Annotated in this window: 51 protein-coding genes and 2 pseudogenes (1 of these 53 cut by a window edge); 24 read left to right on the forward strand and 29 right to left on the reverse strand. The window is 59.6% G+C overall.

Annotated elements, in window-relative coordinates; all coding sequences use genetic code 11:
* Positions 1-117 precede the first annotated feature (117 nt).
* Entirely contained in the window at positions 118-729 is a 612-nt protein-coding gene (gene ureG / locus CFB10_RS12270; RefSeq protein WP_020011582.1) for an urease accessory protein UreG, read from the forward strand.
* Positions 730-732: 3 nt separating this feature from the next.
* On the forward strand, positions 733-1557 hold the full coding sequence (locus tag CFB10_RS12275; protein WP_020011581.1) for an MBL fold metallo-hydrolase: 825 nt from the start codon (positions 733-735) through the stop codon (positions 1555-1557).
* Between the two features lie 72 nt (positions 1558-1629).
* Here CFB10_RS12275 and CFB10_RS12280 read toward each other — a convergent pair whose 3' ends face one another.
* The 11 genes from CFB10_RS12280 to CFB10_RS12335 all read right to left on the reverse strand — a co-directional run bounded on the left by CFB10_RS12280 (position 1630) and on the right by CFB10_RS12335 (position 15225).
* Positions 1630-2319 carry a Crp/Fnr family transcriptional regulator gene (locus CFB10_RS12280; protein WP_020011580.1) on the reverse strand — a complete coding sequence of 230 codons (690 nt, stop codon included), beginning with the start codon at positions 2317-2319 and terminating at the stop codon, positions 1630-1632.
* Between the two features lie 479 nt (positions 2320-2798).
* Complete coding sequence (locus tag CFB10_RS12290) at positions 2799-6119, reverse strand: efflux RND transporter permease subunit (RefSeq protein WP_020011579.1); 3321 nt, start codon at positions 6117-6119, stop codon at positions 2799-2801.
* 13 nt (positions 6120-6132) lie between these two features.
* Positions 6133-7326, reverse strand: coding sequence for an efflux RND transporter periplasmic adaptor subunit (locus tag CFB10_RS12295; protein ID WP_020011578.1), 1194 nt, complete (start codon positions 7324-7326; stop codon positions 6133-6135).
* 362 nt (positions 7327-7688) lie between these two features.
* Positions 7689-8681, reverse strand: a complete 993-nt coding sequence (locus tag CFB10_RS12300) for an ABC transporter substrate-binding protein (RefSeq protein ID WP_026363912.1) — start codon at positions 8679-8681, stop codon at positions 7689-7691.
* 21 nt (positions 8682-8702) lie between these two features.
* Positions 8703-9575 (reverse strand): ABC transporter permease, encoded by an 873-nt coding sequence (locus CFB10_RS12305; protein WP_020011575.1) that lies wholly within the window; start codon positions 9573-9575, stop codon positions 8703-8705.
* Positions 9572-10447: an ABC transporter permease gene (locus CFB10_RS12310; RefSeq protein ID WP_020011574.1), complete on the reverse strand. Its 876-nt coding sequence runs from the start codon at positions 10445-10447 to the stop codon at positions 9572-9574. Before CFB10_RS12310 ends, CFB10_RS12305 begins: the two co-directional genes overlap by 4 nt.
* A gap of 222 nt (positions 10448-10669) precedes the next feature.
* Positions 10670-11464, reverse strand: a complete 795-nt coding sequence (locus tag CFB10_RS12315) for an ABC transporter ATP-binding protein (protein WP_020011573.1) — start codon at positions 11462-11464, stop codon at positions 10670-10672.
* On the reverse strand, positions 11461-11904 hold the full coding sequence (locus tag CFB10_RS12320) for an NUDIX domain-containing protein (protein ID WP_020011572.1): 444 nt from the start codon (positions 11902-11904) through the stop codon (positions 11461-11463). The genes CFB10_RS12315 and CFB10_RS12320 overlap by 4 nt, the downstream gene beginning before the upstream one ends.
* Complete coding sequence (gene hydA, locus CFB10_RS12325; protein WP_020011571.1) at positions 11901-13358, reverse strand: dihydropyrimidinase; 1458 nt, start codon at positions 13356-13358, stop codon at positions 11901-11903. The genes CFB10_RS12320 and hydA overlap by 4 nt, the downstream gene beginning before the upstream one ends.
* Positions 13355-13981 (reverse strand): endonuclease domain-containing protein, encoded by a 627-nt coding sequence (locus CFB10_RS12330; protein ID WP_244559863.1) that lies wholly within the window; start codon positions 13979-13981, stop codon positions 13355-13357. Before CFB10_RS12330 ends, hydA begins: the two co-directional genes overlap by 4 nt.
* Positions 13978-15225, reverse strand: coding sequence for a Zn-dependent hydrolase (locus CFB10_RS12335; RefSeq protein WP_020011569.1), 1248 nt, complete (start codon positions 15223-15225; stop codon positions 13978-13980). The genes CFB10_RS12330 and CFB10_RS12335 overlap by 4 nt, the downstream gene beginning before the upstream one ends.
* A 260-nt stretch (positions 15226-15485) precedes the next feature.
* On the opposite strand from CFB10_RS12335, the gene rutR reads away from it, so the two are divergent.
* From rutR to CFB10_RS12350, 3 genes and pseudogenes are all read left to right on the forward strand, one after another.
* Entirely contained in the window at positions 15486-16127 is a 642-nt protein-coding gene (gene rutR / locus CFB10_RS12340; RefSeq protein WP_003509395.1) for an HTH-type transcriptional regulator RutR, read from the forward strand.
* A gap of 254 nt (positions 16128-16381) precedes the next feature.
* A pseudogene (locus CFB10_RS12345) lies at positions 16382-16705 on the forward strand (DUF2325 domain-containing protein); the annotation flags it as partial.
* The gene (locus CFB10_RS12350; RefSeq protein ID WP_020011567.1) at positions 16686-16979 is read left to right on the forward strand and encodes a hypothetical protein; all 294 of its coding nucleotides are present in this window, start codon (positions 16686-16688) and stop codon (positions 16977-16979) included. The pseudogene CFB10_RS12345 and the gene CFB10_RS12350, both read left to right, overlap by 20 nt.
* Before the next feature lie 3 nt (positions 16980-16982).
* On the opposite strand, the gene CFB10_RS12355 is transcribed toward CFB10_RS12350, so the two are convergent.
* The 3 genes from CFB10_RS12355 to uppO form a co-directional block, all read right to left on the reverse strand.
* Positions 16983-17378 carry a DUF423 domain-containing protein gene (locus tag CFB10_RS12355; protein WP_003509401.1) on the reverse strand — a complete coding sequence of 132 codons (396 nt, stop codon included), beginning with the start codon at positions 17376-17378 and terminating at the stop codon, positions 16983-16985.
* Complete coding sequence (locus CFB10_RS12360) at positions 17375-17776, reverse strand: group II truncated hemoglobin (protein WP_003509402.1); 402 nt, start codon at positions 17774-17776, stop codon at positions 17375-17377. The genes CFB10_RS12355 and CFB10_RS12360 overlap by 4 nt, the downstream gene beginning before the upstream one ends.
* Before the next feature lie 133 nt (positions 17777-17909).
* Positions 17910-19325: a polysaccharide biosynthesis phosphomannomutase UppO gene (gene uppO / locus CFB10_RS12365; RefSeq protein WP_020011566.1), complete on the reverse strand. Its 1416-nt coding sequence runs from the start codon at positions 19323-19325 to the stop codon at positions 17910-17912.
* 259 nt (positions 19326-19584) lie between these two features.
* Here uppO and uppM point away from each other — a divergent pair, with 259 nt between their 5' ends.
* On the forward strand, positions 19585-21207 hold the full coding sequence (gene uppM / locus CFB10_RS12375; RefSeq protein WP_020011565.1) for a polysaccharide biosynthesis protein UppM: 1623 nt from the start codon (positions 19585-19587) through the stop codon (positions 21205-21207).
* 24 nt (positions 21208-21231) lie between these two features.
* On the opposite strand, the gene CFB10_RS24030 is transcribed toward uppM, so the two are convergent.
* The gene (locus CFB10_RS24030; RefSeq protein WP_003509414.1) at positions 21232-21441 is read right to left on the reverse strand and encodes a hypothetical protein; all 210 of its coding nucleotides are present in this window, start codon (positions 21439-21441) and stop codon (positions 21232-21234) included.
* 245 nt (positions 21442-21686) lie between these two features.
* On the opposite strand from CFB10_RS24030, the gene uppL reads away from it, so the two are divergent.
* Both uppL and CFB10_RS12390 read left to right on the forward strand, forming a co-directional pair.
* Positions 21687-22487 (forward strand): polysaccharide biosynthesis UDP-hexose transferase UppL, encoded by an 801-nt coding sequence (uppL, locus tag CFB10_RS12385; RefSeq protein WP_020011564.1) that lies wholly within the window; start codon positions 21687-21689, stop codon positions 22485-22487.
* A gap of 154 nt (positions 22488-22641) precedes the next feature.
* Positions 22642-22890 (forward strand): hypothetical protein, encoded by a 249-nt coding sequence (locus CFB10_RS12390; protein ID WP_003509419.1) that lies wholly within the window; start codon positions 22642-22644, stop codon positions 22888-22890.
* Between the two features lie 22 nt (positions 22891-22912).
* On the opposite strand, the gene uppJ is transcribed toward CFB10_RS12390, so the two are convergent.
* On the reverse strand, positions 22913-23857 hold the full coding sequence (gene uppJ, locus CFB10_RS12395) for a polysaccharide biosynthesis UDP-hexose transferase UppJ (RefSeq protein ID WP_020011563.1): 945 nt from the start codon (positions 23855-23857) through the stop codon (positions 22913-22915).
* 8 nt (positions 23858-23865) lie between these two features.
* Positions 23866-24777, reverse strand: coding sequence for a polysaccharide biosynthesis endo-1,4-beta-xylanase UppH (gene uppH, locus CFB10_RS12400; RefSeq protein ID WP_245259282.1), 912 nt, complete (start codon positions 24775-24777; stop codon positions 23866-23868).
* A gap of 212 nt (positions 24778-24989) precedes the next feature.
* Between uppH and uppI the strand changes: the two genes are divergently transcribed.
* Both uppI and uppG read left to right on the forward strand, forming a co-directional pair.
* Positions 24990-26060 (forward strand): polysaccharide biosynthesis UDP-hexose transferase UppI, encoded by a 1071-nt coding sequence (gene uppI, locus CFB10_RS12405; RefSeq protein ID WP_020011561.1) that lies wholly within the window; start codon positions 24990-24992, stop codon positions 26058-26060.
* A 2-nt stretch (positions 26061-26062) separates the two neighbouring features.
* Positions 26063-27136 carry a polysaccharide biosynthesis glycosyltransferase UppG gene (gene uppG / locus CFB10_RS12410; RefSeq protein ID WP_020011560.1) on the forward strand — a complete coding sequence of 358 codons (1074 nt, stop codon included), beginning with the start codon at positions 26063-26065 and terminating at the stop codon, positions 27134-27136.
* 48 nt (positions 27137-27184) lie between these two features.
* Here uppG and CFB10_RS12415 read toward each other — a convergent pair whose 3' ends face one another.
* Positions 27185-28255, reverse strand: a complete 1071-nt coding sequence (locus CFB10_RS12415) for a hypothetical protein (protein WP_020011559.1) — start codon at positions 28253-28255, stop codon at positions 27185-27187.
* A gap of 542 nt (positions 28256-28797) precedes the next feature.
* Between CFB10_RS12415 and uppW the strand changes: the two genes are divergently transcribed.
* The 9 genes from uppW (at position 28798) to CFB10_RS12465 (ending at position 38514) form a co-directional block, all read left to right on the forward strand.
* On the forward strand, positions 28798-30156 hold the full coding sequence (gene uppW / locus CFB10_RS12420) for a Wzy-type polysaccharide biosynthesis protein UppW (RefSeq protein ID WP_020011558.1): 1359 nt from the start codon (positions 28798-28800) through the stop codon (positions 30154-30156).
* Positions 30157-30331: 175 nt separating this feature from the next.
* Positions 30332-31111 (forward strand): ABC transporter ATP-binding protein, encoded by a 780-nt coding sequence (locus CFB10_RS12425; RefSeq protein ID WP_020011557.1) that lies wholly within the window; start codon positions 30332-30334, stop codon positions 31109-31111.
* A 41-nt stretch (positions 31112-31152) separates the two neighbouring features.
* Positions 31153-31923: a transporter substrate-binding domain-containing protein gene (locus CFB10_RS12430; protein ID WP_003509438.1), complete on the forward strand. Its 771-nt coding sequence runs from the start codon at positions 31153-31155 to the stop codon at positions 31921-31923.
* 22 nt (positions 31924-31945) lie between these two features.
* Entirely contained in the window at positions 31946-32668 is a 723-nt protein-coding gene (locus tag CFB10_RS12435; protein ID WP_020011556.1) for an ABC transporter permease, read from the forward strand.
* Between the two features lie 12 nt (positions 32669-32680).
* Positions 32681-33370: an ABC transporter permease gene (locus CFB10_RS12440; protein WP_020011555.1), complete on the forward strand. Its 690-nt coding sequence runs from the start codon at positions 32681-32683 to the stop codon at positions 33368-33370.
* 20 nt (positions 33371-33390) lie between these two features.
* Positions 33391-34302: a homocysteine S-methyltransferase family protein gene (locus CFB10_RS12445; protein WP_026363910.1), complete on the forward strand. Its 912-nt coding sequence runs from the start codon at positions 33391-33393 to the stop codon at positions 34300-34302.
* Positions 34303-34442: 140 nt separating this feature from the next.
* Positions 34443-35015, forward strand: a complete 573-nt coding sequence (locus CFB10_RS12450) for an NADPH-dependent FMN reductase (protein ID WP_020011553.1) — start codon at positions 34443-34445, stop codon at positions 35013-35015.
* 2 nt (positions 35016-35017) lie between these two features.
* Complete coding sequence (locus CFB10_RS12455) at positions 35018-36220, forward strand: MFS transporter (RefSeq protein WP_020011552.1); 1203 nt, start codon at positions 35018-35020, stop codon at positions 36218-36220.
* A 347-nt stretch (positions 36221-36567) separates the two neighbouring features.
* On the forward strand, positions 36568-38514 hold the full coding sequence (locus tag CFB10_RS12465) for a methyl-accepting chemotaxis protein (protein WP_026363909.1): 1947 nt from the start codon (positions 36568-36570) through the stop codon (positions 38512-38514).
* Positions 38515-38720: 206 nt separating this feature from the next.
* On the opposite strand, the gene CFB10_RS24035 is transcribed toward CFB10_RS12465, so the two are convergent.
* The gene (locus CFB10_RS24035) at positions 38721-39050 is read right to left on the reverse strand and encodes a hypothetical protein (protein ID WP_026363908.1); all 330 of its coding nucleotides are present in this window, start codon (positions 39048-39050) and stop codon (positions 38721-38723) included.
* A gap of 476 nt (positions 39051-39526) precedes the next feature.
* On the opposite strand from CFB10_RS24035, the gene CFB10_RS12475 reads away from it, so the two are divergent.
* Positions 39527-40327 (forward strand): HNH endonuclease, encoded by an 801-nt coding sequence (locus CFB10_RS12475; protein ID WP_026363907.1) that lies wholly within the window; start codon positions 39527-39529, stop codon positions 40325-40327.
* 27 nt (positions 40328-40354) lie between these two features.
* On the opposite strand, the gene CFB10_RS12480 is transcribed toward CFB10_RS12475, so the two are convergent.
* The 8 genes from CFB10_RS12480 to CFB10_RS12515 form a co-directional block, all read right to left on the reverse strand.
* Complete coding sequence (locus tag CFB10_RS12480; protein WP_020011547.1) at positions 40355-40900, reverse strand: AAA family ATPase; 546 nt, start codon at positions 40898-40900, stop codon at positions 40355-40357.
* Positions 40897-42432 (reverse strand): GNAT family N-acetyltransferase, encoded by a 1536-nt coding sequence (locus tag CFB10_RS12485; RefSeq protein WP_020011546.1) that lies wholly within the window; start codon positions 42430-42432, stop codon positions 40897-40899. The genes CFB10_RS12480 and CFB10_RS12485 overlap by 4 nt, the downstream gene beginning before the upstream one ends.
* The gene (locus tag CFB10_RS12490) at positions 42407-43201 is read right to left on the reverse strand and encodes a helix-turn-helix domain-containing protein (protein WP_026363906.1); all 795 of its coding nucleotides are present in this window, start codon (positions 43199-43201) and stop codon (positions 42407-42409) included. The genes CFB10_RS12485 and CFB10_RS12490 overlap by 26 nt, the downstream gene beginning before the upstream one ends.
* Positions 43202-43608: 407 nt before the next feature.
* The gene (locus CFB10_RS12495) at positions 43609-44706 is read right to left on the reverse strand and encodes a GTP pyrophosphokinase family protein (protein ID WP_020011544.1); all 1098 of its coding nucleotides are present in this window, start codon (positions 44704-44706) and stop codon (positions 43609-43611) included.
* 373 nt (positions 44707-45079) lie between these two features.
* The gene (locus CFB10_RS12500; RefSeq protein WP_020011543.1) at positions 45080-46411 is read right to left on the reverse strand and encodes a hypothetical protein; all 1332 of its coding nucleotides are present in this window, start codon (positions 46409-46411) and stop codon (positions 45080-45082) included.
* 477 nt (positions 46412-46888) lie between these two features.
* Positions 46889-47491 (reverse strand): hypothetical protein, encoded by a 603-nt coding sequence (locus tag CFB10_RS12505; protein ID WP_020011542.1) that lies wholly within the window; start codon positions 47489-47491, stop codon positions 46889-46891.
* A gap of 76 nt (positions 47492-47567) precedes the next feature.
* On the reverse strand, positions 47568-48740 hold the full coding sequence (locus CFB10_RS12510) for a HEPN domain-containing protein (RefSeq protein WP_020011541.1): 1173 nt from the start codon (positions 48738-48740) through the stop codon (positions 47568-47570).
* Positions 48737-49570, reverse strand: a complete 834-nt coding sequence (locus CFB10_RS12515; RefSeq protein WP_020011540.1) for a hypothetical protein — start codon at positions 49568-49570, stop codon at positions 48737-48739. The genes CFB10_RS12510 and CFB10_RS12515 overlap by 4 nt, the downstream gene beginning before the upstream one ends.
* Before the next feature lie 672 nt (positions 49571-50242).
* Between CFB10_RS12515 and CFB10_RS12520 the strand changes: the two genes are divergently transcribed.
* Genes CFB10_RS12520 through CFB10_RS23735 form a run of 3 tightly spaced genes read left to right on the forward strand, consistent with a single transcriptional unit; the run spans position 50243 to position 54183 of the window.
* Entirely contained in the window at positions 50243-51448 is a 1206-nt protein-coding gene (locus CFB10_RS12520) for an ATP-binding protein (RefSeq protein ID WP_020011539.1), read from the forward strand.
* Entirely contained in the window at positions 51441-53942 is a 2502-nt protein-coding gene (locus tag CFB10_RS12525; protein ID WP_020011538.1) for a S8 family peptidase, read from the forward strand. Before CFB10_RS12520 ends, CFB10_RS12525 begins: the two co-directional genes overlap by 8 nt.
* Positions 53943-53964: 22 nt before the next feature.
* Positions 53965-54183 carry a hypothetical protein gene (locus tag CFB10_RS23735; RefSeq protein WP_141097722.1) on the forward strand — a complete coding sequence of 73 codons (219 nt, stop codon included), beginning with the start codon at positions 53965-53967 and terminating at the stop codon, positions 54181-54183.
* 377 nt (positions 54184-54560) lie between these two features.
* Here CFB10_RS23735 and CFB10_RS12535 read toward each other — a convergent pair.
* Positions 54561-55507 (reverse strand): IS630 family transposase gene (locus CFB10_RS12535; protein ID WP_155844712.1). Its coding sequence is split into 2 segments (ribosomal slippage): positions 54561-55168 and positions 55168-55507, totalling 948 coding nucleotides; the frame shifts between segments, so codons are not numbered across the junction.
* 97 nt (positions 55508-55604) lie between these two features.
* On the opposite strand from CFB10_RS12535, the pseudogene CFB10_RS12540 reads away from it, so the two are divergent.
* Positions 55605-56024: pseudogene (locus CFB10_RS12540) on the forward strand (toll/interleukin-1 receptor domain-containing protein); the annotation flags it as partial.
* 95 nt (positions 56025-56119) lie between these two features.
* Here the strand turns inward: CFB10_RS12540 and CFB10_RS12545 are convergent.
* On the reverse strand, positions 56120-57169 hold the 3' portion of the coding sequence (locus tag CFB10_RS12545) for a UvrD-helicase domain-containing protein (RefSeq protein WP_020011534.1). It continues 774 nt past the right edge of the window; only the last 1050 of its 1824 coding nucleotides appear in the window; its start codon lies off the right edge, out of view; the stop codon is at positions 56120-56122.

The following is a 57169-nucleotide window of genomic DNA, read 5'->3' on the forward strand; positions in this document are numbered from 1 at the left end:
GCCACCTTCTCCCCGGCGGGGAGAAGAAACGCGCGGCACGATCCTTGCATATCTTGAAGCGTCCCGTTGAGGGACTATGGTGAAACAAGACCAAAGCATATCGAAGGGAACAGCGTGATGAAATCGGGTAATGGGCCGCTGCGCGTCGGCATTGGCGGGCCGGTCGGTTCGGGCAAGACGGCGCTGACGGAAAAGCTCTGCAAGGCGATGAGCGTCGATTATTCCGTCGCCGTCGTCACCAATGATATCTATACCAAGGAAGACGCCGAGGCGCTGGTGCGCATGCAGGCGCTGCCTTCCGAGCGTATCGTCGGCGTGGAAACGGGCGGTTGCCCGCATACCGCGATCCGCGAGGATGCGACGATCAATCTGCAGGCGATTGCCGGGCTGAACGCGCGCTTTCCCGATCTCGACGTGGTCTTCATCGAATCCGGCGGCGACAATCTCGCCGCGACCTTTTCGCCCGACCTTGCGGATATCACCATCTATGTCATCTCCGTCTGCCAGGGCGAGGAAATTCCGCGCAAGGGCGGGCCTGGAATCACCCGCTCGGACCTGCTGGTCATCAACAAGAAGGACCTTGCGCCCTATGTCGGGGCCGATCTGACCGTCATGGACAACGATGCGACCCGCATGCGCAACGCCATGCCCTTCGTCTTCACCGATATGAAGCGCGGCGATGGCGTGGAGCGCATCGTCGGTTTCCTGAAAGAGCAGGGCGGTCTCTGAAATATGGCAATATCCCGCCGGTTCGGCGCTTACGAGGTTTCCCGTTTCGTTGACGGTGTCTACAAGGCGCCGGTCGGCCATCTCATCCATCGTCAGGGTGCCGAAGCGCTGGCGGCGGCGCTTGCCGGCCATCAGGGCGAAACGGTGGATATGGACGTCAACTGCTTTGCATTGTCCGGGCCTGAGGGCATCTGGCTGATCGATGCCGGTTGCGGCACGGCCTGGGGTGCAGCCTATGGCCATGCCCGCGCGGCGATGATTGCGGGGGGTATTCAGCCGACTGATGTCAGGCGCGTCATCCTCACCCATATCCATGGCGATCATGCGCTTGGCCTCATCGATGGCGACCGGCCTTATTTTCCCAATGCCGATATCTGGGTGCCCGAGGCCGATCTCGGATTTTTCAGCAGCGCGGAGGCGCGCAAGGCCCTGCCGCCGGCCCGGCAGGGCGGCTTCGATCTCGCCGCGCGGCTGCTCGACATTTGTGGTCCGATGTTGCGGCCGATCCCGACGGGCAGGATTGCCGAGGACGTCGAAGCCATCGCCATGCCCGGCCATACGCCGGGACATACCGGTTACCTGATCGGCAATGGTGATGAGCGGCTGTTATTATGGGGCGACGTGCTGCATGTGAGCGACTTGCAGGTGAAGGACCCCGGTGTCGGTTTTGTCTATGATATCGATTCCGCGCTTGCTTACCAAACACGCCTCGAAGCGCTGGCCGAGGCCGCCGATCACGGCTGGCTGGTTTCCGGTGGTCATCTCGGCGGATTTTTCCGTGCCGAGCGGCAGGGTGACAGCTTCCGTTTTGTGCCGCAGCCGGACTGATTTTTCGATTTCGGACATACAGAAGGGCGGAATGCCCCAAGGCATCCCGCCCTTCATCCTCTCCCGGTATTTTCAGATCTGCTTCAGCGCCGCGACGTCATTGACCTGCACGATGCGGCCGCGCACGGTGACGCCAGCCTTTTTCAGCGCCGAGAAGGCGCGCGACAGCGCTTCCGGCGCAAGGCCGAGCTTGCCGGCAAGCAGGCTTTTCTGGAATGGCAGCCGCAGTGAAAAGGATGTCGCGTCGCGGGGGCCCTGATTGATGAGGTAATGGGCCACACGCTGCGGCGCTGTCTGCAGCCGGTCGTTGGCGATGCAGTCCATGGTGGTGAGCAGGCTGTTGGACAGGCAGCGCATGACGGCCTTGGCGATTGCCGGTTCCTGATCGATCAGGCCGCGGATTCTTGCGAGTTCGAACCGCGCCACGGTGCAGCTTTCCGCCGCCTGCGCGCTGTAACGATAGGTATCGCTGCCGAAAATCAGGCACTCGTTGAAGGTATCGCCGGGGCCGCTGACGCGCACATCCGCCTCGCGCCCGTGCCTGTCCAGCCGGTAAAGCCTGATGTAACCCGACAGCACGCAGTAGAAATGCTGCGCCGCTTCGCCTTCCTTGAAGAGCACATGGCGGGCGTTCACATTGGTGATGGTCGCCGCCTCCATCAGCTTCAATGCCGCTGCATCATCCGCTATCCCGATCAAGGGTGCACGCAGCAGAATGTTCCTGTCCCTGTTGCTCAGCTTCACGGTCTTGTTCACGTCCATTCGGCTCCCGCTTAAACCTTTTGCCGGGCTGTCCGAAGCGATACGAAACCGGGGAAGTTCCTTCTCCCTCACGCCTATCTGCACAGAACTCATCGCATAATCCCTCGACCGGCAATTCCCGATGCGAGGGAGATTAGCAGTTCACCTGGAAAGCGAATTGATTTCGATCAAACGGGATTTGAGTTGTCATTTGGGACAGCGGGAATGCGGCGAGACCATTCTTGCTCAAGAATGTGAGGAGGAATATGGAGCGGGCGAGTGCCACATATTTCTTCTCCCCGCCGGGGAGAAGTCCGCGGCAGCGGGATGAGGGGGCAAGGGTAGCGATGTCCGGAGAGCTTGCCCCCTCATCCGACCCTTCGGGCCACCTTCTCCCCCTCGGGGAGAAGAAACAAGCGGCGACGCTTTGCCCCTAAACGTCCGCCTAAAAAGAAACGCCGGGCAGATGGCCCGGCGTCTCAATCGTTACGCTGCAAACTTCACTCCGCAGCAAGCGGCGGCAGCCGCAATATATTGCTGCCCTTGTCACCGGCCTTGTCGCCGCTGCCCTTTTCCATGCCGGCCACCCTTGCCTCCAGCGAGGAGAGAGCCAGGCTGTTTTCGCGGGCGATCTCCGAGAGTTTCTCGTTGGAGAGCGCTTCTTCCTCTTCTTCCTTCTTGCCGACGAAGCGGCCGAAGAGGTGGGCGAGCAGGCGCGACAGGTCGTCCATGATCAGGAAGAAGGCCGGGACCACGATCAGGGACAGCACCGTCGAGACGATGATGCCGCCGATCACCGCAATCGCCATCGGCGCGCGGAAGGAGCCGCCTTCGCCGACGCCGAGCGCCGAGGGCAACATGCCCGCGGACATGGCGATTGAGGTCATGATGATCGGGCGGGCGCGCTTGCGGCCGGCCTCCACCATGGCATGCACCCGTTCCATGCCGTGCCGGCGCATTTCGATGGCGAAATCCACCAGCAGGATGGCGTTCTTGGTCACGATGCCCATCAGCATCAGGATGCCGATGAGAACGGGCATGGAGAGCGCGTTCTGCGTGATGATGAGCGCGACGGCCACGCCGCCAATGGCAAGCGGCAGCGAGAACAGGATGGTGAAGGGCTGGATGACATCCTTGAACAGCAGGATGAGCACGACCAGCACCAGCATCAGGCCAAGCAGCATGGCGTTGACGAAGCCCTGCTGCATTTCGCCCTGCACCTTGGCGTCACCGCTTTCGGCAAGGCGAACACTTGCCGGCAGGTCGGTTTCCGACACGATGCGCTTGAACTCGGCCGTCGAGGTATCCAGCGCCGTGCCGAACGGGACGTCGGAGCCGATGGAGACCACGCGGTTGCGGTCGTTGCGCTTGATCGAGCTTGGACCTTCCGAATAGTCGATATCGGCGACGCTGTAGAGCGGCACCAGCGACCCGGAGGCCGTCTTGATCTTCAGCGCGCGGATGGTGGCGAGGTCACGACGTGTATCGAGCGAGGTCTGCACGCGGATCGGAATCTGCCGGTCATCAAGCGAAATCTTCGTCAGCTGGGCGTCGATATCACCGATGGTGGCGACACGCACCGTCTGCGAAATCTGCTGCGGCGTGATGCCGAGGCGGGCGATTTCGTCCTTGCGCGGGCGGATCTGCAGTTCGGGGCGGGGCAGGGCGCCTTCCGAGCTGACATTGGCAAGGATGGGCGAGGCGCGCAGGCGGCTTTCGAGAATGCCGACGGCGTCGTTCAGGTCCTTCTCATTGGTGGAGAGGAAGTTGAAGGAGAGCTCGCGTTCCGCACGGTCGTTCAGCTTGATGATGCGGACATCCGGAATGCCGCGAACCTGCGCGAAAATATCCCGTTCCACATCCCATTGCGGACGTATGCGGCCCTTTTCCTCCACCTTCGGCAGATATTGGCCGATGAGCGGAATGGAACCCAGCCCCTTGTTGACCACCAGCTTGAGCAGCGAATGGTCGATATGCTGCAGGATGACGTTGACAGTGGCGCGGCGAAGCTCCAGGTCCCCCTTGGGCGAGGCGCCGCCAAGGATGAAGACGCTTTCCACGCCGTTGATGTCACGCAGCGCGTGATAGATCTGCGTCGTCGTCCGGTCTGTCTCGTCAAGCGTCGCATTGGGCGGCAGTTCCACCGAAAGCGTCACGCGCGAGGCGTCGTCCGGCGGCAGGAAGCTGCCCGGAACGCCAGCGAGGAGAATGACGGAAGCCACGAGGAAGCCGATCGCGCCGAGCAGCGTCAGATACCGCGCCCACCACTTGCGGGTGGTGGCGGTCACCATGCGCGTATAGGCCTTCATCAGCCGGCTGTCATTGTCGTGGTGATCGTCCATCGCGTCTTCGGCGCGCATCAGATAGGCCGCCATCAGCGGCGTGATGAGACGGGCGACGGCGAGCGAGAAGAACACCGAGAAGGCGACGGTGAGGCCGAACTGGATGAAGTACTGGCCCGGAATGCCCGGCATGAACGAGACAGGCACGAAGACCGCGATGATGGTGAAGCTGGTGGCGATGACGGCGAGGCCGATTTCGTCCGCCGCTTCCAGCGCCGCGCGATAGGGCGTCTTGCCCATCTTGATGTGGCGGGCAATGTTCTCGATTTCCACGATGGCGTCGTCCACGAGAATACCCGTGGCGAGCGTGAGCGCGAGGAAGCTGACGAGGTTCAGCGAGAAGCCCATGATATCCATGATCCAGAAGGTCGGGATCGCGGAGAGCGGCAGCGCCACGGCGGCAATCAGGGTTGCGCGCCAGTTGCGAAGGAAGAGCAGGACCACGATGACGGCGAGGATCGCGCCCTCGATCAGCGTGTCGAGCGCCGCCTTGTAGTTGCCATAGGTGAAATAGACGGCGTCATCGACCATTTCGATCGAGACATCAGGGTGGTTCTTGCGCACCTGATCGAGGCTCGCGGCCACGGTTTCGGCGACCGAGACCTCACTGGCGCCCTTGGAGCGGAACACCGCGAAGGTGACGGCGGGGTTGCCGTTGAACCGCGAGAAGGACTTCTGCTCCTCATAGGTGTCTGTGACCGTGCCGAGTTCGGAAAGCTTGACGAAACGGCCGTTGGAGAGCGCAATCGTGGTGTTGGCAAGCTGGCTCACATCGCGTGTGTCGCCGAGCGTGCGGATGGTCTGCTCGTTGCCGCCGACCTGGCCGCGGCCGGAGCCGAGGTCGATATTGGTGCCGCGCAGCTGGCTGTTCACCTCGGTGGCGGTGATGCCATAGGCGTCGAGCTTTTCGGGGCTCAGCGAAACGCGCACCTCGCGGTCGGCGCCGCCATAGCGGTCGACCTTGCCGATGCCGGACTGGCCCTGCAGCGAGCGCTTGATCGTGTCATCCACGAACCAGGACAGCTCTTCCAGCGTCATGTTCGGTGAGGAGACGGCAAATGTCTGGATCGCCTGTCCCTCGACGTCGATCTTGCTGACGACGGGCACTTCGATATCGGAAGGCAGATCGCTGCGAATCTTGTCGATGGCGTCCTTGGTGTCCTGAACGGCTTCTTCCGTCGGCTTTTCGATGCGGAAGACGACCGTCGTCGTCGACTGGCCGTCGACCACGGTGGACTGGATTTCGTCGACGCCGCTGATGGCGGCGACGGCGTCCTCAATCTCCTTCGTCACCTGCATTTCCAGTTCGGAGGGCGAAGCGCCGCTCTGGGTCACGGTGACGGCCACGACGGGAACGTCGATGTTCGGAAAACGGGTGATCGGCAGGGTGTTGAACGCCTGCATGCCGAGGATCATCAAAAGCGCGAAGCCGAGCAGCGGCGCAATCGGGTTACGGATTGACCATGCGGAGAAGTTCATCTCATTCCCTCAGTCAGTTGGACACAGCCGCAGGGGCTTCCACCGGTCTTATCCGGTCACCATCACGCACGAATGCTCCAGCTTTCTCGACAACCTTGTCTCCAGCGGCAAGACCGCTGACAATCTCGATAAAACCGCCGTCTTCAATGCCGGTCTCGATCTTCACCTGCTTGACGATATCGCCTTCCACCCTGCGGGTGGTCGAGCCTTCACGCCCGGAGGTGACGGCCGACAGCGGCAAAGCGAGCGCATTCGTCTCCTCGACGATGATCGCCGCGCTGGCATACATGCCCGAGCGCGCCGGGCTGTTTTCGGGCAGCACCACATGCACGGAACCGAGGCGCGTCGTCGGATCGACGGTGGGCGAAACGAGGCGCACCTTGCCCTCTATTTTCTCAGCTCCGCCGGCAACCGTCAAATAGGCTTTCTGGCCGACCTTCACCTTCTGGATATCGGTCTCGGACAGATCGGCGACGAGTTCGATCGCGCCGTCCTTGATGACGGTGAAAAGCGGGTTTCCGGCGCCGCTGGCAATCGCGCCGACCTTGGCGTTCTTGGCCGAGACGATACCGGTGACCGGCGTTTTCACGCCGGTGCGCGTCAGCTTCAGGTCGATGTCGGCGATCTGGGCGTCAACCACCTTGATGTCGGCCTCGCCGGCGGAAACGGCCTGGCGGGCGGCGTTGAGTTTGGCGGCGGCCACTTCGGCCTGTGCCTGGGTCTGTTCCACCTGCGAAATCGAGCCGGAGCCGCTCTGGCCGAGCTTTGCGGCGCGGTCGCGCTGGCGGTTCGCGTCGCTCGCGCTCGCTTCGGCTTCCAGCACCTGCGCCTTCGCCTGGGCGACGGCGGCTTCCGCCTTTGCCTTGTTGGCTTCCAGCTGGCTTTTCTGCAGGATGAGGCTGTCGGAAGAAAGCACGGCCAGAACCGCATTTGCTTCCACCCTGTCGCCGATATCAACGTTCAGCGTGTCGATCGACAGGCCGTCGACCAGCGGCTGGACGTAGATTTCGTCCACGGGGCGGATCGTGCCTGTCGCGATGATACGGTCCACGAGATCGCGTTTTGCGGCATGTGCGACGATGATGGAAGGCAGGTTCTGCTGTTTGACCGGTGCCTGCGCCTCTCCTTCGGCGGCTGCGGAAAGGGGGAGCGCCGTTGCGGAAAGAAGAAGGAGTACAAAGCGGTTAAACGTGACTTTATGCTGCATGTGTCTTGGCTCGCGCAATATTCGATCGCATGTCCTGCAGCCTTGCGGCGTATATTAGAAGGTCATGCGATAGCGAATGTGAAACAAGGGATCACAATACTTCCTTTTCGATCCTCCCGATTCAAACGCCCCTCAACGCGAATCTCAAGCACCTTTGCCGAGTGCTTTCTTTACAAGATCAAATTTGGCAGTCTTGTGGGCGGGACTGTAATTCTTGTTGTCGTACAAATCAATCCGCATAGCCGCGATGGTTGATATACATTTTTGTATAGGTCGGGATATTGTAATTCATCAAAAGGGTTACCATTGAAAAAAAACGCGCGGACGGTGCCGCGCGTTCCATGCATCCAGGGTAAATTCGACTACTTCAACGCCGCATCGGTGATTTCGGTGGTGTAGGCGCCCGATGGCTCCTTGGTGATGACAGGATCGGAACCGCCGCCCAGCAGCGTCTTGACGGTGCGCTCGTAATCCGCCTTGTCCAGCGCGCCCTTCGAGCCGGCCGTCAGCTTGGCGACTTCGCCCATCATGCGCTTCTGGTGCTTTTCGGTCTGAGCGCCGGAGGCGTCGTTTTCGAGAACGATACCGGCGGCGTCGTCAGGGTTTTCTTCCGCCCATTTCCAGCCCTTCATGGAAGCGCGGACGAATTTGACCATGTCTTCCTTGAACTTGGCGTCCTTCAGCTTGTCTTCGAGAACGTAAAGACCGTCCTCCAGCGTCGCCACGCCTTCCGCCTCGTATTTGAAGGTGACGAGTTCCTCCGGCTTGATGCCGGCATCGATGACCTGCCAATATTCATTATAGGTCATGGTGGAAATGCAGGCAGCCTGCTTTTGCAGCAGCGGATCGACGTTGAAGCCCTGCTTCAAAACCGTGACACCATCCGCGCCGCCGGTGGTCGGGATTTTCAGATGCGCCATCCACGACAGGAACGGATATTCATTGCCGAAGAACCAGACGCCGAGCGTCTTGCCCTTGAAGTCTTCCGGCTTGGTGATGCCGGTTTCCTTGAGGCAGGTCAGCATCATGCCTGACGATTTGAACGGCTGTGCGATGTTGACGAGCGGAACGCCCTTTTCGCGGGTGGCGAGTGCTGACGGCATCCAGTCGACGATGACATCGGCGCCGCCGCCGGCCAGAACCTGTGCAGGCGCGATATCCGGGCCGCCCGGCTTGATATCGACGTCGAGGCCCTCTGCCTCGTAGAACCCTTTATCCTTGGCGACGTAATAACCGGCGAATTGCGCCTGGGTCACCCATTTCAGCTGCAGGGTGATCTTGTCGGCGGCCTCGGCGCTCACCGCCGTCAGAAGTGACGCACCGGCAAGAAGCATGGATGCAAGTTTCATTTTCATCGCTGTTCCCTTTTTCGTTATTTACGTTCGTCCCCCACGGACGGACGGATGCCAGAAGGTGACGGCCCGCTCAGCGAGCGCCACCAGACCATAAAAGCCGGAGCCGGCAAGCGCCGCGACGGCGATTTCGGCCCAGACCATATCGACATTGCTGCGGCCCATTTCCGCCGAGATGCGGAAACCCATGCCGACGATGGGCGTGCCGAAGAATTCCGCGACGATGGCGCCGATCAGCGCCAGTGTGGAATTGATCTTCAGGGCGTTGAAGATGAAGGGCCAGGCGGCGGGCAGGCGCAGTTTTATCAGCGTTGGCCACCAGCCGGCGGCATAGGTGCGCATCAGGTCGCGCTCCATGTGGCTGGAGGCGGCGAGCCCCTGAACCGTGTTCACCAGCATCGGGAAGAACGTCATGATGACGACGACGGCCACTTTCGACTGCCAGTCGAAACCGAACCACATGACCATGATCGGGGCGATGCCGACAACAGGCAGAGCGGAGACGAAATTGCCGATGGGCAGCAGCCCGCGCTGGAGGAAAGGCGACCGGTCGATGAGGATGGCGACGATGAAGCCGAGGCCGCAGCCGAGCACATAACCCGTCAGCACCGATTTGAGGAAGGTCTGGCGGAAATCGGCCCAGAGGATCGGCAGGGAGGTGAGAAGGCGCGCAAGGATGGCGCTCGGGGCAGGCAACAGGATGGGCGGTACGGAAAAACCGCGCACCACGCCTTCCCAGAGCGCGAGAATGGCCAGCCCGAAGAGAAGCGGCACGGCCATGCGGCTCATGCGCTTTGCCGCCGGTGACGAGAAGCTGTGGCGCACCAGCCATTCGTTGAAGGCCCAGGCGGCAAGCCAGAACAGGATCGCGCTGATAAACCAGACGGGATTTGTCATGGCCGGGCTCCCATTCTCTTGAGGACGGCGGCGTGGGCGATGCCGATGATCGACACCAGCAGGGCCGCGACGCCGGCGGCCATGAACAGGGCGGCCCATATCTGCACTGTCTGGCCGTAATAGGAGCCGGAAAGCAGGCGCGCGCCGAGCCCGGCGACGGCCCCGGTCGGCAATTCGCCGACGATGGCGCCGACCAGCGCAATGGCGATGGCGATCTTCAGCGAGGTGAAGAGATAGGGCAGCGCCGACGGCCAGCGCAGCTTCCAGAAGATCTGCGCCGGTGAGGCATTATAGGTGTGCATCAGGTCCAGCTGGAGCGTTTCGGGACTTCTGAGGCCCTTCACCATGCCGACGACGATGGGGAAGAAGGAAAGGTAGGTGGAGATCAGCGCCTTGGGCAACAGCCCGGAAATGCCGATGGAATTCAGGACTACGATGATCATCGGCGCGATGGCGAGGATCGGGATCGTCTGGCTGGCGATGATCCACGGCATGACGGAGCCGTCCATGGCGCGGTTATGGATGATGGCGACGGCGAGCAGGATGCCGAGGACAGCTCCGATGGCGAAACCGAGGAGTGTGGCCGAGAGCGTGACGCCCGCGTGATAGACGAGGCTGCGCTTGGAGGTGATCGCCTTGTTGACGGTGGTGTCCCAGAGTTCCGCGATGATCTGGTGCGGGGCGGGAAGAACCGGGCGTTCCTGCGCGAAGGTTTGCGGCAGAAGCTCCATGAAGCTCGGCGTCTGGCCGGCACGGTTTGCCTGATCGCGGGCGAAGGGCATGTTGAGGTAGATGACGGCGAGGTGCCAGAGGATGAGGATGGCGAGGAGGACGGTGAGGATGGGGAGGATGTGGTGGCGGAGGAGGGTCATTGGGGAGCCCTCGGTGGGTGGGGGTTACGTTTGCTCCGAGGATGCGGCTTACCCCCCTCTGTCCTGCCGGACATCTCCCCCTCAAGGGGGGAGATCAGCAGGAGGCCCTTCCGCCATTTCATTCTCAAGTGTCGAGATGGGTGAGACCTCGCCTCCTGCCGATCTCCCCCCTTGAGGGGGAGATGCCCGGCAGGGCAGAGGGGGGTAAAGCTTGCGATGACCTCACCCCTCATAGCCATGCCCCGCCTTCAACCCCTCACGCACGCGATGCGCAATGGCTAGAAACTCCGGCGTCTCCCTGATCTCCAGCGGCCTTTCCCGCGGCAGGGTGGATTCGATCACGTCAGTCACTCTCCCCGGCCGAGGCGACATGACGACGATTTTCGTCGAGAGATACACCGCTTCGGGAATGGAATGGGTGACGAAGCAGATGGTCTTGCCGGTCCTGTCCCAGAGCTTCAGCAGCTGCTCGTTCAGATGATCCCGAACGATCTCGTCCAGCGCCCCGAAGGGTTCGTCCATCAGCAGCAGGTCGGCATCGAAAGCCAGCGCGCGGGCGATGGAGGCGCGCTGCTGCATGCCGCCCGAGAGCTGCCAGGGGTATTTCTTGCCGAAACCGTTGAGGTTGACGAGATCGAGCGTGCGGTCGATGCGCTCGCGCTGTTCCGCCTTGCCGTAACCCATGATTTCAAGCGGCAGGGCGATGTTTTTTTCGATGCTGCGCCATGGATAAAGCGCGGCGGCCTGAAAGACGTACCCGTAGGAGCGGTCCTTGCGGGCGTTTTCCGGTGTCGTGCCGTTGACGGTGATTTCTCCTGACGTGTGCTTTTCAAGATCGGCGATGACCCGCAGGAAAGTGGTCTTGCCGCAGCCGGAAGGGCCGATGAAGGAGACGAAATCGCCCTTTCCCACGTCCAGATCGACATCAGACAAGGCGTGGACCGGGCCATCCCCCGTTTCGAAGGTGAGGCCCAGTTTTCTGGCGGAAACGACGGAATAGGGAGAGGCCTGGTTCATCTTGGCTGATTGTCGCTTTCCGTGAGCGCCGCGCGCGCCAGCGGCAGCATTTGGGTTTCCGTAAGCCTGGCGATCGTCACGCCGGGGTGGCGGTCGAGATCGAGCCAGCGCACTTCCTCTATCTCCGCCTGTGGCGTGACATCGGTATAGAGCCTTGCAATGAAGGCATGGGCGACGACGTCGGCGCCTGTCTCATTGGCGGCTTCCTCGCGAAAGACGCCCTCATAACGCACGGCATTTTCGGGAAGCGTCAGGCCGATTTCCTCGGCAAGTTCGCGGTGAAGCGCCTGTTCCGGCGTTTCGCCAGGATCGATCTTGCCGCCCGGCTGCATGAACTGCGTGGTGCCGCGCTTGCGCACGACAAGCATCTGCCGCCGCTCGTTGAGGAGAACGGCTGCGGCGATGACGATTTCGCGTTTGGGCTCAGTGCTCACGGTCATACACCCGATGCCGGAATGCCTGTGCGTTCCACCTTGCGCGGCGAAACGAGTTCCTTCCAGGTGGAAAGCGCCCGGCTGACGGCTGGATAAGCGTCGCGGGCAATGAACTGGCCGTGGCCCGGCTGCGTTTCGATGGTGGCCTCCTCGATGCTGACGAGACCGCGCGACAGGGTGTAGCGCGGCAGGCCTTTGACCTTCCGCCCTTCGAACACGTTGTAATCAATGGCCGATTGCTGGCTTGCCGCACTGATGGTCTTTTCCAGCTGCGGATCCCAGACGACGATATCCGCATCGCTGCCGACGAGGATCGCGCCCTTTTTGGGATAGATGTTGAGGATCTTCGCAATATTGGTGGAGGTGACGGCGACGAATTCGTTCATCGTCAGTCGGCCGGTGGTTACGCCATGGGTCCAGAGCAGCGGCATGCGATCTTCCAGCCCGCCGGTGCCGTTCGGTATCTTGCGGAAATCGCCGAGGCCGAAGCGTTTCTGCTCGGTGGTGAAGGCGCAATGGTCGGTCGCCACGCATTGCAGCGAGCCGGAAGCCAGACCCGCCCAGAGGCTGTCCTGATGCTGCCGGTTGCGAAAGGGCGGCGACATCACGCGGCGGGCGGCGTGATCCCAGTCGGGGTTGGCATATTCGCTTTCATCGAGGATCAGGTGCTGGATCAGCGGTTCGCCATAGACCCGCATGCCGTTCTGGCGGGCGCGGCGGATCGCTTCATGCGCCTGCTCGCAGGAGGTGTGGACGACATAAAGCGGGGCGCCGGCCATATCGGCAATGATGATGGCGCGGTTGGTGGCCTCGCCCTCCACCGAGGGCGGGCGGGAATAGGCATGCGCTTCCGGCCCGACATTGCCTTCCGCCATCAGCTTTTCCTGCATCTGCGCGACGATATCGCCGTTTTCCGCATGCACGAAGGGAATGGCGCCAAGCTGGGCGCAGCGCGAGAAGGAGGCGAACATCTCGTCGTCATTCACCATCAGCGCGCCCTTATAGGCCATGAAGTGCTTGAAGGAGTTGATGCCCTTTTCCCGGACCACCGTCTTCATGTCGTCGAAGACCTGCTCGCCCCACCAGGTGACGGCCATGTGGAAGGAATAATCGCAATTGGCGCGGGTCGCCTTGTTATCCCATCGCGCCAGCGCGTCCAGAAGCGACTGGCCGGGCTCGGGCAGGCAGAAATCCACCACCATGGTTGTGCCGCCGGCAAGGGCCGCCCGCGTGCCGCTCTCGAAATCATCGGCGGAATAGGTGCCCATGAAGGGCATTTCCAGATGCACATGCGGATCGATGCCGCCGGGCATGACGTAACATCCCGTGGCATCGAGCACCGTGCCGCCGCTCAGATCAGGCCCGATCTCGGTGATCCTGCCGCCTTCGATCTTCACATCGGCCTTGTAGGTGAGGTCGGCGGTGACGATGATGCCGTTCTTGATGATGGTGGCGGTCATTGGTGGATGTTCCCGGTAACGAGGACTGGCGAATAACGGTCGGGATGATCGGGCAGGAAAGTCTCGGCGTTCAGGACGGCCAGGATGGTATTGAGCATAGAGGAACGCTCTTCAAAAACCTCATGGTCCCAGAACCGCAGCACCGAGTAGCCCTGTTTCTTCAGCCATAGCGTCCGCTGCCGATCATGTGTGGAAGAGGCGTGTTGCGATCCGTCCAGCTCGACGATCAGCATTTTCTCGCGGCAGACGAAATCCGCGATGTAAGGGCCAAGAGGAACTTGCCGGCTGAATTTGAAGCCGTTGAGTCCTCGATTTTTCAGTTCGTACCAGAGGCGGTATTCCGCATCGGTTTCCTCGCGGCGGAGTTTACGGGCTTGCGGGGTTTTGCCGGAATGGCGTTTCGATGCTTTTTTGCCGGTGTGATCGGCCATGATGCTTGCCCCCTCATCCGACCCTTCGGGCCACCTTCTCCCCGGCGGGGAGAAGAAATGGGAGACACCGTTGCAGGTTTTTATGACGTCGGTGGTGGTGGCGAAAACATTGCCGCGCGTTTCTTCTCCCCGCCGGGGAGAAGGTGGCCCGAAGGGCCGGATGAGGGGGCTTGCCATCGTGGGTAGGATCATTGCACGATCTCCGCAGTTTCCAGCACCGCATGCAGCAGCACGTCGCAGCCGGCTGCTGCCCATTCCGGTGAAATTTCCTCGGCCTCATTGTGGGAAAGTCCGTCCACGCAGGGGCAGAAGATCATGGTGGAGGGGGCGACCCTTGCCGTCCAGCAGGCATCGTGGCCGGCGCCGGAAATGATGTCCATGTGGCTGTAGCCGAGTTTTTCGGCGGCGGCGCGCACGCGGCCGACAAGCACGGGGTCGAAAGTGACGGGATCGAAATGGCCGATCGCTTCGATCTTGCAGCCGACGCCGAGTTCTTCGGCGATTGCGGGCACCTCGCGTTCGAAGATGGCGCGCATGCTGTCGAGTTTCGCCTGTGTGGGCGTTCTGAGGTCGATGGTGAAAACCACCTTGCCGGGCAGCACGTTGCGGGAATTGGGCGTGAAGATCATCTGGCCGACGCCGGCGACCGCGCCCGGCTGGTGGGCCATCGCCACTTCCTGCACTTTTTCGAGGATGCGGGCGGCAGCCAAGCCGGCATTGACGCGCATGGCCATCGGCGTCGAGCCGGTATGGGCTTCCTTGCCGGTCAGCGTCACTTCCAGCCACCACAGGCCCTGGCCATGGGTGACGACGCCGATCTGCTTGCCTTCGGCCTCAAGGATCGGCCCCTGTTCGATGTGATATTCGAAATAGGCGTGCATCCTGCGCGCGCCGACCTCTTCCTCGCCCAGCCAGCCAATGCGCTTCAGCTCTTCGCCATAGGTCTTGCCGTCAGTATCGGTGCGGCTATAGGCGTAATCGAGATCGTGAATGCCGGCGAAGACGCCCGAGGCCAGCATGGCGGGCGCGAAGCGTGCGCCTTCCTCATTGGACCAGTTGGTGACGGTGATCGGATGTCTGGTTTTGATATTGAGGTCGTTCAGGCTGCGCACCACTTCCAGCCCGGCCAACACGCCGAGCACGCCGTCGTATTTGCCGCCGGTCGGCTGGGTGTCGAGATGACTGCCGATATAGACGGGCAGCGCGTCCGGGTCCTCGCCGGGGCGGGTGGCGAACATGGTGCCCATGCGGTCGACGCCCATCGTCAGGCCCGCCGCCTCGCACCAGCGCTGGAACAGGCGGCGGCCTTCCGCATCCTCATCCGTCAGCGTGCGGCGATTATTGCCGCCGGCGATGCCGGGGCCGATTTTCGCCATGTCCATCAGACTGTCCCACAGACGGTCGCCATTGACCGTCAAGTTTTTACCCGCCGTCATGCAGTGTCGTCCTCACCTGTTTTGTTTTTATCGAAGCAAAGCTTGTGCCGTTCCCTTTTTTGCCGGTTAAGATAACAGCCATTGCCTTGTGATGGCGATGGGGGATAAATTGACCGGCTGGTAAACATTGCAAATTCGCCATGGCGTCAGCAAGGGATTTTCGTGACGAATCGCACTAATTTTGCCTAAACTGTACGCGGCGATTATTTTTTAAGCATACTGTAGCGGCAATTGCATTGAAAAGAAACAGAGAGCTGAGAATGGCCATACCGCGAGCAGCGAAAACACAGAAGCGGACCCGCATTCAGGAAGAAAAGCAGGAAGCGATTCTTGAAGCTGCGCTCAGTGTTTTTTCCACGAACGGGTTTCGCGGCTCCACCATCGACCAGATTGCCGAGGCGGCCGGCATGTCGAAACCGAATGTGCTTTATTATTTCCGTACCAAGGAGGCGATGCATCGCGCGCTGATCGAGCGGGTGCTGGATACCTGGCTCGATCCGCTCAGGGCTTTCGACGCCAAGGGCAATCCCGAAAGCGAGATCCGCTCCTATATTCGCCGCAAGCTGGAAATGTCGCGCGATTTTCCGCGTGAGAGCCGCCTGTTCGCCAATGAAATCCTGCAGGGCGCGCCGCATATCGAGGACGAGCTGAAGGGCCCGCTGAAGCAACTGGTGGATGAAAAAGCCGAGGTGATCCGCGCCTGGGTGAAGGCCGGGCGGATGGCCAAATGTGATCCCTATCACCTGATTTTCTCTATCTGGTCGACCACCCAGCACTATGCGGATTTCGACGTGCAGGTGCGGGCGGTGCTGGGTGACAAGAATGGCGGCGAAGGCCGTTTCGAAGACGCGGCCCGGCATCTGGAGCAGCTTTTCATGGGCGGATTGCGGATAAACGGCTGAACGGGACCGTTCTCGCGAATATGTGATCGATCCTTTATGTCAAAACATGAGGAAAATTATCACCTTTATACTTTACTCCAAAACTCATCTTTATTATGGTGCCGGCATCCCGAACGTCCGGGGCATTGAAAAATCAACCGGCAGGTGAGGGAATGGCACGCAAGGAAAAGAAAAAGCCGGGACGCGGCGAAAAGCAGGGCAAGGGCGCGCCGCAAACTGAGAAGGACGTGGCCGAACAGCAGCTTTCCGGTCCGAAGAGCTTTCTTTATGTCGGCGGCCGTGACTGTCAGGTTGCGCATCTTCGCCAGATCGCCAGCAATTTCGGCGCCGAGCTTATCCACCACGATGGCGGATTGCGTGAGGCGGTCTCCCGCATCGATACCGTGCTTCCCTCCGTCGACTGCGTTTTCTGCCCGATCGACTGTATCAGCCACGATGCGTGTCTGCGGGTGAAGTCGGGTTGCAAGAAATTCGGCAAGACGTTCATTCCGCTGCGCAATGGCAGCAAATCCAGTCTGGAGCGGGCGCTGCAGACGATGAATGAACGGACCTCCAGCGATGAGCGACGAGCGCAGTAATTTCCACGATGAAAATCCCGCGGCGGCGGAAGCCTGCCGCGTGGAACTACACAAGATGGCCGAGCAGGCCGGTGATCCCGTCCTGACGGATATCTATGAAATCGTCGGTGAACGGGAAAGGCGCAACCGCGTCGCCAGAAGCGGCGGCAATGTGGTGACCTTTCCCCATCTGCGCACCCGCCAGCCGGGTGAAACACCGGCTTTCGAAATAGGCGCGGCGGCTGAAGAGGGCCGCAATATCCTGTCGTTTCGCTGGAAGCGGCGTCAGGGCTGAAACCTAGCCCTTCGGCTTCAGAAACGCTCCCGCACACAGCACCAGCCATCCGGCGATCATGCCGAGGCCGCCCGTGGGTGCAGCGTAAGGAAACAGGCTGTGGCCGGAAAAATGCCTGACAACGAGATCGCCGACAAAGATCGCCGTGCCGAGACCGAGGATCAGGCCCGCCGGAATGGCGGTTCGGATGCGCTCCGCACCGATATGCAGCGCCACCAGCACCGGCGCATGCGCCAGCGCCATCGCCGAGGCATTGCCGAGCATATAGGTTTCGCCGGTATGGGTGGCGGCGGCGGCAAGCATGACGCCGCTCGCGCCCAGCAGGCCGCCCAGCAGCAAAATGAAGGCCCGCAATCTTTCACGGGGCACGCTTGCGATGGTCGCGCTCTGCGTGGTCATTGGCTGTCCGCCTCCTGGTTCTGCATGTGAAAGGCCAGCCGCTCGACCGGCGTCCAGATGATCTCGCGCAGCTTCTCGTTCTCGATGGTTTCGTCCATGGCGCGGCGGAAGCAGAGCAGCCATTCATCCCGCTCGGCGGGGCCGATGGGGGCGACGAAATGGCGTCGCCGCAACATCGGATGGCCGTGTTTCTCGACATAGACGGGCGGTCCGCCAAGATATCCCGTCAGATAATCGTAAAACTTCGCTTCGCTGCCCGAGAGGTCGGCAGGGTGGATGGCGCGGCAGCGCGCTGCTTCCGGCAGGGTATCCATCAATTCGTAGAAGCGCCGGGTGAGCGCCCTGACGGTCGCATCGCCACCGATCGCTTCATAAAGGGTAATGGTCTCGCCGCTCATAATCCGCCTCTCGTGGCCCTCCGGTTCTTATCGCTCCGCAGAGCCGGAAGAGCAACAGGGCACTGGCGGGGTGCGACATTTGCGACAGGTCAAAGAGGACAGATGCCGGGCAAGCCCGGCATCATGCAAAACATCACCCGAAATTACGGATGAGATCGAGCCCCTTGTTCAGAAGCGTTTCGGCCTCATCCTGATTGGCGGCCTCGACGTAGCAGCGCATTTCCGGAGCATTTCCGGAAGGGCGGAAGTGGATGGTGCTGCCGTCGGTCAACGCCACGCGCAGGCCGTCAATGTCGCTCAGCGCTTTGACGGAGCCGACCGGGGCGAGGAAGGCGTCGAGATTGGTCCGCGAGGCGCGCAGATGCGTCATCAGGGCGGCGCTCTTTTCCTGGGCGAAATTTTCCAGACGATCGGCGGCGGCGACCGGCAGCTTATAGGCGGCGGCGATCTGCGACAGCGGCTTTTTCTGTTCTGCCGAGAGAAGCAGCACGGCGAGGATCGGCAGGAAGCTGTCCCGCGTCGGCAGCGGCGAAAGCGGCCTGCCGTTGAGTGTGAAGGCCGAGGCCGTCAGCAGGCCGCCATTGGCTTCAAAACCCATGACGCCGTTCCTGCCGGCGGCGAGCGCCTCAGTCATGCCGGCGATGACGAAGGGCGAGCCGACTTTGGTGCGGATAACGTCGAAGGAGCCGCTTGCCTCGATGCCCGAATTGGAGGTCACGGGGGTGACGACCACGCCGGCATCGAGGAAGTTGGCCGTGATCAGGCCGATGAGGTCGCCGCGCAGCGGCACACCGTTTTCATCGGTCAGCAGCGGGCGGTCGCCGTCGCCGTCTGCGGAAACGATGGCATCGAGACCGTGCTCCGGCGACCATTTTTTGAGAAGCGCCAGCGTTTCCGGCGAAACCGCTTCGGTATCCACGGGAATGAAGGTTTCGGAGCGGCCGAGCGGAACGACATCGGCGCCATAATGGGCTAGGACATCGACGAAGAGATCGCGCGCCACGGTACTGTGTTGATAAACGCCGATCTTGAGGCCGGCGAGCGCTTTTTCAGGCAGCAGCGCGATGTTGCGCTCGTAGAATAGTTCGGCTGAGATGCCGGAATGGTCCTCCGCCGTCGCCGCCTCGGCGCTTACGCCCTCCGCCTCGATTTCGGCAGCGAGAGCGGCAATCGCCGTCTCGTCCTGCTTGTCGATTTCGCCGTCCGGGCGGTAGAACTTGATGCCGTTGCGGTCGGCCGGGATATGCGAGCCTGTTATCATCAGCGCTGCCGCCTTCAGCGACAGGCCATAAAGCGCCAGCGCCGGTGTCGGCACCGCACCGCAATCGAACGGGGTCAGGCCGGCTTTTTTGAGCGCAGCGATGCAGGTGGCGGAAACATCCGGGCTCGAATCGCGGAAATCGCGGCCGACGAGAATGGGATCGCCCGCCTTTGCCTGGCCCGATGTGAGAAGGTGCCTCGCAAATGCCGTGGCATAGACGGCCGAGGCTTTTCCTTTCAGATCGACAGAGAGGCCGCGAAGGCCGCTCGTTCCAAATTTCAGGCTCATTCCAAACTCCGTTTCGATAAAATCTTTTGAGGGTCAAATGGATAATGCAAAAATATAACGCCTGAAAGAACCGTATCGATCCATTCAAGTCAATCATCCCTTTCATGGCGGCCGCGAATAGGCGATGATGGCGGGAATGATGCGGGTAACCTAAAATTCACCCGTCATATTTAAACTTATCCATCGATAGCGGCTCTGGCGACGATGAGAACCATGTGTTGCCGGCCTTTTTTGTGGTTCGTTCGAGTTGGATTGGCTGATGTACAGGCTTCAAAAGGCGGGACATAAGCAGGCACGTCCGCTCGATGAAAAAACGGCGCCCGCCGCGAAATCCCATGGTTCCCTGCTGGACGATCTGGTGGATGAGGACGAGGTTTTCGAGCGCACGGTGCTGAAGGAGCATCTTGAGCCCAAACCGGCTGCTGCTGCTGCCGAGCCGGCTGCGGCCGAGACGCCGGTGAAGACGGCTTCGCCGAGCGGCGGTCTGGCGGCTGCGCTGCCCGGTCTGAAACATATCGACAGGATCGGTGTGGATGATGTCATCCTCTGGCTTCGCAAAGGCATCGTCTGGATCGTGCTGGCGATTGTTCTCTGCGTCGCCGGCGCACTCACCTACGCCTATATGACGCCGCCGCGCTACAAGACCTATACGGATATCGTCGTTAATCCCTCCAATCTGAATGTCGTCAATGACGGGGTGTTTTCGCCCAACCAGCAGCGCGACACGCAGATCCTCGAGGTGGAAAGCAAGCTGCGCACCATCACCTCACGCAACGTGCTGGCGCGGGTGGTGGACGAGCTGAAGCTCGATCAGGACCGTGAATTCATAACGCCCCCGCCGCTTGCCCGGTTGAAAGCGATGTTTTCTTCCGCACCCGACGATGGCGACAACCGGGTCGGTGCGCTTCGCTCGCTTGGCGACAGGGTGGCGGCGGAACGCGATCCGCGTTCCTTTGTCGTGACGCTTTCGGTCTGGACCAATGACGCGGAAAAATCCGTGACGGTTTCCAAGGCGATCGTGAAGGCCTTCGAAAGCGAGCTGTTCCAGACGACCTCCGACAGCAGCCAGCGTGTCGTCGACGATCTCAAGAAGCGGCTCGAGGAAATGCGCGAGAATGTAACCATCGCCGAAAAGCGCGTGGCCGATTTCCGTCGCGAGAACGGCCTGCAGGAAAATAATGGCCAGCTCGTCAGCAATCTCGCATCCGGCGAGCTGAATGCGCAGGTGCTTGCGACCCAGCAGCGCCTCATCCAGGAGGAATCGCGTCTCAAGCAGATGGAGGCGGCGATTGCCCAGAACCGCACCCAGAGCGACGCCATCTTCGACAGCCAGACCATGAACACCATCCGCGCCCAATACAGCACCCTGCAGCAGCAGATCGGCGCGATGACGCTGACCTATGGCGCCCGTCATCCGCGTCTTGCAACCGCAGGTGCGGAGCGGGCAATGCTGGAACGCGGCATGGCGGACGAGGCGCGGCGCATCCTGCAGGCGGCCAAGATTAATGTCGCCGAAGCGCGCTCCTCGCTGGATGCGCTGAGGCTGAAGGCCGTGGCGGAACGCGCCAATGTCTTTACCGACAATGACGCGCAGGTGCGGCTGCGTGATCTTGATCGCGACGCCCGCTCGGCGGCGGCGATCTACGAGACCTATCTGACCCGCTCGCGCCAGCTGGCCGAACAGCAGTCGATCGATTCCACCAATGTGCGGGTGATTTCGCAGCCGGTCGCACCCAATTCCAGAAGCTGGCCGCCCGGCAAGCTGACCTTCCTGATTGCCGGTGGCGTCGGGGGTCTGTTCCTCGGTCTCGGAATTGCCGTGGCGCTTGGTCTCTGGGGTTATCTGCGCCGGGACGATCATGCGGAAGCCGCGGCGCGTTAAGCCGTAGGGCGGCTTCGTCCCGCGTTATTCTTCCGAAATCAGGCCGTCATAAACTTCGAGCAGGGCGGCGGCGATCGCAGCACCCAGCGCATTGCCGGCGTCGCGAATGCCGGCCTCGTCACCGTCGCGAACCGAAATCGCAAGATCGGACGCCTCGTTGGCGACGATTTCTTTTGCCCGCTCTATCGCCCAGAGGCCGAAATCGCCGCGATTGTCGATCGAGATTGTTTCCATGGCCGGAGCCCTTCCGTGGTTTGATGTTCGCGTCCCTTAACCCATCGGCTGAAAAACCGGAATAGGCAGAAAATGTGGCGCACAACCTTCAGGCGTGTAAAATGCCTGCCGCATACGGGGATTTATAAAAATATTAATGATAGTTCTTCGTAGTGTTTGAAGCCTTATACCCTATGCCTAAGCGTGAATATAACAATGAAACGATGCCTATCTTGGACACCGGACAGATCATGACAGGGAGAGAGATGCCGGATGCGGAGGGGACTGGTCAGGTCTGGCCGGTTATTCCGCTTGCGGCGTTGCCCATCACTGACGCGACCATTGATGAAACGGCGCAGGACTTCATCCTGCGTGCGACGTCGGCGCGCGTCGCCGGTGCACGGCCATTTTATTCGACATCGGCGAACGGCCAGGTCATCGCGCTCTGCCATCACGACCGGGAATTTGACGCCATGCTGCGGCAGGCGGACCAGATACACGCCGATGGCATGTCGCTGGTGATCTTCTCCCGCAAATTCTGCCCGAGGGCATTGAGGGAACGGGTCGCGACGACTGATCTCGTCCATGCGGTGGCGAAGCGCGCCGAAGAGACGGGCAGCCGGTTTTATTTCCTCGGCGGTTCTGAAGACGTGAACCGTGCGGCAGTCGAGGAAATGCAGAGGCTCTATCCGCGCCTCGTCTTTTCCGGGCGGCGCAACGGTTATTTCAGCCGGGCCGAGGAAGAGGCGATCCTCGCTGATATCGCCGCATCCGGGACCGATATTCTCTGGGTTGGTTTCGGCATACCGCTGGAGCAGCGTTTCGTTTCGCGCAATCTTGACAGGCTTTCCGGCATCGCTGTCATCAAGACCTGCGGCGGCCTTTTCGATTTTCTCGCCGGCAAGAACAGCCGGGCGCCGCAATGGATGCAGGATATGGGGCTGGAATGGCTCTACCGGGCGATGCTCGAGCCGAAGCGTCTTGGAAAACGTTACCTGCTGACCAATCCGATCGCCATATATTCACTGCTGAAGTACCGCTTCGGGGCGTCGGGGCAAAATCGCTAGAGCATCGCGCCTCTCCCGCCCGATAATTTGAGATTTCTCTAACATATTGAATCGATGCGCTTCGCCGCCGAAACCCGTTGCAACTGCGAACGGGTGCGCTACACTGCACAAATATTATAAATTTATTCGAATCAGAGATATTTCGAGGCCGCCAATGGTGATTACGTCCATTTCTCTTTTCATATATGGAATTGGCACCGTTACCTCTCTCGCCATGACCTATATCGAAGGCGCCCGCCGCGATAAGAGCTGGGATTTTTATCGGGTAACCGGCATTGTCCTTTGTTTCTTCTGGCCGGTGCTCGTGCCGCTGCTCGTCCTTGCGACGGCCTTTTCGTCGTTCGGTTTGCAGAAACGGCTCATAAATACAATCTCGCTCGGCAGGGAAAAGACCCTGAACTAACCATGGCTGGAGTGATTGGACTTCAGGTCTTCTTCGCCGGCGCCTTGTAAGGCGTCAGCGTTATGCCAAGGCTCGCCATCACGCGGCCGATGGACATCAGCGGCGGATGGGTGGCGGGCAGCAATGCGCCGGTTTTCAAGCCTGCGGAAATGGCGCGGACCAGCGACAGGCACAGGCTGACGGCGTTTTTGGCGGCAAGCAGCAGTCCGCCCTTCAGGCCGGGGCGGTGGGCGCGGTCGATGCTGTAATTGATGATACCGGTGCGGAGCGAGCGCTCCATGATCCAGCGCGGCGCCATGCGGCTTTCCGGCACATATTCGATGATGACGGCCTGCGCATTCCAGGCGAATTTAAAGCCGGCCTTGCGGCAGCGGGTAAAGAAGTCCATGTCGCCGCCGCCGAGGAAGTTGAACTGCACGTCGAATTCCGGTTTCGGCAGGGTTTCGAACACCCGCCGGGAGATCAGGCAATTGCCCGATCCGTGGATTTGCTCGACCCGGCCGGTCGGCGCCTCGATGGAGCCGAACAGCGGATGGGATAAAACCGCCTTGGAAGCCGGGGCGTCGAATTCGCGGTTGACCGGTCCGCCGACGATATCGACGCCGAAGGACTTTGCCGCTGAAACCATTTCGGCAAGCCATTGGGGGGAGGCGGCCTCGTCGTCATCGATCATCAGCAACCACTCAGCCGAAGCATAACTTTGCCGGGCGGTGCGGAAGGCCGTGTTGATGGCGTAACAATTGCCCTGTGTCGGCTCCACCAGCGCCTGACCGGCCATGCCGCTCTCGGCGAAAAAGGCGCGTGCGACGGCGAGACCCTGCTGACCCGCGCCGTCATTATCGACAACGACGACGGCGAAGGGAAAATCGACCTTCTGGGCTGCGAGCGATGCGAGCGTCTTCTTCAAGCCTTCCGGCCGGCGGAAACTCGGTATGCACACCACCGCTTCCGGCATGATCTCGGACATGGAAACTCCTAAATTCCGGCAAGTGCGGCGGCGGAAAAAACGACGGCCCGAAGGCTCTGGCGCGGGCGGTTGAGGAAGGTATCGGCCAGCGCCGAAAAGGCCTCGCGGTAGCGGCGGGCGCGGAAGGCCTGCGCCACGGTATAGGCATTCATGTGGTTTTCCGACTTGCGGCGAAGCCGCCGCAGTTCCTGCGGGGAGACGGCTGCGATGATGGCGGGATCGGAAAACACGGCTTCGATTGCCGGTTCGCAATCCCGGAAGGTCAAAAGCCGGTTCATCATCACGCTTGTCCTGTGCACCCGGTAATCGAGCACATGGCGGCCGGGCAGATAGACAAAACGGCCGGCGGCGGCGAGCCTGCACCAGCCGTACCAGTCTTCCGCATAACGCAAGGTCTCGTCGAAACCGCCAAAGTCCTGAAAGATGCGGGTCCTGACCAGCATGATGCCGCCGTTGACGATGAAATTGCCGCCGAGCAGCGGCTGGAGAATGAAACCGTCAGGCTTTTCCCGGCGGCGGATGAGATTGCGCCGGCCGATCTTGACGCCGTTTTCATCGATGCGCTCGTAATCCCCATAGACGGCGACGACATCCTGCCCGGAAATGCCGGCGCAAAGCGCTGCGATGGCGCCCGGTTTCAGACGGTCGTCGGCATCGAGAAACATCGTCCATTCGCCGCGCGCCTGCGACAGGCCGAAATTGCGCACGGCGGAAACGCCCTGTCTTCCCTGCGGCCGGGCCAGAAGTTTTACGCGCGGATCGGAAAAACCTTCCACCTTTTGCGCGGTGGTGTCAGTGGAGCCGTCATCGACGACAAGCACTTCGCGGATGGTACCGCCCTGCAGCAACACGCTTTCGATCGCTTCCACGATGTAACGCTCGCCATTGCGAACGGGAATGACAATCGAAACGGAGACCAAGCTTTTCAACTCCATGAGGGGCGGCCCAAGCATTCTCACAGTGAAGTTACTACCGCATTAAGCCGGGCTCACCAATTATGACGTGGTATAACGTCGGTTAACCTTGCAAATCTTTAATATCCTTTTGGCATGATTGGAATGTTATGTTTTGAGAATGAAAGCGCGGTGCGTCCTTCCGGACGCCGATGCGCCGGGGTTGCGGAGGCGGGTTGATGCGGATCGGGCGGCGGAATTTTCTGGGTGGTGCGGCAAGCGCTGGCCTGCTGCATGCCGTGGCCGGCCCGGCCTTTGCCGCGCAGAAGAAAGCCACGATCAAAACCGCCCCCTATGGCGCGGCCGTCTACCTGCCTGACCTTGCCGCCGATAGTCGCATCGGCGAGGCGGTGGTGAAATATTGCTCGCGCATCACCCCCGTCACCGAAATGAAATGGGAGGTCCTGCGGCCTTCGGCGGATGCGTTCGATTTCGCCGCTGCGGATGCAATCGCCAACTTCGCGCGTCAGCACAAGCTTTCCATGCATGGCCATCCGCTGATCTGGTATGCCTCCAACGCGCCCTGGCTTGCGAGCATTGGCGGCGGCATGAAGGTCGAGAAGCTGATGGAGACCCATATCGTCACCGTCATGGAGCGATACAAGGACGTCATCCACAGCTGGGACGTGGTCAACGAACCGATCCCCGATGTGCCGGGCAATGTGCGCGCGCGGCGTGATGCCTGGTATTATGGCGCGGGGCCTGACGCCATCAAGAAGGCTTTCGAGATCGCCCATGCGGTCGATCCGAAGGCGCAGCTCGTGCTCAACGAATATGATGTCGAATTTGCCGCCGAGAAATCGCCGGCCAAACGCGCCGCTTTCCGCAATCTCATCCTCGAACTGCTGGAAAAGGGCGCGCCGATCAACGCCATCGGCCTGCAGGGTCATTTGCGCGGCGGCTGGCCGATCGCCAAGGACGAGCTTGCCGCCTTCACGACGGAAATGCGCAGTTACGGTCTTGCCGTCCTGGTGACGGAACTAGACGTGATGGACCAGACGCTGCCGTCGCCGGAGGCCGAGCGCGACATGCTGATCACCGGTCAGGTCCGCGAGTTTCTGGAAGCAGCTTCTGCAGGCGGCCCGCTTTCCTCCATCACCACATGGGGCATTTCGGATCAATATAGCTGGATCCGCTGGGCCTATCCGCGCCGCGACGGCACCGCCAACCGGCCGCTGCCGCTGGACTGGAGTTTCAACGAAAAACCCATGATGGCCGTCATTAATGAATTCCGGAACCGTGGTGCATGACTATGAATGCTGAAATGCCGCTTCCTCCCGTGCAAAAGGCGCTGCAAATCAACCTCCATCCCTTCGATGCCCCGCATGCGGCCCTGACCCTGCCGCATCAGCTGCGGGTCTGGGGCGGACAGGTGGATCGCATTCTCCTGACCGTCGATACGGGCCAGGTGGGCGCCGGCCGCTACAAGGGCAACGGTTTCGACGCGGCGCGCCAGCGTCTCTTCGACATGCTGGAGGAAATGCAAACCAACTATCCGCATCTGCATGTGGATATCGTCGATTACAGCGATGCGGCGCGCAGCGCGGTGACGCAGGCCTTCTTTTCCCGCTCGCCCATTCCCTATCCCGCCAAGGCTTTTGACGGCGGGCCCTTCCATGTCTATTTCCATGGCATCAAACGCGCCAATGCCCGTTACGTGCTGCATATGGACAGCGACATGATGTTCGGCGGCGGCAGCCAGAGCTGGTTCGCCGAGGCGATCGCGCTGCAAAAGGCCAATCCGGATGCGCTGTGCATCACGCCCTTTTCCGGGCCGCCGACGGTGCGCGGCGATCTCGATATTTCCCGCCATGTCGGCATGCCCGGCGTGAAGAACATCCCTGAGCCGCGCAAGCTGCCGTCACGCATTCCCACCTGGCGTTTCGCCACCGTTTCCACCCGGCTTTTCTTGATCGACATGGACCGTTTTGCGAAGCGGATCGGTTCGCTGGAGCTGCTCAGGCCCGATGTCAAACGGCGCATCCGCTCCTATGCCTATAACCAGCAGCCGGTCTCCATGCCCGCCGAGGAAGTGCTGAGCACAAACATGATGCGCACCGGCGTCCACCGGCTCGATTTTCTCGGCACGGGCAAGGGCATGTATTCGCTGCATCCGCCCTATCGCTCGCCGGAATTTTATGCGGCGCTCGCCTCCATCGTCGAGCGCATCGAAAAGGGCGATATTCCGGAAGGACAGCTCGGCGATTTCGATATCAACGGATCGATGGTGGACTGGACCAGCGCGCTGGCGGCCAAGACGCGCTCCAAACGTTATGCGAAAGCGCTGCGCCATCTCATCTCGGCCAATGTCGGGCGGTTCAGCTAGGCTTGAGGGTGCCCGGTCGGCGCTCCGTCCCGTTGCCGGGTGGAGGCCTCAATAGTCTGTTATGAGCTTGCTCCAGCTTTCAGAGCACAGCCCGCCAATATAGATATCTCCGGCCAGCGCTTTTTCCCTGAGGTCGTCATCCCGGGTCGCCATGCAGAAATAACCGTCATGGCGGAAGCTCATGTGGTTCTGGCGGTAAAGCGCATTGATGAGAAACGGCTGCGACATGCCGGTGACATGCGCATAGTTCTCGTCATCGAAATGGCGGAACAGGGTGTTGAGCACATCGTTTTCGCAGCCGGCATCGCAGACGAGATTAAGCACATAGGCGGTTCGTCCCCGCTGGCCAAAAAACAGCGCAGCACCCATGGCATGGCCTGCGGCATTCTCGATCATCACGCCTTGCAGTTCACCGAGGCTTTCATTGGCCCTGCTCATCTCTATCAGCCAGTGAAACTCCTCGTGAGACCATTCCGGGCGAATGGAAAAACGCTCGATCATCGTGAGCGCCCTGCGACGGAAGGTTTCGTAGTCAACCGTTTTGACCGTGGCGCCGGCCGCCTCCTGCGGTCGCAGACCCTTTTTCCATCGTCTGAGGATTCCATCGACGAAACCGAGCGTGGTCAGCGCAAGCGTGGTTTTGGCCAATTTGGAACGGCGCGGCATGCGCAGGGCAATGGTGCAGAAGGGCTTGAGCGCCTTGTGCCATTGCAGGCTTTCAATCGGCAACATGTTGCCGCCGGTCGCCACCCAGTGATCGGCGCTCACAGGTGAAGCCGTATCCGAGAACAGCATGTCGTGTTTGGATGCCCGCATGCCACGGGACAGGCGCGCCGCGCCAAGCGCGCCGCGTTTCCCGTCCGATGCGAAGGCGCAGAGCAGCCGCGCGGTGATGGTTTTTCCATTCGCAACGAAGCGCATGGGCACGGCGAGGATGACGCTGGTGACCCCGTTCTCCCCGGCATCGTAGACAACGCTGCCGTTTTCCGGACTGAAGGCGGGACTGCCGAAAAACAGTTTTTCGATATAGGAGCGGAAATCGAAGTTCCGCTCTTGCCCGGTCTTTCTGAAAGCGCTGTTGAGCACGGCCTCGACAGCCGGGACGTCTTCCCTGCGCATCGGGCGGATGCCAGACACACCGATTTGAACCGGGCGTTGTGTCAAGTGACCGCTATCGCCATCGTCCATATGGGTGTGTATCGGAACGTCCACCGTCGGCCCCCACCTTTTGTGCATTGACGAAATCAACCATAGGCAGCGTATATTTGAATGTATTAATATAGATATAAAACCTGCAATCCGGTGGGATCGAAAGTATCGGGTTTGGAATAAATCATATTAATATCAAGATATTAATCTGTATAAGTCGCATCGGTTGAGGTTAACAAAATACGCTCAAGCAAGCAACCTTTGGATGAAATATGGATAAATTTTTGTAGGCGATTTTTTGGGGTCTTGCGTCAATTTTGGCAAGCTTCTGTCTTGTCCTTTGTGTCCGGGCTCCGATTTCCCGAGGAAAAGCGACCAATCGCGGTGCTATTTGCCCGTGCATCACGGATAACTAAAAAATAGGATTTGCGCGGGATATTCGTATTATCGAATATGAGAAGCACGAGTTTTAATGCGGGTGGCTTCAGGAAAGAGGGAGAGAAAAACCCCTTATGGATGCAGCGCGTGAAGAACAGGGGCGGGGCTACTGGCGGGACGCGTTGTTTTACGTGACTTTCCTGTATTTCACGGTCGGCTTTTCGCCCTATATCTCGCTCTCATCGACCTATCAGGGCTCCGCCATGGCGGCCGGGTCCAACCTGCTCAACCAGTTGACGGCGATCATCCTGTTCTTCAGTTTCCTGGCCTTCATGGCGAAGGAGCGGTCGTTTTCCATCCTCTTCATGCCGCGCCTGCTGATGGCGGCGATTTTCGGCTGGTTTGTCCTGACCTCGCTTGCGGGTGAAGCGCCGCTATTTTCGCTCAGGCGGCTGGTCATGTGCGCCATTATCTGCGTGCTTGCCGGTGGCTTCCTGCAATTGCCGCGCACCGAGCGGCATTTCACGACGCTGCTCGCCACATGTGCCCTGATCATATTGTTCCTGTGCTATTTCGGAATAACCGTGCTGCCCTCGCGCTCGATCCACCAGGCAAGCGATGCGCTGGAACCGCTGCTGGCGGGGGACTGGCGCGGGGTTTTCCGCCACAAGAACGAGGCCGCCTCGGTCATGGCGGTGTTGATCATCGTCGGTATTTATCTCTGCAAGCGTTGGTCTTTCATCGGCGGGCTGTCGGTGCTGTTGCTGTCGCTGGTCTTTCTGGTCAAGTCCGGCGGCAAGACCGCGCTCGGGCTGATGCCGATCATCATTGCGACAGGCTGGTTCATCCTGCGCTGGCCCCGCTGGCGCTACCCGGTCGTGACCCTGTTTCTGGCGGTTTTCGCGCTGGTGACCGTCGGCACCACGGTCGATCCCGTCTTTTCGCAGATGCTGACGAAGCTGGGGCTTGACGCCAGCTTTACCGGCAGACGGGATATCTGGACCGTCGCCATCGACTATATCCGCCAAAGCCCGCTCCTCGGATATGGCTATCAGGCCTTCTGGCGCAGCGACACCCTGATGTCGAGTTTTACCGAGAACAATACCTGGGCGACGACCGCGCCGGATTCGCACAATGGTTATTTCGACCTTCTGCTGGCTGGCGGCGTGCCCGGCCTGGTGCTGGTGATGGTGTGGATCTATCTCCTGCCGCTGCAGTATCTCGGCAAAATGAATGACGCCACGCGCAACAGTCCGCTGACGCGGCTTTATGTCGGCGTATGGCTTTACGTGCTGCTCTACGGCTTTCTGGAGACGCTGTTTTTCCTCAGCACCGGGTTCGTCTGGTTCTTCCTCATCGTGGCGGTGATTGGCCTGCATCTTCAGGCCAATGCCAGCCTCGTGGAAGACGAGGCGGAGGGGGAACCGGACAGAACTGGCGCGGCCCCGACACCTGAACGGCGGCAGGTTTCCCCGGTTGTTCGTTCCAGGTGATATTTTGAAATGATTTTTCGTTGCAAATATGTAAAAGAGCCGATTGTTGCGCGCGTCTGCAGCTATTTTCGCTAAACATGCGCGGCTCAAGTCTTTGTTATTGTGCAAATCGCATCGCAAACCCAGGGGTATCGGCGCGGCGGCACTCAAAAAAACGGATCGGCTAGGTCAATCGATGGCAGATACAGGCGCCTGCGCGCTCGAGGCGGATGACATCCACAAGAGCTTCGGCACGCATGAAGTTTTGAAGGGCGTTTCGCTGCAGGCCCACAAGGGCGATGTCATCTCGATCATCGGGTCTTCCGGTTCCGGCAAAAGCACCTTTCTGCGCTGCATGAACTTTCTCGAAACGCCTGATCGCGGCCGCGTCATCATCAATGGCGAGGAAATCGCCACAAAAACCGGCCGCGACGGCAAGGCCGTGCCGAAAAGCTGGCGGCAGGTGGAAAAACTGCGCACCGGTCTTGGCATGGTGTTCCAGAATTTCAATCTCTGGGCCCATCGCACCGTTCTGGAAAACGTCATCGAGGCCCCGGTTCATGTTCTCGGCGTCAGACGGCAGGAAGCGATCGAAAAGGCCGAAGCCCTGCTGAACAAGGTCGGGCTCCATGACAAGAAAAACGCCTATCCGGCATTCCTTTCCGGCGGGCAGCAGCAGCGCGCCGCCATCGCGCGTGCTCTCTGCATGGAGCCGGCGGTGATGCTGTTCGACGAACCCACCTCGGCGCTTGATCCGGAACTGGTGGGAGAGGTTCTGAAGGTCATCCGTGATCTGGCCGAGGAAGGCCGCACCATGCTGCTCGTCACCCACGAGATGCGCTTTGCGCGCGATGTGTCCTCGCAGGTCGTGTTTCTGCATCAGGGCCGGGTGGAGGAGGCGGGGCCGCCGGCGCAGGTGTTCGGCAACCCCACGAGCGCCCGCTGCCGGGAATTCACCGGCGCGCTCGCCAATTGACCCCTTTTGCCTGACAGTCCGTTTTAACAGGAGAGACTTGAATGAAATTCTTCGCCACGCTGCTTGCCGGAACGGCATTTGCGTTTTCCGCCTTCACCGCCAGCGCCGATGTGCGCTTCGGCATCATGAACGAGGCCTATCCGCCCTTCTTCGCCAAGGACGCCAGCGGCAAGTGGCAGGGCTGGGAAATCGACCTCATGGACGCCGTCTGCGCCGAAATGAAGGAAAAATGCTCGATCGTGGAACTGTCCTGGGATGGTCTCATCCCGGCGCTGCAGACGAAGAAATTCGACGTCATCTGGTCCTCCATGTCGAACACGGAAGAGCGTCAGAAGATCATCGATTTCACCGACAAATATTACAACACGCCGAGCAAGCTGATCGGCGCCAAGGGTGAAAAGGCGGGTGCGACGGCCGAGGACGTCAAGGGCAAGACCATCGGCATTCAGGTGGCGACGATCCAGTCCGAATATTACAAGAAGTATTTCGCCGGTGTCGCCGATGAGAAGACCTACCAGACGCTGGACGAGGCGTTTCAGGATCTCGCGGCCGGCCGCATCGACTATGTCTTCGGCGATTCCATCGTTCTCGACGCTTTCGTGAAGAGTGACGCGGGCAAGGATTGCTGCGCCGACATGGGCGATGTCGCCGACGACAAGGAAATCCTCGGTCTCGGCGTTTCGGGCGGCCTGCGCAAGGAAGACACCGAACTCAAGGCCAAGCTGAATGCGGCAATCGCCGCCGTGCGCGCCAGCGGCAAATATGACGAGATCAGCAAGAAGTACTTCAGCTTCAATATTTACGGGCAGTAATTCGGTCTGATCGGTCACGCATATGGCAAGCCTTGAAACCACGTTGCAACTTCTGTCTCCCTATCCTCCGGGATGGGGCGGCACCCTGTTGAAGGGTGCGGCGTCGACGCTTGCCATTTCCGCCGGCGCCTATCTGATCGGCCTTGTCATCGGCATGGCCGGGGCGCTCGGCAAGCTTTCGGGCAACAGGCCGCTTGGCCTGCTGCTCAACCTCTATACCACTGCGATCCGCGCCGTTCCCGAGCTGATCCTTATCGTCGGGCTTTATTATGCCGGTACTGACGGTCTCAACCGGCTGCTGCTGCTGGCGGGCATGCCGGCGCTGGAGGTCAACGGTTTCGTTGCCGCCGTTGCGGTTCTGGGTTTCGTGCAGGGCGCCTATATGACCGAGGTGCTGCGCGGTGCGATCCTTGCCATTCCGAACGGGCAGATCGAGGCGGCGCGCGCCTTCGGCATGTCGCCGGGCTTGCGGTTCCGCCGGGTGGTCTTGCCGGCGCTTTTGCCGAACGCCTTGCCGGGGCTTGGCAATCTCTGGCTTGCGGTGACCAAGGACAGCGCCCTGGTGGCGGTTGTCGGTTATCAGGAACTGGCGCTCGCGACGCGGCTGGCCGGGGCCAGCACCAAGCAATATTTCCTGTTCTTCCTTGCCGCCGCCCTGCTTTACCTCGCCATCACGCTCGTTTCGAACCTCGTTTTTTCGCTGATCGAACGCCGCGTGCGGCGCGGCCAGCCGGCCCTGGCCTGAGGAGGGGACGGCATGGATTTTTCATGGGTCGCGAAATATTGGCCGCTTCTTCTATCGGGCGCATGGCAGACGGTGGCGCTGCTTGTCATCTCCGTCAGCATCGGGTTTCTTCTGGCCATCGGGCTTGCCTTTGCGCAGGTGAGCGGCGGGCGGATGACAAAAATCCCGGCGCGGGCTTATTGCACCTTCTTCCGCGGCACGCCGCTGCTCATCCAGCTCTGGCTGCTTTATTACGGCGTCGGCTCGCTTCTGCCGATGATACCAGGCATCAGGCAAAGCTTCATGTGGCCGGTGCTGCGCGAAGGGTTCTTCTTCGCGGCCGTCAGCTTCACGCTGAATTATGCGGCCTATGAGGCGGAAGTTCTGCGCGGCGCGCTGCTGGCGGTGCCGAAAGGCGAGCTGGAGGCGGGCAGGGCTTTCGGCATGGGCCGCTTCACCCTCATTCGCCGCATCTGGCTGCCGCGCGCCATCCGCATCGCGCTGCCGACCATTGCCGGCGAGGTGGTGATGCAGCTGAAAGCCACGCCGCTTGCTTTCACCGTGACCGTCATGGATCTCTACGCCGTCGCCTACAAGGTGCGGCAGGACACGCTGCTCGTCTATGAGCCGCTGATCGTCGTCACCGTCTTTTATCTCATTCTCACCGCCATCATCGCCCGCTGTTTCGGTCTCGTCGAACAGCAGGTGCCGGTCCGGCGATAAACATTCAGGGAGTTATGACCATGAGCACAATCCGTATCCTCGACGGCGGCATGAGCCGCGAATTGCAGCGGCTTGGCGCCGTGCTGAAACAGCCGGAATGGTCGGCGCTGGCGCTTATCGACGCGCCCGAGATCGTGCGGCAGGTGCACCAGGAATTCATCGAAGCCGGCGCCGATGTCGTCACCACCAATTCCTATGCGCTGGTGCCCTTCCACATCGGCGAAGAGCGTTTTCAGAAGGACGGCGCATCGCTGATCGCCCTTTCGGGCAAGCTGGCGCGCGAAGCGGCGGATGCCGCCGGGCGCAAGGTGCTGGTGGCGGGTTCACTGCCGCCGATCTTCGGCTCCTATGAGCCGCAGAATTTCGATGCCACGCGGGTGCAGGCTTATCTGAAGGTGCTGGTCGATAATCTTGCGCCGCATGTCGATGTCTGGCTCGGCGAGACGCTCAGCCTGATCGCCGAGGGCGAGGCGGTGCGCGAGGCCGTTGCCGCAACCGGCAAACCGTTCTGGATTTCCTTCACGCTTAATGATGATGCGGCTGCGGTCGGCGGCGAGCCTGCGCTTCGCTCCGGTGAAACGGTCAAGGCGGCGGCTGAATGGGCGGCGCAATCGGGCGCGACCGCCCTTCTGTTCAATTGCAGCAAGCCGGAAGTCATGAAAGCCGCGGTTGAGACGGCCGCCGCTGTCTTCGCGGAAAAGGGTGTGTCCCTGGAAATCGGCGTCTACGCCAATGCCTTTGAAGGCGAGCAGGGTGATTCCGCCGCCAATGAAGGGCTGCATGACACGCGTGCCGATCTGACCGGCGATGTCTATTCCCGTTTTGCCTGCTCCTGGGCGGATGCCGGCGCGACCATGATCGGCGGCTGCTGCGGTATTGGTGCTGCGCATATTCACAGGGTTGCGACAGCGTTGCGGCGGGCGGCCGCCTGAGGCGCCCGGCGTCGCAGTTGACGCCACCATCATAAATCAAAGCGGCAGTTTCAAAACCTGCCGCTTTTTTGTATGCGGCTATTGACCTCAACTATAGTTGAGGAATTATCAGGACATGGAACACTGTTGAAGGACGTTCCATGAGCGATGATACACTTTCCATACGGATCATATTTGGCAGCGCCCGCAACCCGCGCTTCTGCGATGTTGTCGGCCAATGGCTGCTTGACCAGCTGAAGGCTCTGCCCGGACTGGAGCTTGCGGTCATCGACCCGCGCGAACTCGATCTGCCGCAGGACCACGCGCCCGAGCGCGCCTCGGTGCGGCAGCTTCGGCAAAGCCTCGATGGCGCCGATGCCTTCATCGTCGTCACCCCGGAATATAACCGCAGTTACCCCGGCGCGCTGAAGGTGCTGATCGATTCCGCCTATGACGAATGGGGCGCCAAGCCGGTGGCCTTCGTGTCCTATGGCGGGATTTCCGGTGGCCTTCGCGCCGCCGAACAGCTTCGCCCCGTTTTTGCGGAACTGCATGCGGTGACGATCCGCGATGTCGTCAGCTTCTCCAATCCCTGGGATCGTGTCGATGCCGCCGGCCAGCTCGATGCCGGCGCGGCGGCGGCAGGCGCGCTGGAGACGATGATGAACAAGCTTGGCTGGTGGGCGCGGGCGCTGAAACAGGCGCGGTCCGCAACGCCTTACAAGGGGGCGTGAGAATGACCGAAAAATCCCTCGCGTTGAAAGTGACGCTCCTGTTCGTCGCCACGCTCACCATCATGGCCGGAACCACGGTTGCACCTTCGCTGCCGGCCATAGAGCAGACTTTCCTGTCGACGCCGCATGTGGATATCATGAGCCGCATGGTGCTGACATTGCCGTCGGTTTTCGTGGCCTTCTGCGCCCCCATTGCCGGGATGCTGGCGGATCGCTTCGGCCGCAAGCGGCTGCTGCTCGGCGCGATCCTGCTCTACAGCCTTTCCGGCATGTCCGGCCTTTTTGCCGAAAGTCTTGCCGGCCTGCTCATCGGGCGCGCCTTTCTCGGTCTGGCGATCGGCGCGATCATGACGATCGGCACGGCGCTGGTGGGTGATTATTTCGAAGGCCCGGCGCGGGAGCGCTATCTCGGCCTGCAACAGGCCTTTACGCAGATCGGCGGCGTGGTTTTTGTGGTGGCGGGCGGTTTGCTGGCGGATCTGCATTGGCGCGCGCCCTTCGCGGTCTATGCCGTCGCCCTGCTCATTCTGCCGGCAGCCCTGTTCTTTCTGACGGAGCCGGTGAGGAACGATGGCGCTATCAAGGCTGGAGGCGAACAGGACTTTGCGGTCAACTGGCTGCTGGTGGGCCTGCTGGCGCTGGCGGTATTTCTCGTCAATGCCCTGTTCTACACCATCCCCTCGCAGCTGCCGTTTTTCCTGCGGGAGCTTGGGGTGTTTTCCGGCAGCATTGCGGGATACGCCATCGGCATTTTTAATCTGGCCGGGGCGCTGGCGGCACTCAATTTCGGGCGGTTGCGGGCAAAGGTCAGCGTTACCGCCATCATTGCCGCCGGGCTGGTGTTGATGGCGGCGGGTTTTGCGCTGCTTGCCATGGCCGAGGGGCTGGTCGCCATGCTGTCATCGCTTGCGGTGGTGGGATTTGGCCTTGGTGTGGTGATGCCGGGCATCATGTCCACGACCATCATGCTGGCGCCGCTCAGACTGCGCGGGCGTATCGCCGGCATCGTCACCGCTTCGATGTTTCTCGGGCATTTCATCTCACCGCTGGCAAGCCAGCCGTGGATTGCCAGGTTCGGTTTTGCTGGCGCCTATCGCGACATAGCCGTGATATTCGCCGCCATGGCCGGGCTCGCCCTTGTCGCCCTGATCTTCCAGCGACGCAGCGACGCGCGAAGATCGCGTTCTTTTGCCTCGAGCCGCTGACACCGGTGATCGTGAAGGAATTATAAAGTTTTTCAATATAATCATTTCTTTGAAAAACAAACGGAAGGCGCATCGGCTGAAGAACCGGTTGATTTCATTCCGTTCCTCGAAATTCGGCGTGGCGTTTCCGCTTTCCTTGCGGAGCCGCCAGGCCATCCGGGGCGGTGGCCTGTCCGTATTTGAAGGGACGGGCGGCTTTCCCGGCGCATGCATGAAGCAGGTGCAGTGAGAGCCGATGATACGGCTGGCGGAGCTTCGATGATCGAGGCGTTCGACGTGCAATGTCAGTCTCGCCGAACACCTCCGGCACGGGGAAGGAGCGGTTTTTCAATGATCTGAGGTTCCCCGTGTCTTTTCTCCAAAACGCCAGTATCCGCACCAAAATCCTGTCGCTCATTCTTCCGCTCTGCATCGTCGGCCTTGGCGCCACGGCTTACATGGCCACCCATTACAAGCAAGCGGACACGGCCTACTCGTTTTTTATCGCCAATGACAACGCCGCTCTGGTGGAGCTTTCCCGTGCGAACCGTAACCTACAGGCCATGGCCTATGGCGCCTATCAGGTCATGGCTTATGACGCCGGCAATCCTGACTTCAAGGTTGTCAAACATGAATATGAGACGGACAGGACGGCATTGATATCACGTCTGAATGGGGTCAAAACCATTTTCCCGGAGGAAGCTCCGGCGCTGGACAAGCTGTTGAGCCAGGCTCAGGGCATTATCGCCTTGACCGACAAGGCCGTGGAATTCGGTTCGTCCAACCGTAATGCGGAATCCGCCGCTGAACTCCTGAAGGCCGACATCGTGATCCGCTCGACCGGAAACGAAATCGCCGCCCTCCTGGAAAAACTTTCCAAGGGCGTCGTCGAGGGAAGCAACGAACTGACGGATCAGACCAACTCGACCATCTTCAGCTCGCTGGTGGTAGTCGGCGTTGCTTTTGCGATCGGCATCATTCTGGCGCTGTTCGTGGCGTCTCGTGGCATCACCACGCCGATCGCCCGTCTGCGCGAACGCATGGTGTCGCTCGCCGGTGGCGAAACGGCCACGGAGATTGACGGCACGGCGCGCCGGGATGAAGTGGGCCAGATGGCGAAAGCCGTTCAGGTGTTCCGCGAAAACGCCATCGAGCGCATTCGCCTCGAACAGGAAACCGAAGCCAATCGCAGCCTCTCGGAGAAAGACCGGATTGAGCGCGAGCAGCAGAAGGCAACGGAGGCGGCCGATGTCAAATTCGCCGTCGACAATCTCGCAGCCGGTCTCTCGAAGCTTTCGGAAGGCGATGTTTCCTATCGCATCGGCCAACCTTTCACCGCGACGCTCGATGGCGTTCGCAATGATTTCAACATGTCTGCCGAAAAGCTGCAGGCTGCACTGACCAAGGTGGCGCAGAACGCCAGCGGCATCGGCGCGGGCGCAAACGAGATCAAGTCTGCCGCCGACGATCTGGCCAAGCGCACCGAGCAGCAGGCCGCAGCCGTGGAGGAAACAGCCGCTGCGCTTGAAGAAATCACGACGACGGTCAGGGATTCCACCAAACGCGCGCAGGAGGCGGGCCAGATCGTCAGCCGCGCCAAGGCGGGCGCCGAACAATCCGGCCAGGTGGTGCGCCGCGCCGTGGTCGCCATGGAGCAGATCGCCAAATCGGCCAACGAGATCAGCAACATCATCGGCGTTATCGACGAAATCGCCTTCCAGACCAATCTGCTGGCGCTGAATGCCGGTGTGGAAGCCGCCCGTGCCGGCGAGGCCGGCAAGGGTTTCGCCGTGGTGGCGCAGGAGGTGCGTGAGCTCGCCCAGCGCTCCGCGAGCGCCGCCAAGGAGATCAAGGCGCTGATCACCACCTCGAACGACCAGGTGCAGCAGGGCGTGCAGCTGGTGGGCGACACCGGCAAGGCGCTGGAGACCATCGTTTCCGAAGTGCAGGAAATCAACCGGCACGTCGTCTCCATCGTTGAGGCCGCGCAGGAACAATCTTCCGGCCTGCAGCAGATCAATACGGCGGTCAACCAGATGGACCAGGACACACAGAAAAATGCAGCCATGGTGGAAGAAACCAATGCCGCAAGCCACAGCCTGGCCAAGGAAGTGGCGTCGCTCAACCAGCTGCTCTCCCAGTTCAGGCTCGCCGATGGCGCTTATCAGCAAAAAAGCCAGCCTGCTCCGGTTCGCAGCGCCGCCGGCAACGACAAATATGTGGCATCCCCCGTCCGCGCGCTGGGTCGCAAGATCGCCTCGGCGTTTTCGGGCAACGCCGCTGTCGATACAAAGGGCGACTGGCAGGAGTTCTGATCGCTATTTCAGGGCGCTTCCATGGTCCTGGCGCCGGGTTATGTATGACTGGAGTTGGCGGGCCTGATATCGCCCCGCCCGCCTGAGAACGAAAAACGCCGCACGGGCCTGATCTCCCGTGCGGCATTTTTTTGAGCGCTGCATGTCGGAATTATTTACTTTCCGCAGGCCGCCGTTCCTATCCGCAAGATTTGCCGGATCACAAATTATCTGGCCTGCATGGCGCGAATAAAGGCCGGGCTTCCGCTATTCAAATCACTGTATGTAATTCTTTTACTTGCGATGGCGTCGATTAATCGCGTGCAGAAGATCATGTCGACGTTGCTCTTCGGGCTGACATTCATGGCTTCAGCCACGGCAATTTTGGAACTCTTGGACTTTTTCTTTGTCGTTTCATAGCAATTTTGAACCGCCCTGCGTTTGACAGCGGGACTTCCTCCTATGACTTCCTGATCCCTTTCGAAACTGGGGTTCGTCTGGCACCCTGAAAGGATGAACACTGATACGGATACAGCAATAATTGCCTTGATTTGCATAGATTAACTTTCCCTTTTACCCCGCCAGCATGGCTCATGCTGGAGCACCCCAACCAGACCCGTCGATCAGGAGTATTGCAACCGTATTGCGGCAAATACATCCGGGTGATTACAGGAATATGTTCACAGAACCCGCGCCGAAGGGGCTTGTCGCTTTGGAAGACAGGCGCAAAGCTTTATGCAGCCTCCTAAGTGGAGGATTGCCATAGACGATGTCAGGGTAAGATAAATGGCGCGCCGCGCCGGGTGAAGATGAGAACTATGTCTACTCCATAGCCCTCTGAGGCTCTCCTTCTTCAAGAATCGGGCTTCCGCCATGCCGACTCTCGCGATTTGAGAGTACGTCAACTCGATACATTCACCTTCGCCGATACCGGAGATGCGCGTGACTTGCGGCACTCACGTTGCCAGTTAGAATCATCTATATTCCGATGTCGCGTGCTGGGTGTAGTTAACTCGTTGCTTGGGGAATTTTTGTGCGTTGCATTTTTTGCAAGAATCCGTCCTCTTCCTCGAAAAGCGTCGAGCATGTCATTCCTGAATCGTTGGGAAACAAGCGGCATGTTTTACCGAGAGGCATCGTATGTGACGGTTGCAACAACTACTTTTCCAGAAAGGTCGAAAAGCCGTTTCTGGATCTGCCGGCCGTTAGGCAGTTGCGGTTCCAGCAGGATCTTGAAAGCAAGCGCGGCAATATCCCATCGATAAGCGGATTGATAACACCGGATATACCGGCGCTGCTTACGCGATATCCGAAGTATGATTTCACCTCAGTCCAGGTGTCCGAGCCGGATCTCGCGAGGATTCTCCAGGCTAAGGAAGGAACGATGCTGTTTCCGCTGGCCGGAGACCTCCCCGATACGCCAGTTATCTCGCGTTTTCTAGCGAAGGTCGCGCTGGAAGCAATGGCCTTGCGCCTTGTCGAGTTTCCCGAAGGTATTGCCTATATTTGTGACGAGGCGCAGTTTGATGTCCTGCGCGATCATGCCAGAAAGGGTTATGTCAGTCCTTGGCCCGTTCACATCAGGACCATTTATCATCAGAACGGAAAGGCTTTCGGGCCTCAAGGTAATGCAGAACAGATCGTTCACGAGTTCGATTTTCTTGTAACCGATCAAAGCGAATGGTTCTTTGTCCTGGCGATATTCGGGGTGGAGTTTGCGATCAACCTGGGAGGACCTGAAATTTCCGGCTATCGGCGTTGGCTTGAGCAGACTAGCGGTCTTAGTCCACTGTACACCGACAGGCATGGAGGCCTTGCCGCGATGCCCAAATAGCAACCCCACCACCGTTGATGAACCGAACTACCGATCGAGAAATATTGCGATATCCCTCTGTTCGTTCAAGGGGACAATGAACAGAGGGACATCGAGGGCGAGCGCCGCATGATAGGCCGCAAGTACGGATCGTTCCTGATGTTCACCCAGCTCTTCATACGATCGAGCTGGTCTCGTTTTCCGTGTATCCGATAAACGTCGCAACGCGATCTTTTCGACGTTATCGACCAAAACAACGAAGCGGGAAACATCGATCGCCGAAAAAACCGAAGGCGAAATTTCTACTAGGCCATCGGGAGTGTCTATGATGGTGTGACCGTCGAGAACGATTAATCCTTCTTCCGGCGCGCGTCTCATGAATCCAGATATCAGAAGGGCTTGATTGTCGTCGATATTTCCCTCGCGCAGGAGAGCGTGGGCGGCAGGCTTGCCTTGGCGCTCTTGCCTTTCCGCCTTGATCAGATCACTCGCCTGCAAATGCTCGAAAACAAGTCTTCGTCGCGCATCTTCGAGAAGTGTCGACTTCCCGACGCCTGACAAACCCACCAAGGCGACAACCCGCCGCTTACTCATGCTTGAAATCCAAGGTCGATTTGCGAAAGCAGGTTATCCAGACAAGAGCGCGGTATGCGAAAGATCGATTGAGGCGGATGCTCTGCGATAACCTTGCTCTCTTGAAGCTGCTTCAACCCGATAGCCGGATCAATATAGGCGGCGAGCAGGTAGTTGATGACTTTGACGGGCGATTCGGCAGATGCCCGCCAGCCGTCGAGGTCTTTCTCGCTATAAACCGACCGTCCGCCTGTCATCTGCAGCAACTCGCGGGTGGATCGCGCAAGACGAACGTCCTCAAGTATTCCGATTGCCGACATTGCCTGCGACGGTAACGACGACGATTTTCCCTTGTAGAAGAACAAGATTGAACCTGGCGGGCCTAGATTTGATGGTGCGCGACACAGGTAAACCTTTCGGATTGTGTTGCCCGGTCGCCGCGGACCTCCTCCCAACCCGAGCGCTCCGAAGAGGTCCAACTGGTTCTGCTGCTTGAGATCCGGATAGAGGATGTCATGGTAGCCCTCTTTGATCGGGATACCGAACGCCGAGGTGTCTGCCACGATGGCGAAGCGCGGATAATTCAGCCGATGGACATCAAAGTGATTGTCGCCATCTGTCGGCGAGGGTGCGCGCGCGCCCATACGTTTTTCATAGATCCTCTCACCGTCCTCCTTTGTTGCAGTATGGGTGAACCCGAAATACTCAAGAAGATCAATGAGGGAGGTCTGCCCCTCATATGTGGTGACATAGACGAGGTCATATTTGTTCCTTTGAGCGAACCAGAAGACCTTCTTCAAAAGCAACTCACCAAGCTTAAGGCCGCGTCTCTCCGGCCGAACCTTGAACGTGCAGATCTTCAGTATCTTGTTGGCTTTTTCAGTTGCGTCGGTGTCCGAGCCGGTCTCATCCTTTCTGACCAGAAGGCCGGCAATTCCGTCGTCTTCAATGATCCAGCAAAGGCGCCGCTGCTTTACACATTTTTCCGTCCACCATTGATCGAACCCGAGATAGTCCTCGCGCAGGCTGTCAAAGATGGTGTCCGTCAGAGGTATCGCATGAGCGGCGACCTCATCGATGAAACGCACCGGCGCTTCGATCGGCTCATAGGTCGTTCGAAGGAGCTGAACAGCGTCTGCTACATAGAGCACCCGGCGACCGAGTTCTGGAGAATGGCGCCTGGCCCGCTCGTGGAGGCCTCTGTCCTGGCTGACAAGAAAGTCCACGGCGCCGATGTGAAGCGCATGCAGCAGGGTCGCGTCGACTATATCGTTGTGCTTCGGAAGAGGCCCGAATGCGTTCGAAAGCTCTGCGGCGGTCAAGCCTCGGACTTTTGATAGGGTTTGAAATTTACCGAGCTTACTGAGAGATATCGCTCGGCGGGCCGTATCCTTGTCGCGACCAACATCGTCGCGCGCCGCCTCGTGCACGAAAATATCGACCTTGTGCTTGGCGGCGAGGCTTGTAAGTGCGGAAAAGGCCGGCTCTACGGTTTTATTGTCTTCCAGATGAATAATTACATTCGTGTCAATCAGATATGTTTGTGTGCTCATGCCGGAGCGCCTTTTGAAGGTCGGGCTTCGCGTAGAGGAAAGACTGCGGAGCCTTAAATCCAAATCGCTCCTTCAATTCAGGTAAGGTCAGCGGCCTCGCAAATCGGCGCGGTGTCGACAGTTTTAGTGCAAAGCCTTCTTCCAGGCCACTAAAGTACTCGTCGAAATCGGCTTTCTTGATCGATGCAGATCGGCCGTGCTTTTTCCAGAGGGCAGAGAGTTCAAGGCGTTCAACGTTCTCAATTTTAATAGCGCCCACCAAAGCCATTTCTGGCGATGTAGAATAAATATAGGCCGTAGCGCCAGGAGACACCGACAAGGGGAAACGCCTTCTCAGCTCGATGGTCTTAACGCCATCAAATATCTTGCCCGAATAGTTCGGCTTTATGCTGATAACGATGTCCCGTTTTGCAGGGCGGGCATCGTCGCGATCGCCAAAAATCGGAAGGACATATTGATCGTCGTCGGCAACGGCTCCGCCAAGCTCGGCCTGAATCCGCACTCCGAACTCCGAATGAACTGGAAATGCTGCATCGATGCGCAAGCTGGCACCGAGAGCGTCGACATAGCGTTGCAATGAGGAGATTTGGACATCGCCTCGTTGTTCGATCTTGGAGATTGCCGCTTGGCCGACGCCCAAACGCTGGGCCATCTCGAGTTGGGTAAAGCCCGCAGCCTGCCTCAACGCCCTGAGAGATTGCCCCACAACGCGTCCCGCGTCGCCATCGCCAACCCGGACGGCGTCAATAAATTCGCGCTCACCCGACATCATTCCACACCATCGCTCTCCGAATCGCTTTACCACAATATTCCCTTAAAGGAATATTGTGGTAGGAACAAGAACTGGTACGCTGTCTTGAGCTATAGTTTGGCTGATGATGTGATTGCGTAGGGCGACTGAATTAGTTGTGTTTCTGGCCATGCATCCTCCCAATAAGCAGCATCGATCACAACGCCAGGACTCTCGGCTATTCCGCGCCCGGCTCCACAATTCCGATTCATTCCTGACGCCGGGCTACCGCTCCACTCTGGCCGTGCCGATTGCTTGGGGGCTCTGCCCCCTGGCGCACCGGGTGAAGATGACAACTATATTTACTCGATAGCCCTATAATATCTGAGGCTGAACGACGTTTTTCGGCGGCTATCGCAGGTTTTCTGCGGCGAATTATGAACGCCTTAACCGTTGTCCGTGGTGAGCTTATTATCCGCGCGCCAGACATCGAAGCTCTCCCTGGCCCTGTCGGTAAGGAGCGAAGAGAAGAGATCGGGATCGCCTGCATAAAGGCAGTGCCTCATGATCGTAAACGGATTAAGCGGCGTGCCATCGGCGCGCGCTTCAAAGTCGGCCTTGTAGCGCCGCACCTCGCCGATCGTCTCTCGAAGGTAGAAATTGAATTTGCCGCGGCTGATGTCAGGTTTAAGGTCGATGACCTGTTGGGTGAAGCCATCCACCTTATGCGGCTCAAAATCCTGGCCGGGAAAAAAGTGCTTCGCGATCCGTAACAGGCTGAAAGCGTTGAGTGGAGCATATTTTCGTGGCGCAGAATCGACGATAGCTTCCGGCTCGGCCGGGGCAACGGCGGTCTCTTCCTCGATATCGGCATAGGCATCGGTCCGCTCGATCTCTTCGGCCGTTCCGTCCCGAATAGCTCGGAACTCACGGTCTGCTAGTTCGAACAGCGCAGCGAGCGTGTTGATACGCCGCTTCAGGCTATTCGGGATCGATTTCTTATACTTGATCTTATGATCGAGAATGCTCCACGAGTCCTGCACGACAGTCCGGATTTGAAGTTCAAAGGGATAATCGGCATAAGCGGCATATTCTTTCAGCGTCCTTCGCCCTTCACTCAGGCGCAGATCAAGGTGGAGGCCCTTGTACCCAAAGGCATCTGCTGTTTCCTCCATCTGTGCGGTTTTGTCGGTGACACCGAGCACGTCGAACTCTTCCGAAATGAGCGCCTTCACCCGATCGATATCATCCTCGTAGAAGCAGACGATGCGCAATCCGATCAGATCTGAAATATGGTCGCGGATGGCGTAAGGTGTTTTGGTCTTCTCCAACTCGGTTTGATACTTCAGCCGGAACTTGCTTAGGCATTCTTCACGGTCCTTGATCCGACCTTCGACTTTGGCTCCGGCGATCGCCGCGTTTGTCGCGAGAAGAGAGCGCAACAGCGTAATGAAAGCGTTTCGGGCCGCCTCTATTGTATCCCACGACCCATCGTAAAAATCGCGAAATGCCACTTTCTCGGTTTCGTAATCCTGCGACGCCATATCACTCCCCCCGCTCTCTTTTTAAACTCTATGTTGTGATTTTTTTAAAGGGAATACTGTGATCGAGATTCAAGCAGCGAGGTCAGGCAGCTTTGCCCATCCTGATCCGGTCCTCGTCCCGGCGCCCGCTGGTGCTCATGCCGGGCCGGTCGCTTGGGGGTCCCCCTGGCGCAGCGCAAGGTATCGCTGACGCTCGGCCTGGACGGTTTCCCCAGCCTTCCGCGCGGATGTGTGTTTCACACTCTCAACCATAGCTTCGATCCGCTTGTGCAGGCCGGGTCAGCCTGGTCGCCGTCGTCCACTATGAGTAGTTTGTGGCAAATGAGGCCGAACCCGGCGATCGAGTTGGCTTCATTCCCGATGCCCCGGACAACTAGACCTCTTCTCGGACACCATCGGCGCCCTTCGGTAACTCACCCCAATGGTCGGGGATAGGCTTTTTCCAAACCTCATAGAGCGGAGCGAAAGCGAAGTGAGCGCCGTTTGTATGCTCGATGGTGTCCGCGAGTGTGAACTTTTTGCCGTCCCGCAAAATCGCCGCACTAAGATAGATTGGATCACCATCCTTTGAGACGGCGGTGGCCGTCAAAAGCTCTTTCCTGTCCGGAGAGTCGACCGCGCGCATATAGGGGTTGGCGGGGTTCGCCGGTGCGCTCCATGTTTCGCTGATCATGACAGCGGCGTCCGCACCGATTTTCTGAGCCTGTCGAGCGAGAGTTCGCATCATCATGAATTTGTGACCATGCTCCATTGGGCGCAGTTCGCGAAAGTCGATCGGCTTTCCATTCCGAAGGAGGATGACCATCGTGATGTGGTAGCCGTCCTTCTCGAACATTTTGCGCGCCGCACCGAACAACGATCTGGCATGATCGTGAAGCTTGCCGCTGTCTGCGTACATCGTGGAAGGGTTGATGCCATATCGCTTCTCGAGCTTTGGCCCCTCCGCCAGTGCTTCTTCCTTACCGAGTTTCTTCTGAATCACCTCAAATTCGAGTGGCTTGCCCGTGGCGAGCCACACATCGAGAGTGCGGGCGTCTTCATGCCCGATCATGCATGGAAGTCGGCCTTCTTGATCTCCCTCCGCGAATTGCTCGCCGGTGTTCACGTTTGTGGAGACTGGGGCGACCAGTCCCATTTGCTTGTGCGCTGACCGAACCAGTTGAGATAAATGGCCGTAGGTAGTTGCGACTGCCTCCAGCAATTCCGTGTCCGGCAGGGAATTTTCTATCCAGCGGCGACGGATGCGCAGCACGCCGTCCTTCTTGATGTGCTGCCCGACCAATGAATCGGGTATGCTTTTAACCAAAGCCAGCGGTGCATCCGAAAGTTTGGCTGGGACTTGGATCTTTGGGCCTTCGTCCAGATGAGAGGCAACTATCTCCGCGCTCACAAAACTGTACGCTTCAAGATCGCCCTGCTTTTCTATCTGATTACGGGCTTCAACCATCCATCGCATGAGCGGAATAGCCGCCAGCTTCGCTTGCCAGCCCTTATACCACTCCTCGAAATCCGGAATGAGCGCCTTGTTTTTTTGTAGGACGAATGAGACCTGTCGCGCCGTTTGAATGGCAGCCTGGATAGCGACCCTGAACTCGTCCGGTTCGAAATACGCCCGTTCAGCCTGATGCCAAAAACGATGAACATCATCCAAACGACGATCGATCGCCGCCAATGGACATTGATTTTCGTCGTGATCCCAAGCCATGCCGCTGTCGAAACCCTGTCGGGCTTCTCACGAGTGACGATGCCGGAAGCCCTAGGTCAATAATACATGGTCCGACGCCTCCTCATCTAGAATTAAATCAGCAGTTCCGCGATGAATTGCCTTCTCAATTGAAAACGCAATCACAACGATAGCGCGCTTTCAAAGCGGGATATCCTGCGTCTGCGCAGGATCAAATCGACTAGTCGACCAGAAACGATTCGAACTTTTTCACCGCCAAACGCCCCCGTTTTCACGCTTTTCGCGCGTTGGGAGGGCGCGCTTACTTCACGGGCGCTCATTCGGCGGTTATCGGCGGCCGTAAAGGGCAATCGGCGGGATTTGGCGCGCCGCGCCGAGCGATGATGACAACTACATCTCCTCCATAGCCCTCTAATACCCTCCTTTGGTTGTCCTTCGTCGTGAGGGCGAGCCAAGGTCTCTGCCACTGGCCTGCTCGATCGGCACTTGGTCGCGCCATCATTCATGCAGGCCCCAGTTTCGATCAGGATCGTTGCGTCGATTGTCGGCCTCCGGCGGGACCGTCTCGGAGTGCCGGGGCTGACCATCCGATCCGGTCCAGTCAAACCGAACGCGCCAACCGGTGCTCTTCCCGCTATTGCTCTTGTAGCCGATGACCTGCTTATGCACCGTGATGCCCGCTAACACCATCGAACCTGATCCGGTGCCAATATTGGCAATAAACACGCTGTCGATCAGACGGTGATCCATGAGATCGCGTTCCAGAATGAGCGATAGGTTTTTGACCGCTTGCTCCCTCCTCCCTCTCTCCGCGAGCTGCTCCCTAAGTTTGTCTCCTTCGGCAAGATAAGCTTCTGCTCCCGGTGCATCCGTTGGCGTACAGCCTCTCTTCATCGGGAGGCGTCCGTCCTTGTAGGCTGACAGGATCGCCGCGGCCGCATCAGGACCAACCTCAAGAACGAGATCGAGCCAGTTCCTTTCGCGCATGTAGATGTCGGCGCGCTCTGCTTTCGACAGAACACCTCCTTCAAGGACGAGCTTTCTCGTCTTAATGGGCATGATGCCAGGCAGGCCAGCAAGGAAATCCGTAAGAGAGCGCATCGCCGATTCCTATTGAGTCATTCGTAGGCCACCTGAGCAGCCGCTGTCTTACTGCTGTCGATCGTAAAAGATCGTGTCAGCCTTCGCCCCCCAGCGTCAGGCTCGTCCAATCTGGAAAACTGCCACGCTGCAGGATGGCTTGCACGACACGGACAACAAGCTGATCGGCCAGATCGAGATCAACCTTGGACTTCGGCGGAAGCACACCCGAGTGGACCGCGTCCGACCGGGCTTTATATAGATGCTTCATCTCATCGAAGATCTTGGTGCGCTCGGCGGCACCCTCACCCAGGAGCCAGGCAGCGCGACTGCCAATCTTATAGGTGATTTCGGTATTCGACGTTCCGAGATCGTGCATCAGCACGATTTCCGCCGCCATCCCCAAATCAAGAGCGCGGTCGACAGGATGGACTGCCAGCCGCGAGCGCCCGAGCCGGTCGATTGCACGGGTAAGACTATCTCCCTCGGCGAATGCCGCGAGCTGCCCAAAGACGGTCTTGATCATCGCCATGTCCGCTGGGAAAGCCACGAGCGGGTGAGCCGCAAACGGACGGCCTGACATCGTGCCACCGGCCGACAGCAAGGAACGGCGATTCGACAGAATTACCGACATCGGCAACTCGACCCCGCCGCTGGAGCCAAGCAAACAGGCGAGCCGGAAACGGCGGCGGATTGCATCACGCGCCGATGAGGCGGGCTGTGTCATGCTGGTCCCGGCTGGCCCATTTGCTTCGGCCGGGTGTTGCTCGAAGGCTGGCGTTACCTTGTAGGACTGGATGAGGAAGCCGGTTCCAGTGGGCATGCTCGGCCACGAATATCGCCAAGGGTAGTCGAACGCGCTGAAGATGTCGGCCGCCGGCGGCACAAGGCGAACACCATCGGCCAATTCACATGGCTCGTTGATTTCGATGCCGAGTACCGGCGAAACGTCCTCGTAGACTGCGGCATTCCGCGTCACTTCGTCCGTGAAGAGTGCAACGATATCTTCCGGCGCTATTTTTTCGACGAGCCGGTCAATCGCCCATTCACCGAAGCGGCCTCCGACAACAGAGCCGCCGCCGTCACCACTGAACACCCAACACGTCGCGAAATCGGAGAACGGCTCTGCGCGGGAGAGATATTGATCGACACGATGCTTCGCCTCGTCGCGCCAGAGTGAATAGTCACTGCCGCGGTGGATCTCGGCGAGTTCTCCAGCGATCCCGCGGAGGAAGGCTACCGCGTCAGGTGCAGTGTCCGCTCTGCTCATTCCTCGTCCCACCGGCCGAGGTTCACGTCGATGAAGCCAGCCGGGTAGCCCCGAGCCATGACGCCGAAATTGGGTTCGCCTTCGCTATGAACGGCGAGGACATGCTCAGGACCGAGAGGCTGATGTGTGTAGAGGTCGAACGCATGTTTGTCGGGCCGGCAGCCGAGCATCCGACCATAAGTGGCAACAACTGCCTCAGCCGCCGAGTAACCATGGCGGGAATGGACGAGCGGCATGGCAATTTCCAGGACACGCGGCCGACCGATCCGCTTCAGCATGTCCTGAAGCACCGCATCTCGCTGCCAGAAATAGGCTGACTCGCCGCCCCAGCTCTCGAGGAGCAATTCAACGCCGCCGTCTTCGACGTTGACGGGATGCGAGACCATCCAGAACTTGTTGGAGCGGGATTCGAGCTGATCGCTTTGGTACGGGCTGTCAGCGAACAAGCGATCGGCAACCTCTTGGCTGAATGCGCCAGCAGCGACTTGCGCCGCGAAGCGTGATCGAATGGTGTCGAGGCTAGATGGAAAAATGCCGCCTTGCCGGAGAACGTCGACTTCCGAGTCGGTCAGGCGGGTATAGTGCCACGCGCGGATCGTGCGGACTTCCATCAGCCGCATGATATGCTCCTTCACCCACATGAACTCGCCCGCGTAAGGATTTTCGGGATACGGCATGGTGTGATCGGAGGCCTCACGCTCCAGCCATTGGCGGCGCGAGGTGAGCATGTAATTGCGGATGACATCGGCGCGTGCGTCGAGGTCGCCGCGCAACTCGCTGTCGAAGGTTTCGACGTCCCAGACATCAATGATGGCAACACTCTCGATCAAACCGCTTCCCTATCCTGAACACCCGCGTCCGCGCGGAAGTAGTCTTTCATCGGGGGACTGGCGTATATCATGCCTCATCCCCGTTTCTTGCCACGATCCTCGCGCATGGCGGGCCAGCCAACTCCCGAGCGCCATCGATGACCGTTTCCAGCGAAACTGCGTCGAGTTCGAGCGATGCGGCGTAAACACGCCGCGCCGAGCGATGATGACAACTGTATCTCCTCCATAGCCCTCTGGCCCCATCCTTTAGCCAGAATGCCGGTTGGAGGCCCTCTTCTATGTTGCAGGCGTAACGCCGGCCGTCACGGCGACATAAAGCTTAGCCCGAGCTGCCACCGTATCGCTGAAATGCTGTCCAGCGACAATGATCCCTCTGGCGGTTATTTCGTGCTGCCGACTGCTGGAGCGGTCTAACGAGCACGGGTTTTGATCTTAGCCTCAATGGATATTCCGTCCTTGCTCGATGCCTGACCAGTCTGGGCTTCTTCTCCAGACTCCGCGTCCGAACCGGCATGGGGCTTCGCTGCAACAAACAGCACTTATCCTGCACCCTCGCAACCAGAAGCGCATCGAAATCGAACCAGGGCGCAACATTTTCCGTTGACGCGCAACAAATTGTCGTCTACATGCATCATAAGTCATCAATCTCGCATCAGATCGTAGGTTTAGCGCATGGAGCACTTTTCAATCATTCAGGCGCTCTGCCGAACGGCGATGGGCGCACCAACGCCGGCGCTGCGCAAGCAGATCGAGCGGCTAAGGGATGCTCTCGTCAAAGATGGTGAGGAAAAGCAAGCAGCGTCGCTCGCGGGGATTCTTGCCACGGCGGATCGCCTAACAGAGGTGGCTCCGAGCCGAATCGAGCGCTCGCGAGCGAACCTTTCCGGCGAGACACTCGGTCGCAACACGCCGGTTCCTGTCGATCGTGAAACGGCTGCCGCCTTGGCGGAGATCATCTTTCCGTCGGAAGTCGAGGAGGCGGCCCCGCTTTTCAATTCGACTGTGACGCAGGCAGTTGAGACGATCGTCGATGAATGGGCCGACTTCGAGGCGCTCGCGACCGTCGATATCGTGCCGTCAAAGACATGTTTGATCTACGGAGCGCCTGGCACAGGGAAAACTCGACTGGCCCTCTGGATTGCTCGCAAGCTGGACTTGCCCGTTGTTCTCGTAAAACTGGATGGCCTTGTTTCGTCATTTCTCGGAACGACGGCGCGCAATATTGGAAATCTCTTCGCATTCGCCAATCGCTATCGCTGCGTGCTTCTACTTGATGAATTCGACGCGATTGCAAAAGTCCGCGACGACCCCCAAGAGGTCGGCGAGATCAAGCGTGTTGTGAATGCCCTTCTCCAAAATCTGGATGTTAGACAAAACATAGGATTGACGATCGGCATTACCAATCACTCGAAGCTGCTTGATCCGGCGGTCTGGCGCCGTTTTGAGGTCCAGCTTGAAATCCCTAAGCCCGATTTTGAGGTGCGGAAGGCGATCGCCGCCATGTTTATGCCGCCTGTATCGGCTCCCGACAGCCATCTACGTCTTATTGCGTGGTTCACTGAAGGTTCAACCGGAGCGGAGATCGAGGCGCTGGTGCGGACATACAAAAAGGCCACCACGGTTCGCGAGGACGATCGCCGAGGATTACTGGATACGCTCCGTCAATTTGCGACTCTCAACGCGGCTCGCATTCAGAGTGAGCGTCGAACGCTGTTGTTTGATGATCCCGCCACTTTGTTCCGGGCCATGCGTGACGACCCCATTCTCGCATTTTCAATGGCCGACATCGGCGAAATCGCAGGGCGGGATAAATCGACCGTAAGCCGTCAACTCGGGCGACAAGCCAGCAAAGCCGATGGGGGTGTAAATCATGGCTAGCCCGATCCAGATCGTCCTCAATCCGGACAATTATGAGGAAGCCCGAGAGGCAGGCGGCGGAGGCGGACGCAAGGACTTCTTTGCTCACCGCGATCGGGAATTTGGCGCCCATAAGGCAGCTCTGATCGAGCAAATCGACGCTATTTCCGGGATTCTTTCGGCGCAAGCGCAGGGACCAATCGGCTACGTCAAGGTCATCCTTAAACGAGATGCCTGGGCAAAGAGCCATCGGCCGGTTGGGGCGCTTTTCCGCAGCGACCGGGCGCCTCTAGTCGGGGGTGGAGATCTCGGTGTGATGCTTGTCGAAGGCCGCCCGTCGGCATTGGCGCAGGTGAAAGCTGAAATTGCCAAAGCCGAAACGCAGACCAGGATGCGCTATGACGAGAAAAAGGGGAAAGAGGTACCCAACCCCTCAGCGCAAAAGAGCGAGGCCGGAGCGATCGACCGGATCGAACTCTACGGCGCGTCCGACAAGCGCAGCTTTTCGGTCGAAGAAGCTGTTGCATGGCTGGCCAATCCGATGACGGGAAGCGGGTATCAGGTCGAATTATTCGACGTATTGCCACCGCGTGCCGAATGGGATCGGCTCGACCCCGCGCACAGACGCCTGGTCGAGTCCTTCGTTGCTGGCTTCAACGCCCTTGAACAAAGTCTATCAGTGGAGCGTCTGCCTAACTGGCGACAGCGGCTCCCGATGCTTTCCGTGCGTCTGGACCGAGCCGGAGACGGCGCCGTCCTACGGCTGACGAGCGTATCATCAAAGGAGCGCCGTGAGCTTGCGCCGTTCGACCCGAATGTTCAGCATCACAGCCGTTTGCTGGCCTTCTTAGACAAGCATCCCTTAGTCCGGCGGATCGAGTTGCCCGGCATCGTGGTGCGTTCTGCTCGCCCGGCAACGCCGAGCCGCGCTCGACCAGATCACGCGATTATGCCAGTTCGCGATAGCCGCAGGACCCATCCGCGGCTGGGTATCATCGATGGCGGCATAAGCTCGGCTTTGTCCGATTGGGTCATCGATCGATGGGACGTGCTTGCTGACGAAGACATGGATCTTTCCCATGGCACGTTCATTGGCGGCCTTGCCGTCGCTGGAGCCGGTATGAATGGTGCGGGGACTTGCCCCGAACCCGACGGAGCGGAGCTGGTTGACGTAGCTGTATTCCCAAATGAGCAGAAGGCCGGTGCCTTCGCATCTTACTATTCGGGCGGCCTCCCTCAGTTTTTTGATGAAATGGATGCGGCCGTCGCAGATGCGCGCGCACGGCATGGCGTGCGTGTCTTCAATATGAGTCTGAACATCCTTCAGCCTGCCGCACCCGATCGCTACAGCCCCCATGCGGTCCGGCTTGATCAGATTGCCGAAGAAAACAATGCCGTCGTGTTCATTTCCGCCGGTAACATTCAGCCGCAAGACCTTCGACCGGAGTGGCCGGCCGATGCGGCAACAGCCCTTTCTAATCTCGCGCTTGCCCGAAACGACGGGCTCCTGACGCCCGCAGAGAGCGCAAGAAATGTTGCAGTCGCGGCATTGAATCCATCAGGACACAGCGGCTGTTTGCCGTTCGCTCCAGCCCGTTTCAGCCGTCGGGGGCCTGGGCTTCGGTCCGGCGGGAAACCCGACCTCGCTCACATCGGAGGCGCAGGAACGCAGCACGCGACGCTGGGGCATGGCCTTTTCTCCATCCTTCCGGATGGAACGGTAATCGACGGTTGCGGCACCAGCTACGCCTCGCCTTTGGTCGCCAAGACGGCGGCGGTCCTCGACCACGCCATCGAGGGCGAGGTCTCTCGTGAAACCCTCATCGGGTTGCTGGTCCACCACGCCGAGATTCCAGAGCCCTTGCGCCCGAAAATGTTGGCACCGGTGGCACGGCACCTTGTCGGCTTTGGGATGCCGCCATCTGCTGAACGTATTCTGGAGACTGGCGATCATTCAATCACCCTCGTCTTCGCCTCACGTATCCAGCATGGCCAGCAGATCAATTTCCGGTTCCCGTGGCCGGCATCCCTGGTCGGGCCTGGCGGCAAATGTCGAGGGCGGGCAAAGCTCACGCTCGTATCCACGCCGCCGCTGGATGCCCGGTTTGGTTCCGAGTTCGTCCGGGTCAACGTGAATGCCGTCCTGCAACAGGAGCAGGATGAAGGCAAATGGAAGGGCCGCCTTGATCCACTGTACCTCCCGTCTTCGCGAGAATCGCCAGCGGTCGAGGCAGAGCTAATCGAACATGACCTGAAATGGAGTCCGGTAAAGGTCCACGCCAAGACCTTCCCGCAGGGAGTCGGGCCTTCCTCGAACTGGCGACTTTTTGTTGAGTATCTCACCCGCGCTGGTGAGGTGATGCCCGAGGGTGGCGTACCCTTCACGGCGATTCTGACTATCAGCGATCCAGAGGCGGAAAAGCCGGTCTTTAATGACATGCGTCAAAGCCTTCAGGCGATTGGTACGCAAATCGCTGACATTCGAACGGCAGCGCGTATTACGCCGCGTGTCTAGCGGCCCGTATAGGAGGAATTACTTGGCTCGGTCGAAAGAGAAGCGAATTGGTTATCTGCGAGGAAAAATGTCCGATGGAACGGATGCTGTGGTCAGTGTTTCCAAAATTGGTCGCGATTACAGGATTGGATGTGGTTTCAAAGATCATCTCTGCCATCCCTCCGTCCGAGATATTGAAGGCGTAAGGCGTGAGGCATTGCTCGTCTTCGACGTACGCGATGCAATTTATCAGTCAATTTGAATGGGCCACAAAGCGCATCAATAAGATTCGCGAGATGGCGGGATGATGAAGGAGATGAAAAGGCATGGCTGGATGTACTGCACCGGTTAGGGGGCATCGCTCATCGGCCGCCGCGGCCGACTGCCCTGCATGCGGGAGTCGCTATAGCCGTTTCGGTGGTTACGGCGGGTATGGCGGCGACTACGGCAGCCGCGGATCATACTCGTCCCCTTCATACTCCTCCTCAGGTAGCGGCGGTCGGAGTAGCGGCGGGTCGGGGCGCCGCACCGCAAAGCCGCGCTGGTCGGGAGCAGGTTCGGCTGTGTTGTACACGCCTGAACAAGTGCAGGCGCTCACGCCGGTTCGAGAAAACGTGGAGAACCTAGAGCAGATTCGACTTAATCCGGGTCATATCCGGCAGTCTCGAAATAGTGCCGACATTCCTCTGGCTTGAAAGCGGAGAGACAATTGGCGACGACGGACCAGAGTTCATCGATGCTCCTGGCCGCCGCCTTTCTGAGCATGGCCTTGAGCTTCGAGAAGGCCATCTCGATCGGGTTGAAGTCAGGGGAGTATGGTGGCAGGAACAGGAGCCGCGCGCCGACCTTTTCGATGGTCTCGCGCACGCCGCTGATCTTGTGAGCGGGCAGATTGTCCATGACGACGACGTCACCGGGGCGAAGCGCGGGCGCGAGAACCTGCTCGGCATAGGCCAGGAAGGCCGGACCGTTCATCGGGCCGTCGAGCAGCATCGGCGCCACCATGCCGTCCAGTCGCAGCCCAGCAGTAAAGGTGGTCGTCTTCCAATGGCCGTGGGGAACGGCCGCCCGGCATCGCTCGCCGCAAGGTGCTCGCCCTCGCAGCCGCGCCATCTTCGTGGACGCGGCAGTCTCGTCGATGAAGATCAGCGTCTCTGGGTCGAGGTCAAGTTGGCCGTCGAACCAAGCTATGCGGCGGCGCAGGACATCGGGACGCTGCTGCTCAGAGGCGTGCGCCGTCTTTTTTTGAACGTGATGCCTCGGCGGTCGAGGAACAGCCAGACCGTTGAGGGCGCAGCCTGCACACCGCGCTCGGCGGCAAGGCGTTCGCCAATCTCGGCAAGGGTCATGTCCGCCGCCGCCTCGATCAAGCCGAGGATGAAAGCCTCGTGAGCGTCGAGCTTCGAGCGTGACGGCTGGCCCTGCTTGCGCGCCTCCGTCTCGCCAGTCTCACGATAGCGCCGATACCAGGCCCCGGCCGTCGCGATCCCGACGCGGAAGCGACGCGCCGCCTCTCGTGTTGAAACCCCCTCTTCGATCGCCGCAATCACTCGACCGCGAAGGTCCCCGCTCAGGCTCCTCGTCATCATCACCTCCTGGCAAATCACCAGCAGCAGTCAATCAGATAAGCTCCTCGGCGTGAATCCTAAAACCGACTCTGCGTTCATCGAAGACGCTCTAGCGGCCTCACAGCCTGATCTTCGAGACGTGTTTCTCTGTCACGCATGGGATGACAGGCAGGGCTCCGCCAAAGAACTGCATGATCTGCTCGAAGCGCGCGGTGTCCGCGTGTGGTTCAGCGAGAAGGACCTTGGCCTCGGGGTGCCGATGATGCGGGCGATCGACAAGGGCTTGGTGAATTCGCGCGTCGGTATCGTGTTGGTGACCCCGGCTATGTTGCGGCGCCTCCCGGCAGAAGGCATCGCAGACAAAGAGCTTTCAGCGCTCCTCAGACGTGAGCGGCTCGTCCCGGTTGTTCACGGAACGACCTATGAAGAGCTTGAGCAGGTCAGCCTCCTGCTAGCCTCCCGAGCCGGGTTGAGCACTGCCGAGGAGTCAATGGCGGAAGTCGCGGCCAAAATCGCCGAATTGGTCGCTATTTAGTCACGCCGGAGTCAAACTGGGGTGGCTGACTAAACGCCTCCTATCGGCAGCATCGTGTCTTTTCAACCGCTGTAAATGCCAAGTTTCATCCATCCTCACTCATCAGGGAGCAGAAGCACGCACACGTCGTCGTTAGGTGACATGATCGTCGTCCGGGTTTTTGCGCGCGTCACGCTCACGCGGAAATTCTGGCGAGCTTGCGTCATCGCCCCCGTGCGGACATTGCCGCCCACAATACGATCCGGGTTGCCGACGATCTCGCCCTTGTAGCGCTTCGGCCATCCTTCGAAGATGATGACCTCATCGAACTGCTTCCCCTTCGCCTTGTGCATGTTCATCACGACGACACCCGACTCCGGCTTGTGAGCGGTCGCGAAATGCTCCTGCACGAACGCTTGGCGAGTGACCGCCAGCGCGTTCTTATATCCGCCGGTATCACGCCAATCCTGCGACAGGCTTTGCCGGAGCTGCGTTCCGCGTTCGAGAAGCCGGACGTTACGCGCCTCCTTCGCAACCTCGGCGAGCCGAGTGCAGGCCCCAGCCTCAAGCACCGCTCGAATGGCAGTCCAGTCGCCATCGGGCTGTCCAGTCAGCGCAACAGCCGTTGCAGCCTCGTGGACCACGAACGTGGCTTGCAAGACGCTGTTCGCCGGAACGGCCTTTCCCTTCGCAAGGCAGTCATTCCATTTGCCCAGCGCCGAGCGGAACCGCGCCGCTTCCGTCAGATCGCCCTTCGTCGGCGCCAGGCCTCCTCGGCCGCTGAAATAGCTGCAAAGCACATCGACGAATTCGTCAAAGCAGCCGGCATGACTTCGCTGCTGAAGAAGGAAGGCAATCACCTCCGCCGCTAGGATCGGGCCTTCCATGTCGACGGCGGCCGTGTGTGCGATCGGAGGCACGTTGCCGAAGGGCTCGCGCAGATTGTCGGAGACCAGCCGGGTCATACGCTTCGTCGGCACCAGAATCGCAAGCGACCAGTCCCGGCGGCCCGTCGCGATTTGCCGCTTACGCGCTTTCAGAACCTGAGCGACAAGCGAGGCGAAAGCCTGACTAGGATTCGAGGCAAACCCCTTGTAATCGATGCCCTGATACGCTTCTTCCCGAAATTTGCCGATAAGGAGGTGGTTGCCGAACAAGGCAATGTC

Origin of the sequence: Agrobacterium sp. 719_389, assembly GCF_900188475.1 — a bacterium.
GTDB lineage: Bacteria > Pseudomonadota > Alphaproteobacteria > Rhizobiales > Rhizobiaceae > Agrobacterium > Agrobacterium radiobacter.

What these genes read in the sequence shown, in the direction of transcription:
- CFB10_RS12500 (WP_020011543.1), bottom strand. Translation starts at nt 46,411, where the DNA reads ATGGCTTGGGATCACGACGAAAATCAATGTCCATTGGCGGCGATCGAT.
- CFB10_RS12480 (WP_020011547.1), bottom strand. Translation starts at nt 40,900, where the DNA reads ATGAGTAAGCGGCGGGTTGTCGCCTTGGTGGGTTTGTCAGGCGTCGGG.
- CFB10_RS12390 (WP_003509419.1), top strand. Translation starts at nt 22,642, where the DNA reads ATGGTGATTACGTCCATTTCTCTTTTCATATATGGAATTGGCACCGTT.
- CFB10_RS12310 (WP_020011574.1), bottom strand. Translation starts at nt 10,447, where the DNA reads ATGACCCTCCTCCGCCACCACATCCTCCCCATCCTCACCGTCCTCCTC.
- rutR (WP_003509395.1), top strand. Translation starts at nt 15,486, where the DNA reads ATGGCCATACCGCGAGCAGCGAAAACACAGAAGCGGACCCGCATTCAG.
- CFB10_RS24035 (WP_026363908.1), bottom strand. Translation starts at nt 39,050, where the DNA reads ATGCAAATCAAGGCAATTATTGCTGTATCCGTATCAGTGTTCATCCTT.
- CFB10_RS12495 (WP_020011544.1), bottom strand. Translation starts at nt 44,706, where the DNA reads ATGGCGTCGCAGGATTACGAAACCGAGAAAGTGGCATTTCGCGATTTT.
- CFB10_RS12350 (WP_020011567.1), top strand. Translation starts at nt 16,686, where the DNA reads ATGAGCGACGAGCGCAGTAATTTCCACGATGAAAATCCCGCGGCGGCG.
- uppO (WP_020011566.1), bottom strand. Translation starts at nt 19,325, where the DNA reads ATGAGCCTGAAATTTGGAACGAGCGGCCTTCGCGGCCTCTCTGTCGAT.
- CFB10_RS12505 (WP_020011542.1), bottom strand. Translation starts at nt 47,491, where the DNA reads ATGCGCTCTCTTACGGATTTCCTTGCTGGCCTGCCTGGCATCATGCCC.
- hydA (WP_020011571.1), bottom strand. Translation starts at nt 13,358, where the DNA reads ATGACCGCCACCATCATCAAGAACGGCATCATCGTCACCGCCGACCTC.
- CFB10_RS12415 (WP_020011559.1), bottom strand. Translation starts at nt 28,255, where the DNA reads ATGCGCAGGGAAGACGTCCCGGCTGTCGAGGCCGTGCTCAACAGCGCT.
- CFB10_RS12315 (WP_020011573.1), bottom strand. Translation starts at nt 11,464, where the DNA reads ATGAACCAGGCCTCTCCCTATTCCGTCGTTTCCGCCAGAAAACTGGGC.
- CFB10_RS12320 (WP_020011572.1), bottom strand. Translation starts at nt 11,904, where the DNA reads ATGACCGTGAGCACTGAGCCCAAACGCGAAATCGTCATCGCCGCAGCC.
- CFB10_RS12335 (WP_020011569.1), bottom strand. Translation starts at nt 15,225, where the DNA reads ATGACGGCGGGTAAAAACTTGACGGTCAATGGCGACCGTCTGTGGGAC.
- uppJ (WP_020011563.1), bottom strand. Translation starts at nt 23,857, where the DNA reads ATGTCCGAGATCATGCCGGAAGCGGTGGTGTGCATACCGAGTTTCCGC.
- uppG (WP_020011560.1), top strand. Translation starts at nt 26,063, where the DNA reads ATGAATGCTGAAATGCCGCTTCCTCCCGTGCAAAAGGCGCTGCAAATC.
- CFB10_RS12455 (WP_020011552.1), top strand. Translation starts at nt 35,018, where the DNA reads ATGACCGAAAAATCCCTCGCGTTGAAAGTGACGCTCCTGTTCGTCGCC.
- CFB10_RS12330 (WP_244559863.1), bottom strand. Translation starts at nt 13,981, where the DNA reads ATGATCCTACCCACGATGGCAAGCCCCCTCATCCGGCCCTTCGGGCCA.
- uppL (WP_020011564.1), top strand. Translation starts at nt 21,687, where the DNA reads ATGCCGGATGCGGAGGGGACTGGTCAGGTCTGGCCGGTTATTCCGCTT.
- CFB10_RS12520 (WP_020011539.1), top strand. Translation starts at nt 50,243, where the DNA reads ATGGAGCACTTTTCAATCATTCAGGCGCTCTGCCGAACGGCGATGGGC.
- CFB10_RS12305 (WP_020011575.1), bottom strand. Translation starts at nt 9,575, where the DNA reads ATGACAAATCCCGTCTGGTTTATCAGCGCGATCCTGTTCTGGCTTGCC.
- CFB10_RS12360 (WP_003509402.1), bottom strand. Translation starts at nt 17,776, where the DNA reads ATGAGCGGCGAGACCATTACCCTTTATGAAGCGATCGGTGGCGATGCG.
- CFB10_RS12295 (WP_020011578.1), bottom strand. Translation starts at nt 7,326, where the DNA reads ATGCAGCATAAAGTCACGTTTAACCGCTTTGTACTCCTTCTTCTTTCC.
- CFB10_RS12485 (WP_020011546.1), bottom strand. Translation starts at nt 42,432, where the DNA reads ATGAGCACACAAACATATCTGATTGACACGAATGTAATTATTCATCTG.
- CFB10_RS12450 (WP_020011553.1), top strand. Translation starts at nt 34,443, where the DNA reads ATGAGCGATGATACACTTTCCATACGGATCATATTTGGCAGCGCCCGC.
- CFB10_RS12280 (WP_020011580.1), bottom strand. Translation starts at nt 2,319, where the DNA reads ATGGACGTGAACAAGACCGTGAAGCTGAGCAACAGGGACAGGAACATT.
- uppW (WP_020011558.1), top strand. Translation starts at nt 28,798, where the DNA reads ATGGATGCAGCGCGTGAAGAACAGGGGCGGGGCTACTGGCGGGACGCG.
- CFB10_RS12290 (WP_020011579.1), bottom strand. Translation starts at nt 6,119, where the DNA reads ATGAACTTCTCCGCATGGTCAATCCGTAACCCGATTGCGCCGCTGCTC.
- CFB10_RS12355 (WP_003509401.1), bottom strand. Translation starts at nt 17,378, where the DNA reads ATGACCACGCAGAGCGCGACCATCGCAAGCGTGCCCCGTGAAAGATTG.
- CFB10_RS12440 (WP_020011555.1), top strand. Translation starts at nt 32,681, where the DNA reads ATGGATTTTTCATGGGTCGCGAAATATTGGCCGCTTCTTCTATCGGGC.
- CFB10_RS12510 (WP_020011541.1), bottom strand. Translation starts at nt 48,740, where the DNA reads ATGAGCAGAGCGGACACTGCACCTGACGCGGTAGCCTTCCTCCGCGGG.
- uppI (WP_020011561.1), top strand. Translation starts at nt 24,990, where the DNA reads ATGCGGATCGGGCGGCGGAATTTTCTGGGTGGTGCGGCAAGCGCTGGC.
- CFB10_RS12430 (WP_003509438.1), top strand. Translation starts at nt 31,153, where the DNA reads ATGAAATTCTTCGCCACGCTGCTTGCCGGAACGGCATTTGCGTTTTCC.
- CFB10_RS12275 (WP_020011581.1), top strand. Translation starts at nt 733, where the DNA reads ATGGCAATATCCCGCCGGTTCGGCGCTTACGAGGTTTCCCGTTTCGTT.
- CFB10_RS12435 (WP_020011556.1), top strand. Translation starts at nt 31,946, where the DNA reads ATGGCAAGCCTTGAAACCACGTTGCAACTTCTGTCTCCCTATCCTCCG.
- CFB10_RS12300 (WP_026363912.1), bottom strand. Translation starts at nt 8,681, where the DNA reads ATGAAAATGAAACTTGCATCCATGCTTCTTGCCGGTGCGTCACTTCTG.
- ureG (WP_020011582.1), top strand. Translation starts at nt 118, where the DNA reads ATGAAATCGGGTAATGGGCCGCTGCGCGTCGGCATTGGCGGGCCGGTC.
- uppM (WP_020011565.1), top strand. Translation starts at nt 19,585, where the DNA reads ATGTACAGGCTTCAAAAGGCGGGACATAAGCAGGCACGTCCGCTCGAT.
- CFB10_RS12445 (WP_026363910.1), top strand. Translation starts at nt 33,391, where the DNA reads ATGAGCACAATCCGTATCCTCGACGGCGGCATGAGCCGCGAATTGCAG.
- CFB10_RS12425 (WP_020011557.1), top strand. Translation starts at nt 30,332, where the DNA reads ATGGCAGATACAGGCGCCTGCGCGCTCGAGGCGGATGACATCCACAAG.
- CFB10_RS12490 (WP_026363906.1), bottom strand. Translation starts at nt 43,201, where the DNA reads ATGTCGGGTGAGCGCGAATTTATTGACGCCGTCCGGGTTGGCGATGGC.
- CFB10_RS12525 (WP_020011538.1), top strand. Translation starts at nt 51,441, where the DNA reads ATGGCTAGCCCGATCCAGATCGTCCTCAATCCGGACAATTATGAGGAA.
- CFB10_RS24030 (WP_003509414.1), bottom strand. Translation starts at nt 21,441, where the DNA reads ATGGAAACAATCTCGATCGACAATCGCGGCGATTTCGGCCTCTGGGCG.